Origin of the sequence: Haladaptatus sp. DYSN1, from assembly GCF_029489995.1 — an archaeon.
GTDB lineage: Archaea > Halobacteriota > Halobacteria > Halobacteriales > Halococcaceae > QDMS2.
Genome location: NZ_CP120471.1, coordinates 57,672 through 115,342, shown reverse-complemented (window position 1 = coordinate 115,342; position 57,671 = coordinate 57,672). Strand labels below are relative to the sequence as shown.

The following is a 57,671-nucleotide window of genomic DNA, read 5'->3' as shown; positions in this document are numbered from 1 at the left end:
TGACTGCAAACGCAGCAGTTCTTGAGGAAACGACTGTTAAATGCTGTATTCCAATACTAAACAATGGAACCTGTATTGGTCTTCGACTCGTGACGGATTTGACTGAGGTGCTTTACGAATGAGCGTAGACAATGACTTTGGGACGTGGCTCCTCAAACAATTAGACAAGACCGGTGTTCTTCACTTATCATTCCGAGACGAACAAGGCTGGTTGTCTCCACAACGAGTCCTTGACGCCAAATGGGATGAGTATACATTCGAGACCGCGGCGGACGAGAGTACCCCTAAGATATGGAACCGCGTCATCGTCAACCCAGACGATGAACACTTGCGGCATGACCAGTGGTCACAATACGAATTTACGGTTGGTACGGATAAGAGAGCCAAGGACTCTGAAACGAGACTCCTCATCGAGGTTCCTGCGGAGAGTGATCCGATTCAAGAACAGACCGGTGAGGAAATTACTCTTCAAAGGGCTCCACTCAAACAATTACTGGCCGATGACCGCGTAAGCGCGGTTCCTGCAGGACGAGTCGCTGGCCTCGACTCACAGAAACAAGACCTTCGGAGGTTTCTCCAGATGACGAACAGCGACTGGGGGCTTGCAGATCGAACTGGGATACTGCTCGAAGGCCCGCCTGGAACTGGAAAAACAGAACTCGTAATCGAGACCTGTCAAGAGTTGTTTGGGTCGATGCCGGTTACTATCTCCGGCCCCGAAATTCTTAGTAAATGGGTGGGCGAATCCGAGCGACTACTCCGAAAAAAGTTCCAGGAAGCTCGGAATACGGAGTCGAACGTACTCTACATCGACGAGGTCGACGCTATCGCTCGGAGTCGGAGTGACGCGTCACAAGAGCATAGTGCCCAACTCGTAGCTCAACTGTTGGTATTGCTTGACGGCGTTGAAGCGAAAACTGACGGTGCATCGAAAGTGATTGCATCGACGAATCTCGTTGAGGTACTAGATCCAGCCCTGTTGCGTCCCGGTCGACTTGGTAATACCCCAATCTCGTTCCCACGACCTGATGAGACACAGCGCAAGGCAATCCTTCACCACTACATAGAGCAGATCCGTAACGCCGAATCTAGCCATCTCGACGCGAGACTAACTGCGTTAGCGAATGACCCTACAGAATCAACGCTTCTCACCCAATTTGCAGGCCAAACAGACGGCTTCACAGGGGCAGATATCGAGGACCTCTTCATTGAAGCTGCCGCCAAACTCCAGGAGAGTGAAGCACAGCCGGTACTCAATGCGTCCTTAGTGACTGAACAGATTAAAAGCCGTGATATCCAACCGACAACGCCCTATCGCGATCAGACGATTGAGGAACTCGACGTTCACTTGGGAGCGTTGACGCTTTGCGGTGACGGGAACATCATCGCTCTTGAATCAATAGAGGACATACGCCCGGAACTCATTGCTCAGGCATGGTGTGACGGACTTGAGGGAGTCGACGACCGTCACGTCCGGTTTCGGTCCGTCCGAGCGGGTGACCTCATCGCACAAGATGTTGCTGGAACTCGTGACCGAGTCATTGAGGTCTTTCAGCGCCACGCCGAAGATGGACTTTGTCTGTACATTGCTGGCATTGAAAACCTCGTCCAAATGCAGGGCCGGACGACTCTCGCAGACGCTGTCTTCGAGACGATTCACGAACAGCTCATTCGATGGAACACACAAAATCTCCTCATTCACGACGTGACTGATGACTCAGAGTCTGAGCAGCCGCTCGCAGGTCGATATCGGAGTTATTCCACGGAGTAGTACGAAGCTCTGATCGGCACCCTGGGACTGATTGGAGCGAGTGCAATACCCTAAACCGGCGTCCGCAGAAAACCTGCAGACAGCGTCTTCAGATCGCCAATTCGTTCAGCGTGTCTCGATGCGACCGGATGGTCGATGCAGTGACGCTCGCCACCTCCGCCACTTCCGCCTGCGTCAGCCACTGTCCCTCTTTGCGACCCGCCTTGTACAAACAGGCCGCTGCGAATCCTGACGGTTTGACACCCGACGCGGCTCCTGACGATTCTGACTGTTCAGCCAACCGCCGAGCCCGCTGTCGGATGTATGCTGGAACATCGAGTTCTGACGCGAGATGGGGGATGTACTCACTCGAGCGAACTGGCTGAGTCGGGAGCCCAAGTTCTGTATTCAGGGTCTTGTACGCATTCGTGACTCGCGATTGGTCAACCCGTGCCGCGTCAACGATGTCGTCGAGTAACCGCGAGTGGCTGGTACATCGACAGGCCCCGTGGACGCTCGCTGCCGCAATTGCCTCGATTGACCGGCCTCGAAGCAGGTCTTCGTTCTGAGCGCTCCGGAACAGTTGACACGCCTGGTCACGGACCGAATCTGTAAGCTCGAGGGCGCTGGCGATTCTTCGTACTTCACCCAGCCCGTGTGCGAGGTTTCGCTCGGCTTTCGACTGGAACCGACCACGATACTGTTCCCGGCGCAGTCGGGACAGTCGCTGGCGCTTTTGCCCAGAGAGTTCGTTTCCGTTCGCATCTTTCCTGCGACCGGTCTCCGTCGACAACCCTCGGTCGTGACGTGCTGCAGTCAGTGGAGCGCCCGTCCGCTTTCGCTGGTCTTGGTCGTGAGTTCTCCATTCAGGGCCATGGTCGATTCGTTGTTCGTCAATAATGAGTCCACAGTCCTCACAGATGGTTTCGACTGAGTTGGTAGTGACCCGGCCACTGCACTCGGGACAGGAGTTCGTACTGGAGTTCGTCTGGACGTTCTCGTCGAAGCTCGTTTCGTAGATGTTTTTGGTTGCCATCGTTCTCACCAAGTTCAAGGAACCCGCAAGTACGGCGAGCCCCTCACCCATTGAGGGGACCATAAACGCTATCGACTACGGACCTCGGTCAGTTGACTTGTGGCTTAGTAATGTACCCCTCAGCAACTGCTTTGCCTATCCTACTCCCGTGGATGTATCTCGGTGAGTTCGACGGCCCGCATTTCACATTCCCCCTCTACTCGCTCGTAGCGACGCCGAGCCTTCGCTGTGCTCCGACTATCGGCCTCTCCTTGCTGGAATGGATTCTTGTTCGAGACGACGATGAGGTGCCGTGACTCCGCATTCGAGAGATCGCCGAGCTTGGCTAAATCCGAGGAGAAATGCGGCCATTCGTCGATGTTGTTGTGCTCGAACTTCGCGCCGGCGACGTTGACGTTCTTGATGTACTTGAGTTCGATTGCGTGTTTGACCGACGCGGCCGAGAAGTACTTACTTCCGTCGACGAGGCGGACCGTGACCCTTGGGCCCTCTACTTCCGGAAGGTAGTCGAGGTCGTCATACTTTGATTCGTGACGCGGCTCTAGAATTGCGATGTTCACCTCGGGTTGGACATTACTGATGGACTGTGGCTTCGCGATTCGGTCGAGATACTTTCGCTTGTACCTGGTCGTATCGGCCGTATTGTAGCCGCCGCGTACCTGAATCGTCTCCCCCACCTTGGCCCGTAGGAGTTCAAGGAGCCGGGCTTGAAGCGCGGTCTCGACTGTGAACCCGAGAGGTGTCTCTTGAAACTCAGCGTCCAGTCGGTCGATTGCATCCTGAATCGTCATGGTTTACTCCACGAGTTATCTACAAGCGTGGGTGTGGTCGGATAGTGGATACGCGGGATATCCGGTCCTGGGTCTTCCGGGACGCTCTGTAACTCCTCACTCTGCGCGGCGAGTGCGAGAGCCATCAAATCGAGAATGTCATCTCGCCGGATGTCCTTTCGGAAAGTGTCCTTAAGTACCTGCTCGTACTCATCGTTCATGCCAGAGCACTCCTGCTCAACGAGGTGCCGACGGAACGAGAGGCCTCGCTTTGAAGACTTCGAGTAGGCAATCGGCTGCCCGTTGAGCGCGTAGAAACAGAGCTCAGGATGACTCTCGTAGATTGGCCCGTCGTAGGTCTCGCCCACGACCGCTCCCACCTCGTTGATTTTGTCGCTGATAGCGTGTGCTTGCTGGGAGAGACCGTGCCCCATATCTTCTCGATGCCTCGCGTTCGCCTCGTCGTAATCCCCAATGAGGGCTACAGACTCGCACGGCGGAAAGAAAACAGAGTTTCCACGGCAGCCGAGGATGTCACGCGCCTCGATGTCGCAGTGGCGTCTACTCCCCGTCGGGAGTCCGATTGGAATAGCCACAAACATTCGAGCCTCTTGGTAATCTGAATGAACAGCGGAGAAGTCCTCGTAAAGCTCCGTTTCGATGCTGCCCCCGGTAAGGACAGTCGCGAACCACCCATATGGGCAGGCATCGACACCGACCGCGCTCTCAGCTCTTGGCATAGTCCTCGGCGAGTACACCGATGGAAGACTCGCTGGTATTATGGAGAGCGTTGATCCTCGCGTAAAAGCGCGTGAGACGCCGCTCACGAGTTCGAATTCTGAAAATTGAGGGGACTCTTACCTCAGATCCCATCTCCTCGAACGCTTTTGTGAGTTTCTGTAGCGTTGCTCCTACCTCCGCTGTATCGGCTCCTTCTTTTTCGCTCGACATCCTTCCTCAAAGATGGATAGACATGGAATGAGTGTTCCGACGAAGGGATCGAGGTCTCACGTATTTGGGACTATTCGTTGAATTTCCGGAGTTTCATTTGTCCTCCGACTTGGAGCCATCTCGCGACTAACTCTCACCGACGAGCGTTTCCCTCAGTCATCTGGTCGCCAGCCAGTAACCGTGGAAAGTCTGTCAGACTTTCCTGGAGGCTGCGTTCACTGTCGTATTGTTCTTCGGTCATCTTGCGAATGGCGATTACTCGGCTGAGGAAGGGGGGCGTTTGACCGTCTCACAAGACAGTCAAGCCGATGATACCCAGCAAGAGACGCTTAGAACAAATGTGTCTTGAAAACTTAGGGCTGCGCTCGGCCTGAAATTCCATGGTTGGATTCCCGTGACTTTAGGCTCTGGAAGAGGTCAATTCGAGAGGATGAGACCACGAGGTTCAAGCATTTCCAGTAAAGGCTCCATTAGTTACTACATAGACCCCAACGTTTCCAGTATACTCGGTCAGAACACGAATCAGTAGTTAGCGGAGGGGACCGATTGAGGAGAACGACGGAACACCCTCTCTCCGATAGTTCCAGTAAAGCACCTCGAAAGGTACTTAATTTTGAGAGGAAGAATGAAACAATAGAATTATTACATCAATATCGGTTGAGCGAGTCCGTACAAGATGAATAGTCGGGTTACATAGAATCGAGGAGAAAAACCCACGGCTTGAGTTGTGGAAATCAGACATTTCCCGGAACAACCATTGCCTTGCGTTTGGTTGTGCAACCCAGTCTGGGGGAGGGATATGCCCTCATCGCGACCATATTTGATGTCCGCTATCTCGGTCGGGGATCGTACTGACTCGGCCCTCAACCGACCCATCGGTGAGGTGGGAACGTCGTCGTGGAAGCCAAGTCTGTGATTGGACTCCCTTGAGTTCAGTCGTGGGGGTATGTCAGAGACTGTTTCTCCGGAGAGAAGGGCCATTCTGGACTTGAGAACGCCATCGTTCTACAAGGATAATATTTGTGTATCTGCCATGGGGAAATGGGAGATACGCACCGTAAATTAGCAAACAATACCACTAAATGTAAGAAATAAAATGTGTAAAAATTACTATATGGGTATTCTTATCCAGCCGAGCCAACAACTTCGGAAGATGTGGTTTGTTGCGAGTATTAGCAACGCTCTCGTGACAAATAATGTTAATAAATTATTTTTTGATGGTTCTTCAAAACTACTTCGTATCTCACGCACTCTCGAACCCAGTCAACTTCATCTTGTGTGATTACGGCAAGGTCACCTTCAGGAGTACGCTTGAGCGCAGCAGCTGCGGTTCCTTGTTCGAGTGCCTCAAACTGACCGTCTCCGGTAATCCGAGCTGCGAGATGCCCACCGACGAACGCGTCCCCAGTCCCGATTGGGTCGAATGTCTCCGTCTCGAAGGCTCGCTTTCAGCGACTCGTAGCTCAGGTGGCTTGCTATCACGACTCGTCGGCGAATAGGTTCCTAACGGTACGGAAGACGTGACTTATCTAATCCTGCTGCGACACAGTTCGTGTTCCCGACGACTAATCTTCCACTGAGGGCGCACCGACGCATCGCATCCCACTTTTCGTCACCACGTTCGCAGAGCCAGTTGACGAGAAGGACGTATGCCAGCCTAATCGTCTCCTCGAATGAAGCGAAGTGGTTTCGAGGAGCGACAGCGAACAACGCGTCGTCCGTTTCCACGCGGGGTGCAGCAAGATTCCCACCCGAGATAACGTCAATCTGCAGTTTCGTCCGAGCAGCCATCTCAGCTGCAACACCTGTAATCTCTCCTTCGCCCTGTGCAGCATGTGCATCACCGAGGGACAGATTTGCACCAGTGACAGACACCGGGAGATACACCGTACAACCAGGTTTGATACACTGCAGATCCATATTTCCGCCATGCGGTCCCGCAGGACCGTTCGGTGCAGGTGGGCCGCGTGGTGCAGTTCCGATCGTCCCGAGCATCGGGTCGTATTCCATTTCTAACCCCCCACCCGACACCGTTCCATTTTCGATACTGAACGAGACGCCAGCATCCGGATGGGTACTCTCGAGGAATTCGTCCATCGCTTCACGGAGTGGAACGCCACCGAGAAACCACCACCAACTCGGAACGTATGTCGACGCACGCCCGTCGAGCGGTTCGATAGATTCGATGTGGACTGCGAGAGTATCCCCGGGTGTTGCTCCATCGACGTATATCGGACCTGAGAGTGGATTTGACCGTGGCTCAGTACTCCGATTACGTCTCCCTTCTCTCAAGACTTGTCCATGGTATGAGTCCTCGGACTCAACAACGACAGTCTCTCCGGGCTGAATTTCGATAAGCGGGTCATCGTCGTCAGTAAATGCGTAGCGAAACCCAACTGATGCTTGTTGCTCTCGAGTAATCCGATGCATAGTACGGTATTTCGATGAAGAGTCATAGAACTTCTGTCAGCGTAGGGTTTTATGATAGTCCCCCACACGGTGAAATACAAGATGGAAGTTACACAGCTAGAGGCGATTCCGATTGAGATGGGTGTAAAATCGAAAGACGAACCAGAGGGACTTGCACCCTACGTAACGAATCACGGCGCAGTTGAGACGATGGGACGGATGTTGATCCGTCTCGAGACGTCGGGCGGAATCACAGGTTGGGGAGAAATGCGGAACACGCTCTCACCTGAGGCGACGAAGACGATTCTGGAGAACGACATCGCACCCCATGTGAAAGGACGGAAGGTGTGGGAGATCGAAGACTTCACTGACAGCTTCTTCTTTGAGTACATGGACATCAACACGTTCATTGGGGGCGTCGAAATGGCGATGTGGGATGCCCTGGGGAAGTATCGTGAAGCGCCCGTCCACGAGCTCATTGGGGGGAAATGTGACGATGTGGTTGAGTTCGCGTACTGTGTTGGTATCCTTAGTCCCTCTGAATCTCGGGAGCACGCCCAACGAGCACTCGACAGAGGGTATTCTGTATTGAAAACGAAGGCTGGTCGTGACTGGAAACAGGACGTGGCGCGTATCGAAGCAATGCACGACGAGGCCGACGGCGACCTTGAGTTCCGCCTCGACCCCAATCAAGGGTGGACGTTTGAAGATGCCGTTCGAGTCGGTGCGATGCTCGAAGACAAGGGCATCTACCTCCAGTACATGGAGCAACCAATTCGAATTGACAGCTTCGGGACGTTCAAACGGCTCAGAAACCGTCTTCGAACTCCCATCTGTGCGAATGAAGATATGTACTTCCAGCGGAACCTCCTCGAACTTGGAAAAGAGGATGCAATCGACGTAGGCGTCGTCGACATCATCCCATCCGGCGGAATTCTCGGGATGAAACGACTCGCTGGCACCGCAGGTGACCTAGGTATCTCCTTGTCGCACCACAATGCGTTTGACCTCGGCGTGAAGACCGCTGCAGTTCTCCATGCGGTCTCATCGACCCCAGAAATCAACCTCCCACCGGACACGGTATACTACGCGTGGGAAGACGACATCATCGAAACTCCATTCACTATCGACGAGGGTGAAATTCAGGTCCCTGACGACCCCGGTCTGGGAGTGGTCGTCGACGAAGACAAGGTCGAACAGTACCGAATCAGTCTCTAATCACGGGTCGGAACCTCGTCTACGTCGTAGACTTCTTGTTCGAGTCGGTGGTTGAGACCCGACGTAAGTCCACCATCAACGACGAGTTCGGTCCCGGTGACAAACGATGAGAGGTCCGATCCAAGGTAGAGTGCTGCGTTGGCAACGTCTGCTGGTCGGCCGAATCGACCGAGGGCATATTCTTCTAACCATTCAACGTGTGCAGTTGTGTCGCCAGTCTCGGCCATTTCCTTGCGCCGACTCTCTGTTTCGATGGTTCCCGGACAAAGTGCATTTGACCGAATCCCGTGTCGACCGTACTGAGTGGCGATATTGCGAGACAAGGAAAGGATTCCACCTTTCGCCGCCGAATACGCGGTCAATCCGATTCCCGTGAGTGCGTTGACGCTCGACATGTGGACCATGCGCCCGCCACCGTCTGCGACTATGACCGGAAGTGCTTCTTTCGAGCAGAGGAACGTTCCCTTGAGATTCACGTTCACATTCTTCTCGAAGGTCTCCTCGTCGATTCGATGAAGATTATCGTCGTCTATGCTTCCACCTGCATTGTTGACGAGGATGTCGAGGCCCCCGTAGTCGTCGACGACGATATCTATGAGATTTTTGACGTCCTCGTGGTTGCTAACGTCTGTTCGAACGAACGTCGCCTTACCGCCGTCGGCGTGGATTCGGTCGACAGTCTCAGCCCCAGTTTTGGAGTTTATATCTGAGACGATCACAGACGCACCTTCACCGGCAAACCGTTCTGCAATCGCACGGCCGATTCCCTGACCTGCACCAGTGACAATCGCGACGTCGTCGGCGAGTAGCTTTTCTCTCATGGAGAGAGAAGTTCCCAATTGACGTCGATTCCAAATCCGGGTGCGTCACGTGCTGAGAGACACCCGTCTTGATATTCGATGCGATTCGAGAGAACTGCTCCTTTGTAAAGTGCTGGACCGATAAGGTCACATGGATACGTCACTGCCGTCGACGCAGTCGCGAGTGCCGTCGCCGCTGCACTTCCCGGGCCAAGTTCGACGGTACTCCCGAGACGTGCGTCGACACCGGCCGATGCAGCGATGTCGAGGATTCGTTTTGCACGTGTGATGCCACCTGAACACACTTCCACAGTGAACACGTCGACAGCGTCTGCTTGGATCAGTTCGAGTCCAAACGCCGGGTCGAGTACGTGCTCGATGAGTGCCGTGTCGACGGCAGCACGAACCTCAGCAATATCGTCGGGGAACAGTGGAATGTCGTAGTAATATCCCGGTGCATCGGCTTGTTTGTCCGGGTGGCCGACGGGCGTCTCGACACCATCGATGCCTGCTTGTTCAAACTTGCGAATCGTCGAAATTGCCTCCGACTTACTCCACAGTCCTTGTGCGTCGAGGAGGACTGTCGCGTCGTCGCCTGCGATGTCTCGTACAGCCTCGATGCGTGCGAGGTCTACCGATGGTTCACGTTCCCCGACTTTGAGTTTGAACGCTGTGAATCCTTCTTCGACCTTCTCCTGAACTTCTGCACGCAGTTCGGTAAGTTCGTCTTCTCCACCTCTCGTGAACACAACCCAGGTAATGGGTACATCGTGGGACCGACCACCCAGCAATTGGTGAACTGGTGTATTGAGATGAGTTCCCACGAGGTCATAGAGAGCGGTATCGATGGCACCTAAGGCGAGTTGCTGGAACGAGTGGAACTCGAACTTTCCGAACGAGACGGCGTCGTACATTTCATCTGTGAGCAATTGAATTTGGCGTGGATCACGCCCGGAAAGAAACGACTCAATTTCGGCTTCTATCTCGGTGTCAGATGGGGCTGCTTCGGGGTCCTCAATGTCTGGTATCTCACCGACCCCTGACTCACCGGTATCCGTTGTAAGTTCAATAAGGGTGCAAGTGCTCGTTCCGAACCCGAACTTTCGTTCAACTTCGACAGTAGTGACGTCAACGCTAGCTACCTCCATGAGGTTTGATGTGCAATGTGTCAACATAAACCCTGCCCCTGCATTTTATGTGAGAAACTCCCGTTGATCGGGTGATGACGTTGGAGATACACTACAACGTCTACGGCTGTTTTCGACCACCAAACGAGGATATCGAGTTGGCGAAGGCTGCTGTAGATGCGGGATTTGAGGGTATCTGGATCGGTGACCACTTTCAACCGTGGCTCGATTCTCGGCCATACACCCACCACATCCTTCCGTGGTTCGGGACTTTGATGAGCGAGATTCAGGATGTTCCGGTGGGAACCTCTGTGACGTGTCCTACGATGCGGTACCGCCCACCCGTGCTTGCACAAGCACTCGCGACCTTGGACAATATGTTCCCCGACCGTCTGGAACTCGGCGTCGGGACCGGTGAAGCGCTGAACGAAGCTGCATTCGTCGATGGTGAGTGGCCGGAGTGGGGGACACGTGTTGGAATGCTCATCGAGACGATTCAGTTGATGCGGCGTCTCTGGACCGAAGACGATTACATTACCCACGAGGGCAAGTACTACGAGTACGAGGATATCAAAATCCACACGCCCCCCCGTTCAGACATCGACATCCACTGGGCCGCTTGGGGCCCACAGTCGTCCCGTGCAGCGGGGAAGTATGCTGACCACCTTATTACGGCGGCATCTGCCTCACTCATCGAGGACCAAATACTCCCGAACCTATCGGCCGGGCTGGCCGAAACTGGGCGTTCCTTAAAAGATGTCGACGTGACCACCGAGGTTTCGGTGAACTACGGCGACCCCGTCAAACTCGTTCGGGAGATTCGAGAGCGTGGTGAGTACATCCCCGACCACGCTGAGTTATCCAACCCCGACCCACGGAGCGTCCAAGCGGTGGCAAATAGAGAACTGAGTGATATGAGTGACCGAGAGATTAGGGAACTGAATACGATTACCGACGACACCGTAGAAATTATCGAGAAGTTAGAGGAGTTTTCAAATGCGGGCGTCACTCGCGTCCTCGTTGGATCGAACTGTGGAGATCCATACGAGACGATCGACGTGTTTGAATCCGACGTAATTCCTCATTTTGAGTGACATCTTCGAGTGCTATGTGATGCCCTCCCAAACCTATATATCTGATAAGGAGTATGGTTTTGTCGATGGAGCAAGCTAGCAACATTGACGAGAGTAGCGGAGATGTCACTCGACGCACCCTGATGCGTGCGCTCGGGGGCGCAGGGGGTATGATCGCTGTTGCAGGGTGTACTGGAGGTGGTGGCGGAGACGGTGACTCCGGTGGCGGTGACGATTCGGGAGGCGGTTCAAGTGGAAAAACCGTCCAGTTCCTCACGATGGGTGTCGGGGACAATATCAAGGGGTTCTTCGAAGAGAACAACGCGAAGTTCGAAGAAGAGAACGGATACAAACTTGATTTCACCAGCGTCACGTGGGATAACGCCCAATCGACGCTAGTCACTCGAGTGAAGGGTGGCAAAGCCCCAGACGTGAGTCGGCTTCCATCCCGGTGGATTCCGCAGTTCCAGAACCTCGAGGCCATCGACCCACTCGACGACCTCATGCAAGGGGAGTTCCTAGACAAGTTCTACCCGAAAGTCGCAAACACGACCAAAATAGACGGCAGTTACTACGGCGTCCCATGGGCCTATTCGAACAAGGCGTTCTACTACAACAAAGACGTTTTCGAGGAAGCAGGCCTCGACCCGGAGAACCCGAAACTTGACACGTGGGACGACGTTCTCGCTGCAGCACAGAAAGTCACAGAGAACACCGATACGCCTGCATACGGCCTTCCCGCTGCAGACCGACTCACGACCGTTTCACAGTGGCTGCCATATCACTGGAGCCACGGTGCGGACATCATCAACGATGACGGCAAACCGGCCGTCAACTCCGACGCGGGCGTGAAAGGGCTTGAGTTCTACAGTAGCCTTGTCACGGAGCACAAGGTAACCCAATCGTCTCCACTCTCGTCGACCCGACACGACGTGCGGAAACTGTTCGAGCAGGGTGACGTTGCGATGCACATCGGTCACGTCTACGTGGGTATCAACATCGAAGAGAACAAGACAGGGACCAACTACGGCATCGTCCAAATGCCAGAAGGACCCGATGGACGATACAGTCTTGCGACGACGGATAGTATGGTTATGTACTCGTCGGCCGAAAACAAAGACGCAGTCAAGGACCTCCTCAATTTCTACTTCGACACGGACCGCCGGTTCGAGTACTCGAAGAAGAAAGGCTTCATGCCTGTGCTGGAAGAGGTCGGTAACCGAGACTACTTCGCTGAGGACCCATTGTGGTCACCCTTCATCGAAGCGTCACAGTACGCCCGGTCACGGCCAAAGCTGGCGAACTTGAGCGAGGTAACGAACCGTCTCGTGAAGGCAGTCCAAGAAGCTGTCTCTGGACGGAAGTCGGCAGAGAAGGCCCTCAACGAGGCACAAGCCGACCTTGAGGAAATGATCGAGGCCTAACTGGTCTCTGCCATTGATTATGTCTTCATTTGAGTATGCACAGGACGACAGTGAATCGCAAGGAACCGTCGAGCGGGCCGTGTCGTACCTGCAGGACCACTGGACTGAGTACGCACTCATTACGCCATCGATTGTGTTCCTCGCAGCTGTTGTTCTCTATCCCATCCTCGAGACGCTCAGACTTGCGTTCTACGAATCACCCCGAACGTCGACTGTCGAGGTGTTCGTCGGCCTCCAAAACTTCAATGAGATATTTTCCGATCCGTTCTTCTACCAGTTGCTCTGGCAGACGTTCCGGTGGGTTGCGCTCGCGGTGACGATAAAAACACTGCTAGGGTTACTTATCGCCGTTCACCTCAACCAGGACATCAAAGGTCGGAAGTTCTTCCGGACGGCGTTCCTCATCCCGTGGGGGATACCGTACGCAATCTCTGCTGTGATTTTCCGGTGGATCGAGCAACCTCAGTACGGGTACCTGAACGCAATCCTACTGAAACTCGGTCTCATCGATCAGCAAATTGGCCTCCTGGGTGACCCCAGTATCGCGTGGCTTGGTGCGATAGCCGCAGACATCTGGATTGGAACGCCGTTTATGGCGATTATCTTCCTTGCAGGGCTTCAGTCTATCCCGGAAGAGCTCTACGAGGCAGCGGCAGTTGACGGTGCGTATCGGTGGGTGCAGTTCCGATACATCACTATCCCGCAGCTCAAGCCGGTGATTCTCATCGCCACTCTCCTATCGACTATCTGGACCTTCGTCGGGTTCGACGTTATCTGGACGATGACCCGAGGTGGCCCTCTCGACTCGACGGCAACCCTCGTTATCTGGATCTACAAGACTGGGTTCGAGAACGGGAACCTTGGAATGGCCGCCGCCTACAGCTCTATTGGCTTCGCCATCCTCCTCGTGTTCGCCATCCTGTATCTCCGTATCTACATGCAGGGAGGTGAGGAGATATGAGCATCAAGCTCTCTGAATCGCGTTCGTCACTCCAACAGGTACGAATTTACGGGGTCCTCATTATCATTCTCGGGATAATGATGTTCCCGTTCTATACGATGATTTCGACGACCCTCAAGCCAGCCGGTGAGATATTCAATTCACCTGCACAGGTCATCCCGCAGAACCTGAACCCCTCTGCGTACTTCCAGGTATGGGGGGAAACAGAAGTCATTACGTGGGTTATGAATTCGTTCATTATCTCCATCAGTACCGTTTTATTGACGCTCTCGCTAGCGATTCCTGCTGCCTACGTCTGTGCACGGAAAGACTTCGTCGGGAAGCGAACGTTCCTGCTGGCAGTCCTTGTGGTCCAGATGTTCGCACCGGTCATCCTCATCGTCGGCCTGTTCGACATCATTGTCACCTTGGACCTGATGGACTCGTATCTGTCGGTCATCATACCGAGTGCCGCGTTTACCTTGCCGTTCAACATCTGGATGTTGTATGGATATTTCAAGACGATTCCGGTCGAACTTGAAGAAGCGGCACGCATCGATGGTGCGAGTCAATTCTTGATTCTCCGAAAGATAGTGCTCCCACTGACGAAGCCTGCTCTCGTCGCGAGCATCACGTACACGTTCCTCTACGCCTGGAACCGTCTGCTGTTCGTGCTGACGTTCCTTACGTCGAGTGGGAAGTACAACGTGCCGCGAGGTATCTTCTCGATGGTCGGCGTCTTGAGTGTCGACTGGCGCATGATGCTCACAGTCGCGGTCATTGGGGTCATTCCGCTCCTCCTCCTCTTCGCGTTCCTCGAAGAGTACATCGTCGCCGGAATGACGAGCGGTGCCGTCAAGGACTAAGTTTCTCCACTCCGTTTCGTCCGCAGTTTTTTTGCACAGTACTGTAAAACTGGTATTGTAATGCAAGAGATACAGACAGACAATGCACCAGCCAGTATCGGTCCGTACTCACAGGGAATCATCGATGGCGATCGTATCTACGTCTCCGGACAGGGGCCAGTAGATCCGTCGACTGGCGATATCGTTGGCGCGACGATTTTGGAACAGACTGAGCGGACACTGGAGAACGTCGCTGCAGTCCTCGAAGCGGCAGGGGCATCGCTCGACGACGTTGTGAAGGCGACTGTGTTCGTTCAAGATATGGCTAACTACGACGCTGTAAACGAAGTGTATGGAGAGTACATGAGCGCACCGTACCCAGCACGAAGTGCTGTAGAGGTTGCAGACCTCCCAATCGATATCGGTGTAGAAATCGAAGTCATTGCTCGGACGCCGTAGGAGTCTATCGGTTCAATTCGTGGATTTGAGTGAGGATGGATTCCATCTCGTCCCCTAACAACTCGAAAATCGCTTCTCCTTTCTCTGTGCTTGCGAGCTCCGGTGCGCCAATTGCACCTGTTTGTGAGTACTCGTCAAATCCACGGTACACCGAGAGCGGGCCGCCCTGAACAAGATCTTTCCCGCCGTGTTCGTACGGTTCGTGAAAGTACTTGGCATCCCCCTCGGAGACGAGATCCGGCCGAAGATGCATCATGAGAGACGTCTCGAATTCTCCACCATGAGACATCCCACCGAGTTCGCTGTCACGAATTTCGTCGATGAAAGATGCCGCGAGTTGGAAGTAGGTAAGTCCGAGAACCTGCGAATTTGGATGCTCCGTCCCAACTGTACTGACCGCGGATCCGATGAGTGAGATGTTCCCCCCGTGCCCGTTCAGGAAGAGAATAGCGTCGAACCCGTTTTCGAGCGCTGATGACGCACTCTCTTCTAATACTGAGAGGAGCGTTCGGTGTTCGAGCGTGAGGGTTCCTCCGAAGGACATGTGGTGTGGAGAGTATCCGGTCCAAATCGTTGGAGTGACCATGATGGGAACGTCTTTTTCGACGCGAGTCGCTCCAAGATGGGCGACTGCGTCGACGAGGATGGTATCCGTAGAAACTGGGAGGTGGTGTCCATGTTGTTCGATACTCCCTACGGGAATGATAAGCACTGATCCATCCTGTTGGCCGATGTTTTTGATTTCCTGATACGACTTTCCAGCCCAATCCACACTCGAGGACCCTATATGTTCGTACATTGTTATTTTAAGTCTATAGATGGTTCGATAATCGTTACCCGCGTCTCACGCTGCTGTATTTACTTGTGTCTCCACATCGGAGTTGACCCGGTCCCCAGTGTCGTCGAAGAAATGAACTTCCGACGAAGAGAATCCAATTCGCACAGTGTCTCCCTCCTCTGGCCGGAACTCGCTGTCGACACGCGCAGTGAACTCGGACTCAGTAGGTGTATTGAGGTAGAGGAAGTTGTCCGACCCCATCGGCTCGACGACGTCGACTGTGGCTTCGATTCCACCTGTTTCGACAACACTGAAGTCTTCTGGTCGGACTCCGATAGTATACTCCCCCGAATCGAGGTTGATACCGTCGAGCCCCACGCTGAAACCGGGACCATCTACTGAGATTCCGCTTGAATTGTTGGTAACCGAGACTTCGAAGAAATTCATTGACGGACTCCCAATGAATCCGGCGACAAACCGGTTATTCGGGTTGTCGTAACACTCTTCTGGAGGAGCGATTTGTTGGAGTTCGCCATGGTCGAGAATCGCAATTCTGTCACCCATAGTCATCGCTTCCGTCTGGTCGTGCGTGACGTAGACGGTGGTTGTTCCGAGATCTGATTGAAGTCGCTGGAGTTCCGTCCGCATCTGTGTACGAAGTTTCGCATCGAGGTTCGACAACGGTTCGTCCATAAGGAACACTGCCGGGTCACGAACGATCGCACGGCCGAGGGCGACGCGCTGTTGTTGGCCCCCGGAGAGTTGTTTCGGGAGTTTGTCGAGTAATTCCGCAATTTCGAGGGTTTTCGCTGTCTCTTCGACAGTGTCGGTTATCTCCCCGTCAGATAGGTCGTGAGACAGTCGAAGCCCGAACTCCATATTCTCACGGACAGTCATGTGCGGATAGAGTGCATAATTTTGGAACACCATCGCTATGTCCCGTTTTTGAGGCTGCTGCTCGTTGACGATCTCGTCGTTGATCTTAATATTGCCGTCAGTAACCTCCTCGAGACCTGCAATCATTCGAAGCGTGGTCGACTTTCCACATCCGGAAGGACCAACCATGACGAGGAATTCCCCATCTTTAATCTCGATGTTGATGTCTTCGACCGCCGTAATCGGGGGGTCACCCCCGTATACTTTCGTTACGTGTTCGAGTTCGAGTTCTCCCATGACAAATCCTATCACTACCCATTCTCTACGCTCACTTAACTCTGTCTCAGGTTCCGAAAGAAGGGCGACGAGTTGGCAGTTTTACTAGATAAATAGTAAGGGCTAGCCCCAAGAGGAAGTAGTATGGAATTTGCATTCTGGGCATACCCGTGGGACATCCTCGACGAAGATCCACGGTTTGTCGCCGATCGTCTGGTAGATGCTGGGATCACAGAACTCAATCTCGCGACGAACTACCACTCTGTACAGGCCTTCACACCACATAATCCCGAGCGTCGAACATTCTTCGCACAGGCTAGTTCATACTTCCAACCGGGGGACCACTACGAGACACTCCAACCGGTCGTGAATGAGACGATGGGAGATGACGACTGGATCGAGACCATTGCGGACGAACTTCGAGACGTCGACATTGCATTGAACTCGTGGACAGTCGGTGTCCACAACTCTCGATTAGGGTTGAACCATCCCGAGGCGACTATCGAAAACGCGTTCGGTGACTCTCTCGCGTTTGGCCTCTGTCCTTCGAAGCCAATGGTGCAGGCATACCTCACAAACGTGGTTGAAGACCTAGCTGGTCGGGACATCTTCTCTGCAATCGAACTGGAGATGTTCGACTACTTCTACGGTTCTGGATTCGGCTGGCACCACGACAAGTTCCACACCGAACTCGGGACACTCGGCGAGTTCCTCTTTGGCTTGTGCTTCTGTTCGGAGTGTCAAGCGAATGCTGAATCTGCTGGAGTCAACTCCGACCTGGCAAAGACAACCACACAACAGACTGTCGATGGAATCACCGGAGGCACGGTTCCGCACGACGCCGACATGGCTGCGTGGCTCAAGAGCCACCCAACCGTCGCAGCGTACGCAGATGTTCGGTTCAAAACTCTGAGTCGACTGTACGAGGACATTGCAACTGCTGCAGGAAGTGCGAACCTTGGGTACTACGTCGGGTTAGTTTCTGTCGGTCAAACGTGGATGCAAGGAGCGGACCTCCACGCACTTTCCGAGTTCGTCGATTACTATACGGTTGCAGCGTACGAAGCGACGAGAGCAGATGCGGTAAACTGTGTACGCGAAGCAGACCAACTTACACCTGAAATTCCATTACACGCGGGCGTACTCCCTGGATATCCAATCGTCGATGATGCGTCCACTCTCGATAATATCGTGTCCGGACTTATCGAGGAAGGAGTGCCACGGATTTCGTTCTACAATTACGGCCTCCTTCCCGAACAGAACATCGAGTGGGTCACCGAAGCGATTCGTCCCTATCGGTAGGTTCAGTTTCCGTCTCACTGACTTCTCGAGCGTGGATTCAGTTTTGGTTCTCTGGAACTATTCTGTAGTGACTGCACTGTCGGATTGCATTTACTACACTACTGCAAGTTTTTAGTTCGGGTGATTGGGTGTCGAACGGTCCGTATGATTTCTTTTACCATGGTACTCGAATAATTGGGAGCCTATTGGAGCGAACATAGCAGCAGGTTGAGGGCAATGAATTTTGGATATATCAAAACCATTATGGCAAATGCTATTGATGCTCATACTATGGAAGACACCACTAACGAACCACGCAAGATTCAATCCGTGGACAGAGCAGTGGAGCTCCTCGAATCGATACAAGACCACGACGGAGCGACACTCACAGAAATTGCAGAGGCGACTGGGTTATCTCCGGGGACAGTCCATACGTACCTTTCGACGCTTGAGGACCACTGTCTGGTCCGCAAAGACATTCACGAGTATTACCTTGGATATCGGTTTGTCCTCGCTGGTGAGTACGTCAAGAACCACAATACACTCTACAGACATGGACGTAAAGTAGTAGACAACCTGGCCAACAAGACAGGTGAATCGGTCCACCTCATCATCGAAGACGACGGACTCGAAGTGATTCTCTACGAATCATTCGGAAAAGATGCCGTCGGGATCGAATTTTACATTAAAAATCGAGAAAATTCTGATCGCTATCTTCACTATTCGGCCAGCGGGAAGGCGATTCTTGCTCACCTACCACGTTCAGAGGTCAACAATATCATCGACAAGCACGGTCTAATGGCGAAAACTCCCAATACGATCACCAACCCTGACAAACTCGCCGCCGAACTGGAAACAATTCAAGAACGCGGATTTGCCGTAAATCAACAAGAGGCTGTTATTGGAATCAGAGCAGTGGGGGCCCCAATTTTGGACTCTCAGAGAGACCCGATCGGAGCGATCAGTATTTCCGCCCCATCGAGTCGATTGAAGAGAAATACCTTCGTCGAAGAATATCCCGAGGCGGTAATGGAAGCAGCAAATATTATCGAAGTAAACGTTCAGACTGGGGAGCTCTATAGGGAATAGGTACAATCCAACTGCAAGATATCGACCGAAAACCCGTTGGTTTTGTATATAACAAATTTCATTGGAGGGCCGGGAGTAATTATTGATGTGTAGGTGTAGTTAGCTTGGCATTCTGTCTACAATTAATAGATTTGGGAGCGTGATTCTACGGTGAGAAATCGCACTCACACCTCGACTCAGCAAGCCTCCAATTGGAAAATTGGAGATAGTGCGTATCTGCACTCCATCAATCCTTTACAAAAGTATGGTTGTAATTTTCATTTTATCTGAAAATATTGGTTTTGATATTTACAAATTTTTATTTGTAGGGGCTGATTCATACTGCTGTAACGTCTGTCGCGAACCTCACAGAGGACGAAATCGGAGAATTCTTCTCGGGTACGAAGGAGCGTTATCGGAGTACAAACAAGGGATACCTGAGCCAAACGAGCGACGCGGGAGTGAGTTAGGATGGCTCCTGTTTGCCCCCTTTGGGAGTCAGATCGACAGGTGTCGGGTCTCGTGTTCGGGCTTGCAGTGTATCTTATTAACGAGGTACCCGAGGAAGTGCCACTCATGGTGTTCAACCCACTTGGAGCGTTTGACGTTGTCCGTACTTCACAGTTGGTGGACTACTTCGATGAGTACGCGGATTATCTTATTGTCACACTGCTTGAAGAAAACGCCCGTACAGTCGCCTGTTTGCATCCGCGATACGTGCTAGCATTGACACCCATAATTTCTTATATTTTGACAAATTATATGACAAATTTATTGTGTCATTTGAATTTCTGGAATTTAAATATCTGGATACACCGTTAATATACGATATTATTTAAGCTACACCAATAAAATAGGCATAAAATACAAAATTTAAATTAGATTCAGAGAGAAAAACAATATACCATTTTATTTAAAAATATATATTCTAGTGATTACTCTCCCAACAAATCAAACAAATAGGAAAACAATCAAAATGTTTTGGACAAGTATTTTATCGATATCCTGCTTATTCTACCGGTATCCGGAGATTCCGATTACATTCCAATTCTACCAAGAGATGTTGCCGGTGTGCCTCCTCCCTAGACAGTGAACGAACATGGAAATGGTTCTCGATGGACAGCAACGAATTTCTAGTATATACTACGTCTGACCGCACCGGACTTGTCACTGGATTAAATCACGCTCCTCCACCTCTTCTGCCTGAAATTCAGTGAGATTGTCAACGCGAATTCGACGAAGATACAATTACCTGGAGAAGAGACTGGGACTTCTCCCAGAGACTGATCGACAACGACTACGAACTCCAAATAAAATGAGACCTAATCCGTTCACAGTCTTCCGAATCAAAGAAGCATTCGAGGATTGGTGCTTGGGGCTAGAAGACCTCGCACAAAGCAACGATTCCGTTACCAGAGAAGACATCCAGCAATTTGAACAACATATGATACATTTTGCGGCTACGACATCCCGACCATGAAAAAAGATTGGATACGTCCTGACAAGGTCGTGGCTGCGCGCGCAGCGAAGCGAGCACGGAGCGGAGGGTGGGGAGGTGGGGTCCGGGTCGGTTCGGGACTTAGCAAAAAGAAGGGTGCGAAGACTGGCTATTCCCACCACCGACCGCGCTCGGGGAACATCACGGTGCTCCACCCAGTGAGGGCCACTGAGACGCGCCCGTTATACCAGTTCTTCGCCGCCCCGTGAATCCGCACGCGCTCGCCCTCTTCGATCCACGGAGCATCCGACGCCTTCCAGCTCGTCAGTTTTGTACGACCGCTCTCGTCCTCGATGAGCCCAACTTGAGCGATGCTCGGACTGGAAGGTTCCCAAAGCTGCGTCACACGGCCCTCGATGCTCACTTCTTTACGATTGACGTCCTCAAGCTTCCCGATGGGAACCACCGTCCCGGGCGCCGTCTGCAACTCCTCGAACACCCCGACGACCGCGCTCATCAGGTCTTTCCCACCGACGACGGCTTCACCCAGCCGCCGACCAATTGCCGCTCGCGACCAGCCATCTAGCTTCTTCGACAGCCGCATCGACTGCTTATTCACCGCCGCCAACTGCTCCTGCGTGAGTTCTGCACGGGGATCACCTCGCTTCGGGTCTGCCCACGGGTTCACGCTCGCCGCCCGCTTCTGGAACGCTGCACGCCGCTCAACGCTCCGCTTCGCCGCGATGTCTCGCGTCCGCTTCTCCCGACCGTCCTGCGTCCCCAGCTCTGCCTGGGCACTGATGCGCTCCAGTTCGGCTTCCCGCGCCCGAATGCGCTCTTCCTGTTCGAGGGTCGCCCCATAGATCCGTTCGTCACTGGTGTCGACCATCCCGTCCGGGTGGTTCGCATCGACCTTTGCCTGAACTTCCATCTGCACCGTCGCCTGGAATGCCGGCGTCTCATCGACGACCTCGAAGCCGTCCTCGTCGACCGCCGCTTCGTCCGCGTTTTCGAATGCCTGTTCGTCGACCGAAACTACATCAGTGGTAACGTTCTTACTTGACATTGGAACTCAACCCAGTTCCGAAGGCGCTCAGCGCCCGACACCGCGATGCCATTACATCGCGGTTCTTCGACGACACCGACCGACAGACCCATCTATGCGCTCTCGCTCGCGCCTTCGCAAGCGCCCCTTGGGGCGCGAGCGAGAGCGCGTCTGAGGCGGACAATCAACCAGCACCGCGCGCCGTCTCACCGAGCGCAGCGAGGTGAGGCTTGTCGCGCGAGCGGAGTGAGTGCGACAACGACCCGCCCGGAGCGAGCGGCCAGCGTTAAGCCGTTTCTCGTGTCCGGCCCGCGAGGGGCGCAACCGAAAACGCGCTTAATGCAGGCGTCGAGGGCACATGCACTTTAGCCCGGAACGCGGTCGAGTGACGGAGGAACGAGACCGCGACAGCCCGGAATGGTCGGTCGCGAGCGCCGCGGAGGGCTCGTGAGCGAAGCGAACGAGACGACGGTGAGCTTTGCTCACCGGAAGGCGGAACGCGGCGAGCGGGGCGAGCCGTACCGATTGCCAGAGAGTACGGACATATATTACCCAAGACCGTGAAGTACTCGTATGCCCAAACCGGACGACTTCGCTGTCGAAACAATCGACCTCGAAGGAATCAGGGACTATCTCGATGAAACCGAGGTCATCTTCGCAGTGCTGTTTGGGTCGCATGCGAAAGGAACGGCAGAGGAGACATCGGATGTCGATATTGCCCTCCAGTTCCCGGATGACCTGTCCGAAGCCGAGCGGTTCCGCCGACGCAACCGTATCGACGCAGACCTCCAAGCATACGCAGACAGATTCGTCGACGTGAGCGATATCGAGTTGCTGCCAACGCACGTTGCGCACGCTGCGCTCAGGGATGGGATTCGCATCAGTGGTGATCCAGCGGTCATTACCGCGTACAAACAGCACGTCGACGCAGCGTATACTGCAGGTGCGAGCGAGCGAGAACGAGAACAACGGGAATTCATCGATCGGTTGGCTCGTGGTGACGTCTAGTGGTCGACGAGGATATTGTTGTTGACAAGCTCCGGTACATCAACGAGTACACGAATGACCTGAAGCAAATGCGGGGACTGTCGAAGGCGGCGTATGTTGACGAGATCATCGTCCAGCGAGCGGTTGAGCGGACGTTCATGAATCTTATTCAGTCCTGTATCGACCTCGCCCAGCATATTCGCGCGTCGGAGGGGCTCTCACCCAGTGGGACCGCAAAAAAGGAGATTGAGTCGCTCGGGAATGCAGATATTATCTCACACGACGTCCAGGAACAGCTGGAAGAAGCAGTCGGATTTCGGAATATCCTCACCCACCGGTATGGTGATGTGAATCAAGAGGTCGTCTATAACCTCGGAATGTCATGAGTGAGGTGTTTAGTTACCAGCACATATATTATTCCACAAACCATATCATGAAAATAAATAGTAGTAACGAATATGAAGAAAATCATAATCGGCTTGCTGCTGGTTAGTACTGTTTCACTGGCGGGCTGTATAGGCGGTATCGGGGGATCCAATGACCCTTCCGGCCCGACAATATATCTGTACAATGAACAGAACCAATCTACAGAGGTTTCACTGACCGTCACGAAAAACAACTCGACAATCGCTGATGACACCTATACTGTCGACGGAAGAGAAAACAAGAAAGTCAGCCTAAACAGCGGGCATGGAGTATACAACATTACTGCGAGATCGGAAGGCAAGCAGCTTACTCACACGTTCGACTATTCCGGGCCAGAGAGCCTGCTAATCTATATTGGTCCGAAAAACATCACAGCGGCTGAAGCTATCGATTAAGTCCGTCGTTAGTTCGTATCTCAGTCCAAAAGCCTCACTTCAGTCTCCGTGAGTCACCCGTGAAGTCGCCGGGGTTCAATCGTCGAGCCCATCTTTACGGAAGTGATTTATCGGCGGTGGATCGATGGCGTTTCGTGGACTCAAGGAAACGACCAAAGATATCGACCTCATCGCTCCTCCGGTGACGATCTGAGTGTCACGAGATGTCGTGGTGCTTACTCACTCGCTTTTCGAGCCACTCAAGGACAGCAAACAGAACCGCGAGGTGGTGGTCTGCTTCGAGAGGTGAGGGCTCAACGAGGTCATTTGCGTCCGGGGGTGGATGGAAGTGAGCAGTCGGCGCGTGTGGCTTCGGATGTCTATCCCAGCGGCACTGCCATGTTTCATTCGACGCAGTCTCTAGATAGTGGAATGAATACATTCCGCCTTCGAACCATCGGACGTCAAGTCGCACACCACTCAGTGACGCTGGGTACTGGGTTGGATCGATTTGAAGTTTGAGGAGACGTGGACTGAGTGAATCTGGCCGAAACTGCCACTCGGTGATGAGTGGGTGTGTCGCCGCCCGCTGTGCCAACACAGTGAGCGTTGGAATGTCGAGTGGGCCGCTTGGCCCTTCTGTCCGTTCGGTCACGGGTCAGACTCGTGCTCGGTCGTCGCGCAGTGCTTCTGCACGGTGGACTGCTTGCTGGATGACCTGAATGTCACGGCGGATGGTCCGCCAGTCAGAGAGGTCCTCCCACTGCTGGTGAAGCATCTCGTGATCAGCTACCGCCGTTTCAGTCGTGACCACAGCGTCCGGCTCTGGGACACCATAGGTTGCTTGGAAGCTCTGATCCTCTGAAATGAGTTCCTCAACCCGTGCCCGAAGGTCACTCGGACTCTGCTCACGGGCGAGTTGTTCAACTCGCTTCCACCGGAGGTACGAGGTGTTACGGGTGTAGGTTGCAGGCCGTGTGTCGGTTTTGTCTGCAATACCCATCTCGGTCAGTTGTTGGAGTGCCTGTCGGGCTCCATTCTCGGAGCAGTCTGCCCACTCTGCAAACTGCTGTGCAGACGCCGGCTCATCCGTCCCAACGAGGACATCGTAGACACGTTGGAAGGTCGTTCGGTCCGTACGCCACTGCTCTGCGGCGTCAACCGTTGGCGACCTATCGTCACTCATATTCGTTCGTTCGCGGCCCAAACACATATATCTTGTCTGTAGGGCGTATTTGTGAGTTGACCGTCTACAGTCAGACCGTGAACGAAGCGTTGGCCGATCTCACGGAACAACACAACGTGACGACCCCGTTGCACGACCCCGTGGCCGAGATCACTGAGCGCGTCTACGAGGAGCTCGAAGTGCTGCACGCGCTTGACGACCCGAAGTCGGTGGCTGACCTGCAACAGGAACTCGACTGGCCAGCAGCGGACGTCCAGGAGATTGTGCGACGGCTGGAAGAGAAAGACGCCGTCGCGGTAACCGCTGGGCGCGTCGAACGTCGCTCAACGACGATCTGATCGTGAGAGAGTGAGTCCGTGAGCTTTGCTGAAACGATCAGACCATGACTGGAAGTACGTGATACATACAGAGGGTGCAGTCAGCACCCGACGCTCGGTTGTTTCGGCGTTTGTTCACCGAATGTGCCGACAGACCGAGTCCGGGTGTCGGGCGCAACCAGTAATGGGTCACTCCCAAGCGGTGACTCGTTTGATTGTATCGAGTTGAAAAATAGTTGGATAGGATGAATTATAGAAAATGCGTAATTACATGTATTTTGAAGTTTTTGGTGAGTTTGGTGTTAGAAGATGGGTAATTCGCAGAATCAGGCCGACCACACACCCGATAAAACCGAATCCACCGATGGACATCGGTCTGAGACTCCTTCCCTCTTGACAAGCGGAAAACCGCTTCCGCTCAAGCGACGTCATTATTTAAAAACAGCTGGTGTTTTCACTGCAGGATTTATCGGAGGCGGGAGTGCCCTCCTCGCAGCAACATCGAAGCCTGCAGCCGCAGCAATCACGGTCATCGACGACTACGACGATGGCTCGCTCGCCGAATACACGACTGACGACAGCACTGCGTTCGATCTGGTGCAAAGTCCCACTCACTCGGGTGGCTACGCCTTCCGGGCGAAGGCTGGGAATGGCGGCTCCGATTACGCGATTGCAATGCCGGCCCAGATTCCGCAGGCCCCTCAGGCGGGAGATACCTTCGAGTTCTGGTTTTATCCCGAGCAAGCAACCTCGGATCTGCATTTCGCAATCTTTGGAGCGCAAGGAGATGCGAACACCAAGCCCAATAGCGAACAGTACCGGATTCGACTCAAATCGTCGGGTGATCTTCGCTTCTACGTCCACGACGGAACTCAGTGGACGGAACTCGCGAGTTCGACGGCGGCGTTCTCGATCGTCGGGTGGAACCGAATCGAGGTCCAGTGGGGGCTTGACGGTACGTTCACGATTACGCACTTCGATAGTTCGGGGACCCAAACAGCGCAACTTACGGCCTCGGATACGACCTGGGTGAGCGGTGGCTTCGGCTATTTCCTGCCCGCAGCCAGTTCCGTCGACCGGTACTATGACACGTGGAGGCTTTTGAAGACTACCGCGCTCGGCAGATTCGAACACGGACTAAATGGGTGGACGGCGAACAGCACGAATCAGTGTAGCCGAGTAAATGGGGCCCAGCAGCCTGCTTGCGTCAGTCAGGGTGAGTATGCACTCAAGGTGAGCGTTAATAGCGACCCTGAGCCGAGCATCGAAACCCAGCAGGCGACCTACCGGGCTGACTTCGTGAACTATCCGTGCTTGCTGGCCGATGTGCTTCCAGCATCGGTCGAGAACTCGGAGTCGGCGGTCACATTCCGCTTCCGGTATCATCACACCGATCCGGGTGGTGTCGAGGAATCTCCTGAGATGACGGTCGCACAGCGGCTCGGCGGCCGAATCGCGTGGGATCTGAGTGGCTTGAGTGCGACGAAGCTCGCCTCGGCTGACAAGCTGGAACTGGTGTGGTATCCGGAAGACCACCCGCCGGGGTCGGGCTTTGACTACAGCGGGGTGGTCTACGTTGATAACGTCCACCTGACCGACAATCCGGATGATGTCGCTGTCACGCAGATGTCCCGGAAACGCCGGGCGCTCGCGCGAACCTACGGCCCTTGTGTGGACACAATCGTCCAGACGCAGACCGATTCACTTCGGGAGGGTACGTTCAATCATCAGGACGGCACCCAAGTTCCCTATCGGGCGGAGATTCTATCAGATGAAAGTTGCGAGGTGACGATCGATGGAGAGACCTTCCGGTTCCATGGGGGATCACCATGACCCTCCCAGTACCCTGGGATATCACCGAGGAGGCGTACGTAGTTACGTCCATCTTCGGACATAACGAGAACAGCGGTGATCCCAACGATCCCACCGCGACAGCACGAAACAGCGCCATTCCCGGGTTTCTAGATGAGGGGTTCCACGGCGATGACAGACAGAGCTTGCCCAGTAGTATCTCGACCGCCCTTGGGAGTAAAACTCTCGAGGAGTACACTGATCCGTTCCCGAACTTCCGGATCAACACAGCTGTCGAGATCGGCTTCGACACGGACGGCCGGACAGTCCTCAATGGCGAGTACGACGCGCTGTACGACGACCCGAGCATGCAGAACCCGAGTTCGGTCTCGTCGATCACGCGAGAGGGTGGTCCCGGCGAGTCGACCCTCTTCGTCACTATCTTGGATTCTCTGGATGGGGCCGATAACTTCCTCCCTGCGAACGTGAAGGGCCCGTACACGACCGACCAGATCGTGACCGTGCCGGACGGCAGCGGCGGGACCGTCGAGGGAGTGCGTGCTTCGATCATCCTCGGGGGTAACGATCCCTACATCGTCGCCTTGAAAAATGGGTATACGCTCGCTCAGCTGTTCTTGGGAAACATCCCGCTAGCAATTACGCTGTACTGGCAAAACATCCCGTCGTTTTACGCGTTCTTGGATGTCGTGGTGATGGCTGACGGCGCCCGGCTCGTCCGGGTCTGGGACGCGAGTTTCTATCCTGCCCACGCGCTGTACGTGGGCGGGAACAAGCAGGATGAAACGCCGTTCCGGGAGGGGGTTGAGTGGACGCGGGACGGCCAGAATCCGGCGTTCAGGGAGTTCGCGTTAGAAAGCCGCGTGATCGGACGGACGCCCTTCGAGACGTTCGGGTCGCTAGGGTATGCGAACCGCTTCCGCAGTGGGATCGGTCCGCATCCAGTGATGCGATTCCCAGATAATGGCACGATACTCTCTGCCCTGACTGTCGAGAATACACTATCGGATCCCCTCTTCCCACCGCTTCCATGACACAGGTTAAGCAACTTCGCGATGAAACATCTACCACGCAGTCTAGTGACTGTATCCTCATGCGACCTCTTCCAATTCTGTGCGTGGGTGTGCTCCTCGTTCTCGCAGGTTGCACCCTCGGCCCGCTCGGGCCGACTGGTCAAAAGGGACCAGTCACGGTCGTCGTGAACAATTCGGCGGACACGACGCACACGTTCGAGGTGTGGGTGGTCGAGCTCCCAGCGAATGTGACGGAGCGGCGCGACGACGGGCTTACGGCAACGGGTTCCATTGGCCAAGGACTTGGCGGTGGTAATCCCGGCGACAATCATACCTTCACGGCAGTCGAGTTGCCCGACTCGGCCCGACTCCATGGACGATACACCCTTGACCCTGGCGAGAAGAACCGGAGTTCTATCGAGGAGTTCCACTCATCCTTCGCCGTAGTCATCGTCGTCTATCTGGACGAGGACGAAATCATCTCGTATGTGACCGCAAATTGTGATGAGGCCGATTTCGTCGCTCTCGGGGTTACCAGCCGTCCCAACCCTCCAGGTGGTGTCAGCGCGGCGTATACGTGCCAATAGAGAACAGTGCGGCAGTCATAGAATGTATCTCAGAGGGGTTGTGTCACGTAAAACGGAGTCAAATTAGCTGATACGTAGATGGTACGAATGTGTTACCGAATCAGTTCTAGTCCCCGGACGAACGCGTAGCCAGCGACGGTGCTCACTGCCACAACTGGAACCACAAGAATCAGAAAGAGTAGGACAATCGGCTGGGCAAATAAGAGGGCAAACCACAGTATTCCCAGACCGTCGGTAAGCCCAATGAGAACCATTGCAAGGGCCGCAGCAATAAGGATGGTGAGTGCGGGACCGAGAATGGTTCCAACAATGATGTTCTTGTCCACCTCGAACCCGGAAAGACCCTGTTGATGAGCGACGAGAGTTATCAGAACAGTCGATACAAACGGAACGAATGCCAGCACTATCCCGTGATAGAGGAGCGTCTGGCCAGCAAAAAATTGGAATATTCTGTCAGTTAAGACGAACCCATGGCCGTAGAACTCGGCATTTGTGATGAGCGGTGGAAGAAAATAGCCGATGACACCAGCAAGCGAAGTAATCACCCCACTAAGGACCCCCAGAATCAGCGGCCGGTCTTGCAAGACCCCTTCGAATGTCGAAACCATGCTAATATAATCATACAATCAAATATAAGCCCAGTTTCGGCGTAGTGGAACACAAAAAGAAACCAACACTTGGACGACCGATATCTATCGCATTACCCGTCTCTATCCCCTTACTGTAGGAATTGTTTTGTGACACGTTCAACAGCCAAAACCGTGAGAATCCTTCAGGACGTGGTGGTGATGGCTGACGGCGCCCGGCTCGTCCGGGTCTGGGAAGCGAGCGTCTATCCGGCCCACGCGCTGTACGTGGGCGGGATCTTGAGAGACGAAAACGAGTTTGACGAGGGCGACGAGTGGGTCACCCAAGGCCCATTCTCGCAGCACGATGCGTTCAATCTGTTTGGGGCTGAGGCGAGTTTCGCTCCATAGACGCCACTCGCTATCGAGTATCGGCTGGAGGGTCCGAGATTACGTCTTCAGCTCGTCGATTCGACCCTGCCGCCGGACGATCGCGGCGTGCTTCGGCGACGCGACTACCCACGGAGAGGCGTAACTCTGGCGTGGCATCCCACCCTCAATCCCGTCGCCGCCTTTGAGGGGAACCCCTTCATCGTGGGGCGTCGTCGTCAGCGTGACCGTCATGTACTCCTCATCACCGAACGGATGGCTGTCGTTGTTGAGGATCAGCCACGGACGCGGGTTCTCACCTGACTTGAACGGATCGGGTCCCCAGACGACATCCCCGCGCTGGTAACTCATTCAGTATCCTCGTCGTCGACGGCGTGCTCCAACCACTCGTCCATGTCCTCCTCGCCGAAGCGGTCGTTGGCCGCTCGCGTACTCTCGAGCATGCTGGCGTACGCGGCGACGTCGTCGGCTTCACCGAGCGCCCAGTAGTTGCCCTTGTGCCGGACGAGACCCCGATCTTCGAGTCGAGAGAGAACGACGCTGATGCTCCCAGCTTTCACGTCGGTTGCATCGCGAATCTCGCTCTGAGTGAATGCCTGATCGGGATGGGTAGCGAGGAATCGCATCACGCGATCAGCGTTCGTCTCCCCGGAGTGCTGGAGGCGATCCTCGGGAGAGGATTCGAACGTCTCGATGTCGATGGGCATATGTATTGCTTTGTCGCCGTGTGTATTAGATGTATCGACGTATTTTTTGAGTCGGTTCAATCTCGCTGATCGACTGGGTGTGGTGGGAAGGGCAGTCTATTCATCGACGACGTGCGTCTCGAGGTCCCGCGTCCAGTACGTCGCGGGCCCACCGGGGTTACAGCGAGTACACAGCTGCAACGGCCCTTCGAGATGCCCGAGTTCAACGCGGAATCGCGTCAGTGCAGTGAGCGTGTCGACGACGAGTCCACAGCCATCGCAGGCGTGGTAATCACGCTCGTCGGGGTCGGGCCGCGCTTGGACGGCACAGTCGACGCAGATCTGGTGGGTGACTCGCTCGTCTTTCCCCCACGTATACGCCGTTCCTGCCGTGGATCCAGGTGCTGCATCACAGAAGGCACAGCCGGAGAGCGTCTGCTGCATCACTCGTCAGCCTCGCCAGTGTCGCGGGCAGCCGACCAGCCACGATGGAACATGGCGAGTTGCAGAATCGAGTCGAAGGCTTCGCCACTCGGTTCGTGAACGAGAACTCGCTGTTCGGCGACTGCCGTCACGGCCCCGTCGTCGACGAGGTCACTGACGAGTTGCCGCGCCATCGTTTCGTCGACGTCCGCCGTCGCCACCCGGGCTGCATCCCGGTCTTGTGCGAGGAGTTCGGTTTCGAGTCGTTCGTGATCGTCTCCAGTGTCGTCGAGTATATCTGGACAAGTCATAGGAACTCACGCGAGGCACGGTCGTAAGAGCGCCTCGCGCCTCCTGGCGCCGATAAACATCACTATCGAGATCGGAATCCAGAAGGACTCGCTGCAGGCCTCCGACTCGGCCGTTGCACCTCATGTTTCAGCCTTGCACGGTGGTTTGGTCCACCGTCGTGGTGATGATATATACTGTCGGGCTCTGAAGAGGGAGACATCGATGGAGATCCAGTTCCAGCACGCGAACCCGTACTCCGGGCGCGAATCGGTTATCCTCCGGATCGATGGGTTACTTCCCGACCAGACGGTCTGCGTGCTGGTCGATGCTGGACAGAACGTCGCAATCGATGAGCTCCTCGACGAAGCGGCCAACGAATATCTCACGGCAGTCTGTCTCACACACGCCCATCTCGATCATTATCACTCGCTCGGCGACACCCTCACACATGGTGCGCCAGTGTACGCCGCCACCGATACGGCCACCATCCTCGAGGACGTCTTCGCGGCCGGCGCTGACCACTACGACCTCTCGAATACGGAGCGCGTGCTCCACCAGCTGGAACCGATTGATGAGTGGACGCAGATCGTTCCCGGACTCCGCGTCCATCCCGTTCCAGCAGGCCACACGCCAGGTGCTGCTGGCTTCCTCTTCGAGGTCGCTGCCGACGACGAGCGCCGAACGATTCTCGTTACTGGTGATTTCACGACCCGTCGTGCTGCTGGCTATCCGGGCTTCGACCTCGACCTCCCCGTGGATGTCGACGTTCTCGTCCTGACGGCCGCCACGATCGAGGACTTCCAAGCGACCCTCACCGATGCTGTCGGGACGATTTGTGAACGCGTCCGGGCTGGCTCGACGGTGCTCACGACAGCCAGTGGCCTGACTGGACTGCAGGTGGCGTATCTCCTCGGGCATCTCGCCGAGCAGTGGGACGAACGGCTCTCGATCAGGCTCGTTGGCCATGTGGCCAAGCTCTACGACCGGCTTGAGTACAGCGTCCCGAACGTCGCGACGACCGCCGAGTTTGCTGACCCGTCGGCAGTGTTGGAAGTGGATGGGGTGACGATCGCAGGGCCAGAGGTACCGATCGATGGGAGCGCCAAGCGGCTCTTTGAGACGATCGCGGACGATCCAGGTGCGACGCTCGTCCAGCTCATCAATGGCGGAAGCTCCCCGGTGACGAGTGCGGCGTGTACGACCCATCATTTTTCGCTCAGCAATCACCCCATCCCGAAAACGATCGACGACGTCGTCGAGGCACTCTCTCCGGTCCACGTGGTAATTACACATCAACAGGGCGCCGCTGCGAACCAGTACAAGGACAAGTACGCCAGTTATGTCTGGGTCACCGATAACACGGACTGCTACACGCTTCTGGATGAGTCGGGCTGGACACCGCCACCGTGGGTGACGGAGTCGACGAAGCGTCGGGTGCAGTCCGGGACGACCACGATGGGCGGAGTGCTTGGCGATGCGATTGCGGACGCGGAGATACCGCTCCCGACGGTAACGCGACTCGACGATGTTGATCTCGGCACGGAAGGCCTCGATTTGGCGGCGCTCAGTGACCGGCTTTCAGTAGAACACACCGAGCACCCGCCAAGTGAAACACCTGCTCCGCGTCAAGAGACTGACAGTCCGGCGCCCTCCACAGGTCGTGTGATGACCGACGGGATGGCTGGTGAGCTACCAACAACTGACGGTGACCCGGATATCGATTCCGTCCTGTCGGGGATTGATGCCCGTCTCGATCGAATCGAATCGGCAGTCACGGGCCACGACATCGACGCCCGCGTCGTTGATGCGGGTGATGGGGCGATTCTGCTCCGCCTTGAGAATCCACCGGGCCATCTTGAACACGGCCAGCGGCTCCGCGTCCGTCTCCTCAACGGCCTAGACTCAGAGAGGGATGACAATCAGTCGGCTCAAGATACGTAGCCGTCTCTGCGTGACGCATCAGCGGGGAGTCACAGTCTAGTGACGGCGACCAGAAATTCCTAATCTGTAGTCCTCGTATACGGACCAATGTGGGAGTCGCGGACGCCAATCAACTCCGGCGAGGAAGCTGCACTCGATCACATCGAGCAGTACCTCGACACAGCGGAAAACGACGAGGTCCTCACCCGGGAGGACGCCGTCAATCATCTCATGGAGCAGGGCGTCGAACGTGCCGACGCGAGAGCGCACATCGAGCAGCTGTTGTTGAAGGGCTATCTCTACGAAGTCGAAGACGAACTGCGGCTGCCATCGAGGATCTGACAGAGCGAGGCCTACTTCGCTTTTCTGTATGCCGCTTCTCATAGGGATTCGCGGATAACCCAGAGATTCGGTTGGCACACTTCTTGTAGCTGATAGAACGGGGGTGCAAGAATCAGGGTGCATAGTTACCAGAGGAATCGAAAGAGTGGTTGGGTCGGGTGCCTTCCCAGAAGTAGTTCAGCAGGGGGGTTCGTCACGTCCGGACCACGTGGAATGCTTGAACGTTGGCCGGGGTCAGAATTTTGGCCTCTATTCTCGTTTAAGCAAATGCTTAAGTATAGTGGACGCGATAGTTTAGAAGATGCTTAAGCATCCTGACGTTGACCTGGACGCGGTCTTTGCTGCACTCTCTCACCCCACCCGACGCTCGCTCATCGAGCAGCTCTCGGAGGGTGAGAAAAGTGTGAGTGAGCTGGCCGAACCCCACGACGTCAGCCTGCCCGCGATCAGCCAGCACCTGCGCGTGCTGGAAGACGCTGGGCTGCTTGAGCAGACCCGCGACGGCCGAGTGCGCCGGTGCGCACTCCAGGGCAAGCCCCTGTCCGAAGCCTTCTCCTGGATCGTCCAATACCGGATCTTCTGGGAGGACACGCTGGAGGCCATCGCGCAAGAAGTCGAAGAAGACGATCAGCCATGAGCGACCAACCTAACGAACCGGAGACTGGAAGCATCGAAGTGAGCCGCGTGATCAAGGCACCGGCCGAGCGCATCTACAAGGCGTTCCTGGACGCCGACGCGCTGGCGAAGTTCTCGCCGCCGGCAGGCTACACCGCAAGATACGACCACGCCGACGGTGAGGTCGGTGGCACGTACCGCGGGACGTTCACCTCGCTCGACAAGAGTGACGAGCACAGCTTCAGCGGCGAATACGTCGAGCTGGTGCCCAACGAGCGTATCGTCCAGACAGACCAATTCGAGACGGATACCCCCGAGATGCAGAGCGAAATGACCGTGACCATCACCCTCGAAGAAGTCGAGGACGGAACCAAGGTAACCGTACGCCAGGAGGGCATCCCCAAGCCGATCCCTGCAGAGGACGCCGCCACCGGGTGGGGCATGAGTCTGGAGAACCTGGCCCGGCTGGTCGAGTACCCGGAAGCCGAGTAGGTCAGTCGCCGCCCAGGCCGAAGGTCCCACACCGCAGTGCTTGGCGCTGACCGGAATCCGTGAGGGAAGACAGTCCCGGTGTCAGCGCCAGCCGTCACCACCGCCACTCACGTGGTGGTCACCACCGCTCAGAGCGGCGCAGAGAGCAACCACGCACAACCAACTTATCAGAATAGTGAATGGACATTCAACCGGAAGACGTCGGCTGTATTTCGCTCAGGCCCAGCTGCCATTTCCTCTGTACTTCTTTGATCTCGCTCTTCCTCACCACCGACAGTCCAGTTCCAGATATCGTCGCATCAGTTCAGATACGACTGCTGATAGGTCTGTGATTTCAGTCGTCGCCACCCGGTTGATTCGTACTCCTTGCACACACCATCCATTCTACCCCCTGCACCCCACCTTTTCTTTGGACGATTTTCGAGGTACAGGCGGGGTGATAACGAACGTAGACTCGTGGAGACGTGTTTAGGGCAGCTTTCGTCTCCTCAAATCGTGTTTGCAAACGATTTCGAACCCACGAAATGGTATATGCACCGTATCCAACGCTCTCACCGAGGAATTACGGAGTTTCGGTCAGACGCCCGAATCATGTACCCCATCGTATATGAAAACCGTTACTCATCCTATATGAAAACGAGGAGTGGAGAACGGTTCATGCTACTATTCTCACCGGATAGAACGCCTAAATCGTGTTTGCAAACAGGTCACCTGGGTAGCAGACTAGCCAGTAGTAGAGTGAGTTTGAGTTTTGATAGATCGGGTGGTGTCACTGCGGCTACTGTGGCGACTGTTTCGGTTGATCGTCGATCTGCTCGTACATCTCGTCAGGGAAGGGGAGGCTTCCATAGATCGAGTAGGGGCATTGGTCACGCCCGATGCAGTACCGTTGCATATCATCATTCGCACAATTCATCGGGAGGGGGATTTCACCGCCGATGTCGTTGTCGAGTTCGTAGCGAATCTGGTAGTCCGTCTCCTCCTCGTCGTACCAAGGCCACCGCGAGAACAGGTCTTTCACGTCGCTGATGAATTCCTCCGTACTCGCGTCTCGATACTGGGGAAGCCACCACGCCATGCGTACCAGATTGAACAGATCCTTCCGAACAGGCTTCTTCTCCTGCAGACGGTCGTCCATCGCCGCCATACAGGGGAGTTCGAACAGGTCCTCGAGGTCGTCGACGTGTATGGGGCGCGCCCCATCGCTGTACTCGGTGAGCGTATAGCGATTCTCCCACTTGTGCTCGACAGAGACACTCGCGTGATTCTGCATCGCAGTCAGGGTGTTCCCCAGACTTCGTGGCGTCGAAAAGGAGTCACAGGCATGCCGTTCCCACGTCCGGTCAGGCTCGTACGCCTCCAGCGCCTCGTACAGATCTCGTGCTGTCTGCGGCTCATCGAGCTGTGCAGTATCGGCGTCCGCGGCTTTGACGGCGTTGATGATCGTCCGGATATCACGCTTCTGCCGACTCCAATTCTCCCACACACGGTGCGTCTGCCCGGCCTGGAAGAAGCGGTCGATGCGCTCCGTAATCGCAGATTCGTTCGCGGTGAGCCAGCTCCGCTGGTCTGCAGTCAGCGCCTCTTCTTGCACAGCGAGCAGGCGTCCGAATGCGTCTTCTGCGTACTCGCGGTACTTCGCCATGAAATCCGAGACAGGAACGTATAGGTTGTTGTCCGCGAGGTGAGCCTGAATCTCGCCTTGCTGATTCTCATTGCCCTCTGCACGAGCCAGACATTTCCGTGAGGCGGCGACGAGTGGGATTTCGAGATAGTACCCCTCGCCAACCTCGGGACGGGTCGTGATGTCCGTACAGACACGTCCTGGGTGGACGCCGTCCTCCCCGGGCTCTTTCGCGTAGAGCGTTTCGGCGATCTCCTGGTGGAGCGACCAGTCCTCGTACTCGCGAACGAGCGACCCGATATTGTTGACGTAGAGTTCGCGAAGATCACCGAGGAGCGCGAGATGACGGGACGGTGTATCCTCGAGTTTCGGATGGTCCATGATACAGACCGCTCCGAGCGTTGTGAGGACGGCAAGTGCTCCCGGATCGTCGACATAGGGGCGCTCGGCAGCCTCCTCTCGCGTGCTCGGCGCAAACGCTTCGGTGGTGAACCGCTCGATATCTGCGAGCATCTTCTCTGTTTGCTGCTCGCCATCGACCGTCCAGCGCTGATACCCGCGCTCGAACAGCTGCGTGAGCTGGAATTCTCCCTTGTCCCGTGGGAGTGCCGCGACTCGATACGCTGTGTACTCGTCGTCTGCTGGTGTGTCTCGGCTCATGATTGAAGGAAGTTGGGCGTCGCCTCGGTTCGGAAGTCGAATCCTGGATCGTCGATGGGCTGGACGACACGCGAGACATCGGCGTGTAGCGAGTACGGCAGCCGCATTACCCGGCGTCGATCGGCCGTGACCACTGGGTCGATGGGGATCTCATACTCGTCGAGCAGCAGGTCGTTGATGACCTCGCGGCTTTGTTCGTCGTAGTGGTGTTCGCGATCCGTATCGAGCAGGTAGACGTGACAGCCCTGGCCCGAGTAGACGACCATCGTCTCGTCGGCCGCGAAGTCATCCTCGAAGATCTCTTGGACTTCAAAGCCGTAGTCGAGGGCCTGCTCGATATCGTCGAACGAGTAGGGATATCCCTCAGGGGGGCTGTCGAGTATCCCGGCGGCTTGAAGCTGCTCAGTCTCGACATCGTCGGTTGATTCACCAGTGGTGGTTTCACGGGAAGCACGCTGTGCGGCAATGTCTTTCGCGTCGATATCGACGGCGAGCACCCACGGCCGATCCCAGTGATCGAGCGCATAGTAGACCGCGTCGGGGCGTGGCTCCGGTCGATCCAAGAGGTCCGGATCGGCGAGGGCGTAGGCACTGCCCTGAGCGGGGTCGTACCGTGCGGGGTGCTGAATGAACTCGACGAGGTTCTCAGTCGCCTCGAACTGCTGTACTGTCCGGTCGCCTGACCGACTCGTTTGCCACGTATTGCGGCGAATGAACGACCGATCCGGAGCGTCCTGCTTCCGGATGGGGTATCCCTCACGAAACGCAATAGCGAATTCTCTGGGCCCATCGACGGTAACGAATGAGGGGAGTTCGTCAACGTACTCGGGAAACGCCTCCGTGTAGTAGGTGTGGAGTTCCTCTCGTGTCGCCTCTCGCCATGAGAGGGCCATCGTTACTCAGGCACCTCCGTTTCGAGACTTCGGAACGTGTGGAGTGCCTTCATCCCCGGATCGTCGTACTCGCCGATTGCTGCGCGAAGCGAGCTAATCGTCCGTCGCTGGGTCGAACTCAGCGAGAAATCGACTTTCCCGGCGTCGGTGAGTGTCTCGATCGCGTCCAGAATGAATGCCTTATCTTCACCGGCCCAGACAGCAGCCGCGTCGACGCTCGCAAGCTTCTCGTAGTCCGCGAGCAGCGCCTCGGAATTGTTGCTCGGCGTTTCCACTTCCCCAACCCAGGCAAGATCGTCAGCAGCATCGAAGCCAGCGACGTCGAAGACTGTGTCGTCCCCATGCTGATAGTAGATCTCCGTTCGAGCGACGTCCTCCTGTTGGGCGAGCCAGGCTTCGAGGAAGACGACGCCAGCTTTGTGTGGGGTTTTCTCACCGAGATCGCCGACGCCCGGATTGGCCTCAAGCGAGCGATCCAGAAACTCACGGCCAGCCGGTAACACAGTGTAGTACTTCTGGCGGAACGAGCGGTGTTCTTCGAGGAACGCTTTCTGTGTAAGCGTCTCGATGTCGAGATTTGAGAAGGGCTCTTCGAGCGCAGTCATACTCTCCGTGAGCGAATACTCCTCGAGTTGGTGGTTCATCGCATCCAGCACGAGACCGAGAAATGCCGCCTCATCGCGTGTGACACCTTCCTCGCGGAGAGTCTCATCCGGAATGGTCGTCGTTGCCGCTTGAAACCGAGTCGGGGGTGAGTTGTCGGTGGTCGGGTCCTGCTCTGGTTCTGGTGATGCTTCTGTACCGCTGTTGGGGGCGGTGGCGGCCTCGTCAGCGGACGCATCCAACGACGCGAAGTCCTGGATCGTCATCTCGATACCGTACGTGTCGGCATGTTCGGTGATGTTCCCCAGTCGCGTGAACTGTTCGCTGGAGCTCTCGGCCGTGGACCGCGCTCGGCGGGCTGCGACGAAGACGTCGTCTTTCGACGCGAACTGACAGCACGCACTGGCTTTCCGGTCCTCAGACGGGGTATACTCGGCCCCACAGAGGTCGCAGATGTAGCGATCGGCATCCGAATCATGACGTACGTGCTCGGGCAGTGACGCCCCACCCGATGCTTCTGTCGTCTTCGACGTATCCGCTGGATCGTCGGCCCGTCCTTCCTGAGCCGCCGCGCCTGCTGGCTCGTGAGTCGAAGACTGTGGAGTTCTCTCAGCATCCTGTGACTCGTCGGCAGCTGCGCCGAACATGGGCGCGCTACCGATGGAGCGCTCCTCAGTCGATGACATTTGGGCCTCGTTCGTCGCGGTCGTTTGCTCGCGGTCCACAGACGCGCTTGTGTCGTCGCTCGCGCTACGTGCACCGAAGAATGAGGTTTCCGATGGGGTGCCGCCGGCAGCTGCTTCAGCGGCGGCTGTGCTTCCGCTCGCCGACGCAGACTCTCCGTCGACGTCATCGCCCACATCGTCTAACGTATCCCGAACCTCCTCGCGAGCGAATCGACTCGTCCGTCCCGGTAAACTGCACTCGTCCTGCGTTCGTCGCATCACCCGGGGAATCTGTTGCTCCTCGAAGAGATGCCGGTCGTCGCCCGAAAGCGGTGCCTCGCTCTCCGGGTGCCCCTCTGGAATTGGCAGCGACTCGAGCGAGAACGGCGCCGGACCAGTCTCTCCGAACCGGGGGCTCGGTAATTGAGCGATCCATTCACCGTCCGGCAACCGACTGATGCGATTGCGGAACTCGGACGTGCTGAGATTCTCGTGCGCCATCGACTCGGCGAGCTTCGCATCCGTCGCGATATTCCCGATGAGCTTCGTCTTGACGTTGTTCAGAATCTCCGTATACGCCCGATCGGACGTACTGTACTGCGCTACTTGCTCGGGGTACTGTAGTATCAACCCGAGACTCACGCCGAACGCACGTCCCTGTGGAATGAACTGCTCGTAGACCAGCGAGGACGTCGCGACTGGGGCAGCCTCCTCGATGATCATATTTACAATCGTATCATCGGCATCCTCGTCGTCGTTGCCATCCCCGGTCAGCGACCGGCCCCTTCCGCGGCGACCCTGGACAGCGTCCCAGAGATTGCTCAGCAGAATCATCGTCAGGGCATGCTGGGATTCAGCCCGGAACTCACCAAGGTCGAACAGGATGACGGCGTCGTCGTCGACGAACTCACGGAAGTCGAAGGCGTTCCCGACGTACTCCTCGGCCTCGTCGTCCCACTCAGGGACGTGGGTGAACATCTGGTAGAGGTGTTCGTGTTCGACGAGCTTGTCGAGTCGATTCGCTGCCGCACCCATCGTCTGCTGGAACTGACGCTCATCGACCTGGCACTTCTGGACCAGCGACTGCTCGATGTGCGCGTTCGCATCACAGAGTTCGGGGAGCGTCTTCTCTCGGCTCATTCGGAAGACGGCCTGTATCAGGTCTTCGAGGCTGAACGCGTCGTGGCCGTACTCCCGGTCGAACAGCCCCTTGATCAGGAACGTGAGGATTTCGTTGGCGACGTACGCCTGATTATGGCGCTCCTCACCGAGGATGAGTCGCATGATCTCGTGGAAATGCTCGACTTTATCCTGGACAGCGTCCGCACGAGAACGCCCCATTGCAAGCGCCGGGCGAATATCGAAAAACGAGACCGCCGGCAGGGTGTCTGGCGCGTTGAAATAGTAGACGTCGTCCAGGTTTCCGTTCGTGGCGTAGTGGGCGTGGAGATAGTTCTCGGCCATCCCGTCACCCTTCCCCTCGAGGATCACAGTCGGCCCGTCGACATGCTCGTGAAGCGAGAGCATCTCGGCCTGCGTGGCCGTTGACTTCCCGCTCCCCGTCGACGCCGCCCGAATGTAACTCGTCGTCAAGAGATCTGGTGGGATGCGGATCGGCTCGTCCAGCGATTCGTTCCGGTTCCGGAGCGGCTTCCCAACCGCCATGCCTGGGCCCGAGAACGCTTCGAGAAGATCCGGGTCGGGTAACGGCAGTGGCTGGCGGAGTCGTTCCTTGCCACGAGCACCGCGTGACCCTTCAGTTGTGAGTGTCTGCGCGCTCGGCACCGCCACAAAGTTCGCAAGTTCGTCCGCGTTCAACACGAGTTGCGGGCGACGTTTCCCCATCCACGACTGGTTGAACGACCGATTCAGCAGTCGGCTCAGTTCCTTCCGAGCTGGGTCGCGAATGTTCGTCAGGCTCTTCGAGACGCGACTGCCGTCGAGGTGATAGAAGTAGCCGTCGAGGTGGTTGAACGCGTTCGCCAGCGTCTCGATATTGTTCGCAGCTTGGGCTCTGACTGCGTCCTCGGGAGTATCTGGAAGGACGGTGACGGTGCGGAGGTTCACGAGAAACGTCTGTGAGGGCCCCTTCTGGTCGATGAGTGCCTGTCGGGAGGCAACCGCTCCACTCGCGGCACTCGACGTCTGCCGGGTGCTCTCGCCGACGTGCGGTGGGTCACGACCTCGTCGACGATCGCGAATGCGCTCCTGGTCGGCACCGTAGACCATATCGGCGAGGCTGGTTCGTGCGGACTGGAGTGCGCCATCGTGTTTGGTCTCGATCTGCTTTTTTCGACCTTCGGCAGCTCGCTGCCAGTTCCCGTAGCGGGTGAACAACACTTGCAACGCGGTGGGTGCGGTGGCCTCCGTAAGCCGTTCGACGGCCGTCGCGAGTGGTGCTCGTGCCGGATTTCCCGACTGGGTTCCCTCTTCTTGGACTTGTGAGTACTGCTTGAGCGGCGTCATCCAGTCGCGACTCCGTTCACCGATACCGCTCCAGCGGGCTGCGAGTGGCGTCCGCTCGGAAAGTGAGGTGTCGCCTCCATCATCGACAGCCTCCGTGTTCTCTCCACCGTCACCGAGGTGGTCATCGTTGCAGAGTTCAGTTCGGAGGTCGATTGCTTCCTCGTAGATATCGTAACTCGCTGGATAGGCGGTCTGTAATTCGGATTCGAGCGTCGGCAGCAATCCCTCGTCATCAACGCCCAGATAGAATCGAACCGGCGCATCCTTCCCCTGGGTGAGGGCAAGGAATTCGAACGTGGGGGGACTCTTCCGTGGATCGAATTTGATCTTCCAGCCCGTTCGAAGCTTGCGCAGGCCAGCCAGCCGGGAGACGATATCCGCAGGGTCGACACGTTCCCGCGATGGCTCGATGCGGATGTAGTGACGCGAATTAGTCATCGGCCTCTTGCGGTGCTGTCGAGACACCGGCCTCATCGAGCAACGAGTCCGGAATCGCGTAGTCGTCAACACGACCCTCCTGGGCGAGATACGCGACGTCGCTAGCGTCGATGTATCGCTGGTCGACGAGATACTCCCACGGGTCGAGGTTGTCATCGAGGACGTGGACTTCGTAGTCGTTGACGTGGAGGGCGAGCGACTTCGTCCAGTCGTTCACCGCGAGCAGGCATTCGGAGTAGCCACCGTCCTCGCCGGTCTGGGCGGTCGCGATGAAGTTCTGCTCGGCGGGCGTGAGACCGTGGAAGTCAACCATGGCGTCGCTGACCGACTCGTGATGGAAGATCTGCTTGATGTCACAGAGGTTGTAGACGTTCCGTGCCTTCTCGACGGCCTCTTCGGATTTCTTGTCGGACTTCGCGATGAACTCATCGACGGTCTGTGAGATGAGCGTGATCGCCGTGTTGAAGTGGCGACTGTGCCGGATGAACAGGTCGATCATGTCCGTCGTCGCCGCTCGCCGCAGGAGGTAGTGGGCCTCGTCGATGGTGACCTGCGTCCGTCGGTCACTGCTCTGGGCGCGCTGGTAGATCCAGTCGAACATGACGTGCATGAACAGCGGTGCCTGTCCCGTGTCGGCAAACATCGACATGTCGATGACGACCAGCCGGTTGTCGAGTTCGACGTTCGTCTGCCCGTTCAGATTGTCGTTCTCCCCACCGTGTTGGAACGCTTCCAGGCCGAGGAGAAGCTGATAGGCGTACTTCTCGTCGGCCTCTTTGAACCGCAGCTCTAGCTGCTCGATCTCCGGGCGAACGCGCTCCTCGTCTGCATCCGCGTGCAGCTCAAGAAATTCCGACGGTCGGTCGCCGTCGGTGAGTGCGTGCAGGATGTCGAGAACGTCCTGCATCGTCGGGCTCGTGTTTTCGTGCGTCGCTGGGTCGGGAGTGATACCGTATTTGAGATAGGCGAGACGAACTGCCCGACGAAGGATACCCTCTTGTTCCTTGCTCAGCGATTGGTCGGCGACCGCCGAGAAGTGCGTGCGGAACAGCTCCATCACCGAGCGGAACTTCTTCTTGAACGGGTCGTCCGCGACGTCGTCGATGCCGCGCCGTATTTCGAGGGGATTCACGGTGTTCTGCCCACCGAAGCGGATGACCTGGCCGCCGAGGTCGTTCGCGAAGTCGACGAAATCTCCGAGCGGATCAAGGACGAGCATCTCGATCTCGGGGTCCATCATCATGCGATGGTACATTTCGTGCTTCTCGGCGAACGTCTTACCCGACCCCATCTTCCCGGCGATCGCCTTCGAGTACGACGAGAGCCGGTAGCGATCGAGCAGCACGGGCGTGTTCGTCCCGTCGAACCCATAGAAGACGCCTTCAGGGTCGGCCACAGCCGGCTCAATGAACGGGAACATCGTCGCCACAGCGGTTTCCTGCATCAGTTGAGTCGCTTTGATTGGGTCGTCGCCGAGCGGGGCGAGGGCGTCCTGTGATTCGATCTGCCGCTTGTCGAGCGTGACTGCCTTGGCATTCGCTGTGCCGAGCGTTTCGACGACGCGTTCGGTGGCGTCGTCGAGCTCCTGCTCGGTGTCAGCGATGATCTCGATATAGATCGCGAAGTCGAAGAGCTTCGTCTCACCAAGGATGATGTCCCAGATGAGGTCTTTGACCATGTCACGGTCGGCCTCTGCCTCGTGGGTGTCGGTCTGGTTCTTCTCGTGTTTCTTGTGGAGGCGGGCTCGCAACTGGGTGAGACGCTTCTGGAGTTTCCTGAGCACTGATCCGGTATCGCGTGGCTCGATATGCTGGGTGACGCGGACCTGGTCGTTCGTCGTGTAAAGGTCCGTAAGCCACCCGAGGGGAACGCGCTCGGGGTAGCCGTGGATGGTGAGCGTACGGACGAACTGGTCATTGCGAACCATGTAGCCCGACTCGAAGAGATTCGAGACCTCCTGGAGCTGGCGAGGTGCGATGACATCCCGGTCGGCAAGCGTCTGCTCGGTCTCGTCCTGCACGATGCCGATTCGGAGTTCACCCTCGTCAACGTCCTCGACCTCAAGCAGGTACTGGGCTTGTTCGCGGATGTTCTCCTTCGTGAGGTCGTCCCCGTTCGCTTCGAGGATTTCCGCTGCCCGGTCGAACGTCTCGTCGTCGATATCATCGATGCTTTGCTCGCGATTCCCCACGGGTAGCCACGAGAGAAGGCGATTGAATCGCCCCGCCATCAGTGCTCACCCTCCGTTTTCGTCGCATGCGAGAACTTCTCGAACGTTGGGTCGACGTGGTTGTAGTAGTGATAGAGGATCTCCATCGTTTCCTGACGGTTGGTGACTCGTTCGATGGACACATCTGTCCGACCGAGCTTGTTCGTGATCCGTCGCTGGCGCTGCCGAACCTCGCGGATACAGAGTTCGGTCCGGGCTTCCTCATGGGAGTCACCCAGTGGTGTTCGATCGACAATCCCCGAGAAGACCGTCCCGATGACTGGAAGCGTCCCGAGCTGGCTCAACACACTCCCCGTCTCAAGATCCTTGTGTACCTGATCAGCGTCGACGCGCGTGACGATGTAGAAGTCGCGCTGTTTGAGGTCCTCGTCTTCGATGTTCGTGTTCGCCCACTGGATGTAGAACTTGCGCCCGTACTGGAGGATAGGCGTCTGCCCACGCGAGGCCATGCTCGCGCCGGCGGTGTAGAAGCGTTCGAGGTGGCCAGTCAGGTCGAAGGTCTTCGGATAACAGGGGACAGCGACGCTGGACTCGAGCGACATGAGGAACGACATATACGCGCTCATCGTGTCGCGTTTCGCCTGGTCGCTGAGCGAGAGCCAGTTCTGCGGATGGACCTTCAGAAGGCCGATATAACTGTTCTCGTCAACGGCGATGCCGTCGTCGCGGACGTAATCGAAGCCGAGTTTCTCTTGCGTGGTCGTAGACTCGCCGAGTCGATTCTCGAGGTCGAAGTGGTCGCGAGCCCGAGCCCGTTCGCGAGCGGTCGGGAGATCCGTATCGATATCGTCGAGGAACGTATCGAGTGCCTGGAGGACTTCGAGGTCTGACTCCGGTGCTGTCGGCGATGCGTCGTTCTGAAGCGCAGCGGTCGGCTGGGCATCATTCTGTAGCTCGGGGTCCGAAGTGGACCGCGACTCGCTCGCTGACGCACTCGTCGAGTGTCCGGGCGACATATCGGATGAAGCGTTCCCGTTCGTTGTCTCGTCTACTGCGTGTTCCTCATCGCTTTCGGCGGCGGTTCCGTCGGTGGTCTCGTCGGAGAAGGCAGAGCCCATGCACAGTCACCTCGATTCGGTCTCCTGCTCTGCTTCGATCGTCTCGATGTCGAGGCCGTCCTGCCGTACGCCGACGACGTCCTGGACCACGGGCGTTTCCTCTTCGGGACGAGTACGGCGATTGTAGTAGGTATTCGACGAGAGATAATAGGCAGCTGCAGCACGGGCGTAGCTGAGTGGCCGCTGGCCAGCGGGCGCAACGAGGAGGATGAGGATGCCGAGGGTGAGCCCGATGCCACCGGCAATCATGAACAGCGTGCCGGTGAACCCGAGGCTCTGGGCGATGCCGAGGGCGAGAAAGGGGATGATGAGGACCTCGCCTGCTTCGCGGGCGGTGAGGCCGAAGACCAACTTGGTGTTGATGATTCGACCTGCGATGGGGAAGGTCTCCATGTGGTAATTCATTACAAAGTCAGACAGTTAATATTTACCCTACTACGTTACTTTTCCAAATAGTATTAGATTTTCGATGTATTCGTTGTGCTACCATTGCCGAGTTTGGTGAGCTGGCTACGTGGTTGGTCTCGGAGCGATTCCGCCAGTCGCGACCCGCTTTACTCTTCCCAGACTTCTCCAAGGCGGTCTTCAACCCATGGGAGGACGACCGTTTGAAGCACTGTCGTGAGGTCTGGGGGGAACTCTCGATCTTCAGCTCCGGTTGTACTCGCAGTCGGGAATGGATGGAAATGATCACGGCTGTTGTGTGATTGGTCGTGACGGTCCCACCGACACCGACGTTGGTCCCCACGATACCGTTCGAGATATGAGACGTGGAATTCTCCGTTCGTATAGACGCGGAGCTCCAACCAGACGGCCGTCATCGCCGTTGGATAGTAGTCACGACTGAGATGCACAATGAGGCTTTCCTGCTTGTTCGCTGGGAAGAGCGATGTTCCACTCACTTCCGATTGCTGTGCGAGAATCCGTGCCAGATAGCGAAGCGTTGCCGCGTCGATAGTTCGCTGTCTGTCTCCCGGCTCGCCCACAGTCAGGCGGCCTCCGATGGGAAGTCACCCGTTCGCTGCTGACGGACGTCTTCCAGTCGGCGAATGCGGCGCCGCACGGTTTCCCACTCGCTGAGGTCTAACCATACGTCTTCGAGCTGATCGTAGTCGGCGTGGTCGAACGCGTCGACATCGTCAGGTCGGGCGACGCCGTACTGGTCGCGGAACTCTCGTTCACGAGCGGTTAGCTCTGTGAGGCGAGTTTGGAGTTGACCCGTCGAGAGTTGTTTGAGCCGGTTGCGTTTTCGCCACTCGAAGTACGATTCGTTCCGCTGGTAGGTTGCGGGTGAGTCGCCGACCTGGTCGAGGACGCCGATATCGACGAGCCGGGTGAGATGCCGGCGTGCAGTATCGGGTGAGCACTCTGCCCGTTCAGCAACTCCCGCAACGCGTGTCGGTTCGTAGAGCTGGAGGGCGACCCGGTAGACGCGCTCGTCGGTCGGTGCTGCAGCCAACTCAGCCCCGAACTCGGCGGCAAGGTTGAACTCCGCCACTGGGTTAGTGTCTGGTTCGGGCATGGAGGACGATTTAGGCCCAAGACTAATATATTTACCTCGTGCAGAGATATTTCGTCAGTTGGCCGAAGGTTTTCATAGATTTTGCTCGAAGACTCAGAAATTGATAGGAATCTAGTTTCTCTGAATTCAGAAAAGGTAGTCAGCAGTGACCGGTAGCAATATCCACTCTATATACATATGTATACACGTGAGCACGGACTACAAGAATGTCCGCCTGACGAAGGACGCCTATCACGCACTGGAACGGCGCAAACGCGAGGGCGAGACCTTCTCCGAGGCAGTCGCGCGGCTGGCACGCGACAGACCGATCAGCGACCTTGCCGGACTGTTCACCGACGAAGAGGTCGAAGAAATCCGGACGGCCCAAAGCCGAGCCTACGACGACTATTCCCCTCGCCACCGTGAGGAGCGCGAGTGACTGATTCTGTATACGTTATTTTTGAAAGATGTTGGACGGGAGGATGCGGCCGCCCTCGAGAAAGCCATCGAACTACAAGACCAGCAAATTCCAGAACGCCTCTCCGTGATGACGCTCTATGAACTGTACTGGGGCATCGGCTACGTCGATCGAACGCAGGCCGAACGCGACAACGTCGACGCGATTCTCGGCACAAAGGAGGTGTACCCGGTGACGCCCGCTATCGCGCGGAAAGCGGGACGAATTGCAGGCGAACTCACTCGCCGAGACGAGCCATTGAACGACCCGAGCGACGAACTTATTGGTGCGACAGGGTTCGTCCACGAGGAGCCGGTGCTGACGAAGAACGTCGGCCACTTCGACCAGATTCCGAACCTCGAAGTCGAAACCTACTGACACACCTATAGGAGTCTTACTCGACTCCAATCTACTGCTATACAGCGGTCACCGCTCGCAGTGAAATATTCCCTCACGAGATCTCACCGGAGCGGAACAGGCTCACGTATTACGTCAGGAAATGTAGAAGAGATCGTGAATTCGAGAGGCTCTTAGAGTTTCAAGACGACCCTGAACCAGAGGTGGAACTGTTTGCCTCACAGAGTATTGGTAGCTATCTCTCTGAGGGTTATCGAGAGTTCAAGGCAGATTACTTCCTCGAAATTTGAATGAAGAGTTTTCGGGCTGTCATAGAGCGATTAACGATTGGTTCACACAGTCCATAAGTTAATGATTCTTACCAGTGAATTACTACTCGTTCTACACCACTCTATCACACCAGCCACGAGGCTCTGCGTCTCGGGCCTCATTTTGTGACCGATTTGCGCTCTCTGTTCAGCACGCTTACTGATAGCGATCACTAGTTAAGGAGTAAAACAGAGCCACTCCACATCATTGAATCGATGTGTTGGGGAACGATTCGTGAAGATCATCGAGCGTGATTGCCTCTGCATCACGCTCCGCGGCGTGCATGGCAGCGTCGTCGACGATTCCCACGATATCAGCACTACTGAGCTCCTCTGAGCGGTGAGCTAACTCGTGATAGTCGCGTTCGTCGAGTGCGGTCGGCAGTTCACGCAGGCGTACGCGAAAGATAGCCTCACGAGCATCGTTGTCAGGGAGGCCGATCTCATACTGCTGATCAAACCGCCCCCGGCGGGTGGCAGCCTCATCGAGGAGGTCGGCACGGTTTGTCGCTGCGATGACGAGGAAATTCGGATCGTCGTCATCCAGGTGCGCGAGGAACTCGTTGACGACTTGGGCGTGTTCACGGTGGAGGTTGTTTCCACGACCGGCGAGCAGCGCATCAATCTCATCGATGAAGATGACGCACCGGTCGAACTGCTGGGCTTCATTGAAGAGTCGGTTGACCTGCTCGGTTGATTCATTGATCCACCGAGATTTGATATCGCCTGCAGAGAGCTCGAGGTACGGAAGGCCGAGTTCACCAGCGACTGCTCGGGCGAACAGGGTCTTCCCGGTTCCAGGTGGGCCGTACAGGAGGATTCCATTCGGTGGGGAGACCTTGAATCGCTCGTAGGCTTCGTCGATTCGAGTTAGTGGTCGGAGTACTGAACGCGTGATTTCTTTCTTCAGTTTATCTTGGCCACCGACGTCCCGATACCCAACATTTGGAGCGGGTTTCCAATCGTACTCGAGATTATCAAGAACCGGACGCAGTTGGTTCGAATCGTCGCTGTGCTGAGGAGCTCTATGCTTAGCATGCTCTGTGGCCCTATGAACAGACAAATCTGGTTCATCGGTCTGAGCTGTCTCTGATGGCGAGGATTTTTCTTCGATATTGTCAGTGGCAGTACCGAGACTCGTTGCGATCATCAAGGGGATGCACGCAAGCCAGCTGAGACCCATGAGCCACAAACGGTCAAACATAGATGAGACCCGAAGTGGGGCAAGGGGTTCTGCAGCTGACGTCCAGCTGTTCTCCCAAGCGGGGAGGAACCATACAGCTGTTAATACAGCTGAACCAATGAGAATTCCAAAGACCCAATCAATATCTGCACTTTTGGTGTTCTCGCCATGCATCGGGTAGATCGCTCCAGTTAACAGAGCAGCAGTAAACGAAGGAAGCATCCAGATGGCTGGAACACCTAAAAGAACTGCTATTCCTCTAACCGAGGAGGGAGTATTAGCTACAACCCAGACGACCCCAAGTGGGGCCAGCACATAGTTTGCTGTAAAGAGACCCGTTGAGAGAAGCTCCACAACCACCTTCGTCAGACGATCTCCAATCCTCAATGTTCCAGTCATCTCATTTTCACCGATCCTTGTCGGTGGACTCGTCCGTCCAATCGCTTATCGTCTGTTGGTTAGGTCCAGTCTCCGTCGATGTATCGACAGCGGGGTTCTCGCGGTATCTCTCAAGACCAGCCTCCGCCCAGTCAACAGGTGATTGGTGGAGATTTCGGGTCGCGTAGTCGGCACCAGCTTTGACGTCTTGAGCGGCACGCTTTCCGCTCTTCTTCCCTTGAGCCCCTACCTTCTTACTCGTCTTGACAGTCTCTTCTGAGAAGACTGTTGTAGCTGTACTTCCGGCTGCACTCTTTGCCCGACCTGCTGCAGATCCAGCCCTACTGACAGCGCTGCTTCCGATTCCGCCAGTTTTCCGATCAGCATAACCCAACCCCTTCGACGTCCCATGTCTCGTCTGTTCCATCAGGGCGGTACGAGTCGATTTTCCACCAGACTGGTTCGTCGACGAACTCTGGGAACTCGATTTGCTTTTCGCCCCTTGACGACCGGAGATTCGACGCGGCGACAGCCCGGCCATCGCCGCAGATTTGATCCCGACGAGTGCGGGGGCAACGAGGCCAATCAACCAGAAGAGGTACGCCTCAAGGACTTCCCCGAACCCAGGGTCACCAGCTTGTTGACTCTGTGCCGCTGCTGCACCCTGTCCGGCCATGTCCGCGTACGCACCAGCAGCCGCAGCGCCGGTCTGCAAGAGACCGGCCATCACGATCCCGGCGAGGAGCATGAACGCCGTCGCCCGGAGAGCGGTTTTCGCGATCTCGGACGTGTAGCGGAGCGGCCCGAAGTCCAGGAAGAGCATCGCCCCGAGGACAGGCAGGAGAATGAACGTCGCATTGAACAGGAACTCCCGTAGGACGAAGACCCCGAGCGCTAGCACGATGCCCGCCACGGACACCATACTCAGGATCAGTCCGCCAATGATTACGCCAGCACTCGACGCCGCAGCCCCGTCAAGACTGGCTTGCAGCACCTCCGGTCCGAACGCAGTACCGTAGTCTGCGGTGAAGATGTGGCGAATAATTGCGTTCGTCAGCAGGAGGCCGAAGTGCATTATTTGGCGGGCGACGGCGACGAAGATGATCACTTTTAGCGCCTTCCAGACGAGCATGAAGTTCGTTGCCTCGTGCTGGTCGGCGAACGGTTTTGTCGCGACCCCCGCCATGAACATGATCACGAGCAGCTGCGGGAAGATATCGAGATTATGCTGGAAGGCCGCCTGCATCGTCGGGTCGGAGTAGGGGCTGTCGAAGATGATGAACGTCCGCATCCCGTTGGCGATGAGCTCGCCGATGAAGCCGAGGATTCCGGTCAGGATGTAGGTGAAGAAGTTCGCAATCCAGTCGGTGAAGCCAGCGGCGAGCGGCACCAGCATGGCATCTGTCGGCAGCGTCGCGATGCCGTGCTGGAGGGACGCCAGGGTATCGGGACCGATGCTGTCATGGACGACGTCGAGTGGGATGTGGACTCTCGATCCGTTGACATCCTCCAAGCGCCTAAAGGCGCGGGAAACCTCACGTTCGGGGTCTGGCATTAGCGCCACCCCCGACGTGAGCGACTTTCTCCTATCCGTGGATACTCCGGTTCGTGCGCACTTCTTTGGGACGGGGAGAGCGTGGTGACTCCAGCCACTCGTGGCTGTCCCACTCGAATCGCACGGGCCGTGCCATCGGCCTTGGTGCGTCTGTGTGCCGTCTCAGGAACGACTCGCTTGCAACGAGGTCGGCGTGACCCTCGAACCCGCACCGACACGTAAGCGTGTCTTGGTGGCGAATCGTGTCTGTCGTGGAACCGCAATTCGGACACGTCTGACTCGTCCACGCTTCCGACCGTGCTTCGACCGTGATGCCGTATTCTTCGGCGGTACACACGAGTCGGTCGATGAACGCCCGGAACGCCCAGAAGTTGTGCGTTTTCTCGTTCGCCCGAACCGACCAGTGCGTTTCCAGCACGTCGGTTAAGTCCCCGACGTACACCGTCGAAACCCCGTCCTCGTACAGGCGTTCGAGAAGGTCGCGTACCAGCGCGTTCTGTGCGTGGTCGCGCCGTCGCGTCCGACCACGGTACAACTGTCGAATCCGGCTCGAGGAGTAGCGCCCATCGCGGAGCTCGGACTGTAGCCGGGCAATCTCCCGCGTCGTCTCGCGGAACTGGTCGAACAGGCCGCGTCCATGGTACAGATACTGTTGGCCGGTTGTGGTTGTACAGGCGACGAGGTTGTTCGCACCAATATCCAGAGCGGCTTCTTCCGAAGCCAGTGGTGAATCCAGTCGAGAATCGTCCACGGTGACTGGTTGAAAGGCCCTGAATTGGTCCGAGGACTCGTCGTAGAACAGTTCCAGCCGACCCTGTTTGCCATCCCACTTCGGAACGCCCGCCACTTCGAGGCGAAGACGCTCTGCGTACCCGAGGTCGTACTTCTCTTTGAGCTCGCTTCCGACGGGGATTTCGAGGCGTGAGCGGTCGCCGGTTTCCAGCGTGTACTGGTCGTTTCGGATGCACGTTTGCAAGGTGCGACCGTCGTCTTCGTTGCCCCAGTAGCCGGGCGGGGAACACTGCTCGCCCTTCTCTTTGAGCGAGAAGAACGATTTCCACGCGCTCTTGCTCTTTCGGATGAGTTGCTGGGCAGTGGCGCTCCCCAGAACACCGACGTACTGTTTGCGGTAGTCGGCGGTGTCCCAGACGCTTTCGCCGTCGAAGTAGTTCTGGCGGCGCTCGTAGGTGAGTTCGTTCCAGAGGCTGGCTGAGGCGTCCAACAGGTCGTGTAGCAACGCCGCATCCTGTTTGGAGCGGGGTCGAACGACGAATGTGTTGGTACGCCTCATCCCGATAGATATTTGGACCAAATCGACTAAAAGTCTTTTGGACCATGCGCCCTAACGTCGATATACCGTGGTCGTTGAACGGTCGAATCCACGAATACGCCGATGAAAACGATATGAATCTCACAGAGGCATACGTAGATATTTTGGAGCGGGGACTCGAAAACGTGGAGACCCCAGACTGAGTGCCGTCGGTGGATTGCGTCGTTCTGTGGTCGCTCGACTCGCGCCTGAAGGCAGGGGAATGCGCTTGATTATATGCCATCATTTGGTCTGAGTTCGGTGGTGTGTTTGTTGCGTGAGCTTCAGCGTGGAAATCCAAGTAAGTACGCCACGGGTGCTAGCCAGTTCCCCTCCGCATGTACGCAAACGGTACAAAGAAAACGAGGAACGCCGCCACGGAGACGAGTGCACCCGCGAGACTGGTCAGGAGCTGGTAGATGTTGAATGGTTCCGGCTGGAACGCGACTCGTGTCTGTGCGGGTCCATAGTAGACGTGCTGCGACACGTTGGTTGCGCCCGTGAACGAGGCGGTGACGTAGAGGTCACGCCGCTCGACGACGACCGTGCCGTTGGCGTTCGTTGTTACTCGTCCCTGGGCGGCTCCGCTGAGCCAGACCGCTCGATTCGACAGCGGCTGGCCAGTACGCGCGTCTGTGAGTTGGACCCGGGCGTGCGTCTCATTGAGTGTCGTCGCGGTGAGACTCGCGTTCTGCTCGCGAACGGTCTGTGTGGTCACCGGAATCGAACCGTTGTGGATGTCGCGGACCTCCGTAATCGGCTGGTCGACGTTCGTGATGACGATCGTCGTGTAGCCGCGAGGCGGCACTGAGGTGAGATTCACACGTCGGTCGAGCGGGGTCGCATCGCCGGTCATATTGAAGCCGCTTAGTCTCGTGATCTCGGGAGCAGCGGTGACGCTCGTGTTCTGTGTCCAGCGGAGCGTCGGCTGCCGACTGCGAGCGGTGAGGCGCTGTTCGAGGACGTTCGGGAACGGGACGGTGCGCTGCCGTTCGTTTGTGGCCGCAAGCTGCTGAGCGAGCGTCTGGTTGAGTCGCGTCGTGTTACCCGGTGAGAGCGAGAGGGTGGTGTTCGACGTCGTGAGAAGCCGTCGACCGCGTGTCGCATTCGTGTACCGGCGCTGCGAATAGACACTCCAGACGTTCTGCACGCGTCCAGTCGACCCCTTGAACTGAGCCTCGCTCCAGAGGCGGCGGTCGGAGAGCGTCTGTGGGCCCTCGAACTGGAGGATGATTCGGTCGATCCCCTCTTCGGAGCGGACGACCGTCTGCGTGACGCTAAGATTCTGGTTCGACGTGACGACCGCAGGAGTGCTGTCCTGGACCGTATGCGAGAGGCTGAGCGTCTCATCGGCCGTTGTATTCGACAGCTGCCAGCCAACGGCATCGCGGACGTAGGTCTTCGTCGTAACGGCGACGGTCGAGGTAATCGTCGCACGAACCTGCAACGTCGCGGGCTCGGTTGCCTTCGCTCCCTCGTACTCAAGTTGCCGGGCCGACGCTGCATCGTTCTCCCACGTCTGAGTGCCGATCCGGACGCTTCGGTCGACCTGTTGCTCGAGGAGATCGTACGAGAGACAGGTCTTGGTGTCGCCAGCAACCGTACACGTCCGATTTGGGAGAAGCGTCGAGTAATCGAGCTGCGTCAGCACCGTCCCGTTCCGGGGAATGAGCAGTCGATCACTGTCGTTTGCAGCGTGGTTACCCTCTTCGGCACCGATGCCAGTCCACACGCCCTCGTTTGTCCCGAGGATCGTGATATGGGCGTCTTTGACGACCGTGCCGTTCGAGCGCTTTGAGTCGGGGAGCCAGAGACTCGTCGAGTCGTTGCGCTGAATCGAGTTCAACTGAGCGAGACGATACTCGCTGAGTGTCTGCTGGTTCGGCCCGACGCGATACGGTGGTTGGGTCGTCGCGTACGAAAAATCGCGCATTCGACTGATGTTCGCCACAGAGACGTTCTCCGCGCGGACGACAGCGTCGAGGGTGGAGAGTACGAACGGCGGAAGGGTCCCGGCGTCTGGGTCACGGTCGTCGGAGATGAACGCACGCGTCCCGTTGTTGGGTGCGAGACCAGTTGGTGGTGTGATCGCACTCACGACGGGGAGTGCGAGCAGGGCGACGAGTACCAGGCCGGTGAGGGGACGTCTGTCCGTCATTAATCACTGTGATAGGGGGTATCGAGCGGTGGCCCGCTCTCGAACCACCCGAAGCCGTTCTTAGGGGAGGACTGGGACGAGTATCCCGGGGGCGAGGTTTTCGAAGAGGCCGACGAATACGCTGTAGCTGACCGAGAGGGCAATCATCCCCGCGCCGCCCCACATGCCGCGCCAGCCCCATTGGGCGCGGTCGGCGCTCCGTCTGGAGACGAACCAGACGGCAGCGCCAACGAGGAAGACGATGACGCCGAGTTGACCGAGGGTTGTGGCGACGAACTGCTCGATCTGGGTGAGCGAGCTGCTGATTTCGTTCTGTTGAGCAGCAGCGACGCCGGTACTGGTGATAAACGCGGTCAGGACGACCAGGAATCTTTGGACTCCGTGTCGAGAGCGCATGTTTATTTCATCAACGTACCATCACTAAAAACCTTAGTTAACATTGTTGAAGTGTTGAATTTAGATGGTTTAGTGTGAATTCGAAACGTAATCTCAAGAGGCTAATCGAGAAGTTGGAAGAGTTAGAGAGTATCGAGGTGCAGCATGTCGGTGGTGTTCAGATGTGTGACGTAAGAGGGGATCAGATCCCAGGCATCCACCGAGTGCGTGTTGGTGCAATGAGGCGCTACGACGGATTCAGGTGCCAATACGATGGAGTTGCCAGCGAATCGGTTGTGAAGTTTGAGAACCACACCAAACACTAATCTAGTAACGCGAAGAATTTCGATAAATCGCAAGACAACTACGTTGATTGGTATGACACCGTTTGTGCTTTGACGTCTGTGAAGCACAGAATTTTATACATCTGTGTTTGGATGAAATGATATGGCTGATTCAGACCCGGTGGACGAGAACACAGCAAGCAACGGTGACGCTCCCTCCGGGGCAACTGATTTTTCCCGGTATAATATTCCGACAGATCTCACCGCCTTTCAGACAGTTCTTCTTTGTCTCATCCATCGATTTGAGGGCGCGGAAGGAGTGATCCTCCAGAACGCGCTTGAAGGCCTCTACCCGGAGGATATCAATCATGGGCGCTTATACCCGAGTCTCGACCGGATGGTCGATTCCGGACTGATCAGCAAACAGACGAAAGAAAGCGACAAACGGCGAAAAGAGTATGCACTGACTGGCCGCGGTGAATGGGTTACTGAGGAGTATCTCCGGTTCGTGCGGGAGATGATCGCACTTCATGATGAATGAGCAACCTGTGAATCCAATTTGGTTGTCGACGCCAGAGTCGAGTCCTGATTTTCGAGTGACCGGGTCTTCTCTATAATCTAACCAATACCTAATTTAACCAACAATTACAGAGATTCAAGGAGAAAGCCCACGACTTTAGTCGTGGGATGAATCCGACCAATCCCGTCAACACCGCACTACTTAGCTTGAATGAGGTCGGATGTTAACGCAACTCGCTCGGGAAACTTGGAGTTGGCTTGGGGTCTCCGTCACCAAAAAGCGTCACCACACGCCCACCGCCCCGACGCATCACCTACAAACCGAGACCTCCCTCGGGAGGGAAGGTGCCTCCGTTGGTGTCGGAACGACCGACCCCAAGCGCGAGGAATCCCACGACTTCAGTCGTGTGGAGGATGTCAAGTGAGGCTAGCGCTCAATATTCATTCGCTAATCTTTCGATTCTTTCCGGTGAGAGGGCTTTGCTATAGATGGATGTCGCATCGATATGCCCTTCGAAGTAGTTCCCAGTGGTATCCCAGATATCTTGCGAGTGACTTCCACCGGCACGCCCAATGGCACCTTCGTCACCATGGTTCGAGACGGTATCGTATCCGACGTCCGGGTTCGATGCAACCTCATCCCCGTCGACATAGAGCGTGAGTGAACCGCTTTCGAACACCACCGCAATATGCGTCCAACTCGTCTTCGTGAAGGAACTTTCAATTGTGACGAGGTTGTGGTCGTCAATTGTACCCGCCTCAATCGTATCGTCGATTATTCGCACGGCCAATCCGTTTGCACTCCCCCCTTCGTTGTAGACCACTTGCGTCCCAGTCGTTGCCACTGGCTTCACCCACAGCGAGACGGTACGTTCAGTGAACGCATCGTGGAGGAATCCATCACTCGAGATCATGATGTAGTCGTCTGACCCATCCAACTGAAGCGAATACTCTCCTTCAACGGCGACTGTATCGTCGTAGGCCGCGCCGTTCTCGAGTGAGAACGCATGGTTGTAACTGGAACTGTCTTCGGTACTATCCTCGAAATTCCACTGAGCGATTTGAATCTCGCTCAGCTCTGCATGGAAGAGATGTCGATAGCGGTGCGACTCGATTTCATAGTGCGTCTCTAATTCGAGAGTAACGTCACCGTCAGGAGTCGAGTCGGGCGTCACATTCCAATTTGCGGTCACTGACTCACCATTGGCAACTGAGTCAGCCGTGGTCTCAGTGGTCGCTGTCATCGACCAGCCATCGGGAAGGCCAGAGACATCCAGCGTGACATTTTCCATGGTGACTTCAGTTGCGTTTGCTCCGGCTGGATTGGTGAATGTCGCGGTAATGTCGAACGAGTCAGAGGCCTCCCCAGACGCATCATACGAATCTGGGGCTTGGAAGTCGACACTCGCAGTCGTTTGTTTTGCCCCTGGGTTGCCATCCTCTGTCACGAATGAAGCAATCGTACTTACGGACGCATCCGGTTTTTCGACCGTTGAGACGACTCGATAGTCTGTTTGCCACAATTCCGGTGTGAGCGTACAGCGAACGTACCCCCGGTTTCTATTGTAGAATTGTTCCCAGGGAGTATTCACGTGGTTTCCAAACGAGGTTTGCTCCGCTGTGTCACCACTCGAAGATATGGATGTGCCAACGTACTCAGTTCCGACCGTCTGTGAATCAGGGTCCGAAAAGTCAGCTTTGAGGTTGTAAACGGTATTCCGATGGACGTCGCCAGTGATGGCGACTGGATTCAAGGTGGGGTGTTGGGCCATGAACTCAAGCAACGTCTTTCGGTCGGCACGATAGCTATCCCATTTGTCTCCAGCACCGAAATCCACCTCGTCTGGATCTGGGTCGTTGTCTGTCGCTGCAATAGGGACTTGTTGGGCGAGGACGTTCCATCGCGAATCCGACTCGCCAAGCCCATCCAACAGCCACTCTTCTTGTTCGTCGCCGAGAATGGTTCGCTCAGGATCCTTTGCCTCCTCGGAAGAGGATGTTTGGTCGTCTCGATATTGACGAGTATCAAGGACGTTGAACTCGGCGATGTCACCGAAAGTAAATCGCCGGTACAGCGGCATATCCGGTCCGTCAGGCATTCGAGACCGACGAATGGGCTGGTGCTCCCAATAGGCCTGATATGCGTCCGCTCGACGCTCACGGAATTCTTCCGGGGGTGTTCCTTCATCGATTTCGTCGGCATAGTTGTTGGCTACCTCGTGGTCGTCCCACGTGACAATCCATGGGAAGGCAGCATGTGCTGCTTGCAGATTTTCATCTGACTTATACTGTGCGTATCGAATTCGATACTCAGAGAGGGTTTTAACCTCTCGCGGCGGTTCGTGACCTCTTCCCAGCGATTTCTGTGCGCTCCCTTCGTAGATGTAGTCACCGAGATGGAAGGCCAAATCAAGTTCTTCTTCGGCAAGATGCTGATGTGACGTGTAATACCCTGACGGATAGTTTTGACACGAGACGAACGCAAAATTGAATTCATCGATGCTTGCCCCGGATTCTGGGGCAGTTTTCGTCCGACCAATTGGACTTTTCGCATCCCCAACATGGAATTGGTAAAAATATTCTGTGTTCGGGTCAAGTCCCTCGGGAACAATATGCACTGAATGCCCGTGTTCCGGCCGAGCGTACGCCGTTCCATCTTGCA

54 protein-coding genes and 1 pseudogene (2 of these 55 cut by a window edge) are annotated in these 57,671 nt (G+C 56.2%); 25 read left to right on the top strand and 30 right to left on the bottom strand.

The window, feature by feature from the left end:
- Together P0648_RS16795 and P0648_RS16790 are read left to right on the top strand one after the other, a co-directional pair.
- Positions 1–122, top strand: partial view of a hypothetical protein gene (locus P0648_RS16795; protein ID WP_277506024.1) — the 3' portion only. The gene continues 1,708 nt to the left of window position 1, outside the view; 122 of the gene's 1,830 nt are visible here — the last part of the coding sequence; the start codon falls outside the window, past its left edge; it ends in the stop codon at positions 120–122.
- Positions 119–1,771 (top strand): ATP-binding protein, encoded by a 1,653-nt coding sequence (locus P0648_RS16790; protein ID WP_277506023.1) that lies wholly within the window; start codon positions 119–121, stop codon positions 1,769–1,771. The genes P0648_RS16795 and P0648_RS16790 overlap by 4 nt, the downstream gene beginning before the upstream one ends.
- Before the next feature lie 88 nt (positions 1,772–1,859).
- Here the strand turns inward: P0648_RS16790 and P0648_RS16785 are convergent, their stop codons facing one another.
- From P0648_RS16785 to P0648_RS16760, 6 genes and pseudogenes are all read right to left on the bottom strand, one after another.
- Positions 1,860–2,786, bottom strand: a complete 927-nt coding sequence (locus P0648_RS16785) for a transcription initiation factor IIB family protein (RefSeq protein WP_277506022.1) — start codon at positions 2,784–2,786, stop codon at positions 1,860–1,862.
- Between the two features lie 140 nt (positions 2,787–2,926).
- Positions 2,927–3,577 carry a hypothetical protein gene (locus P0648_RS16780; RefSeq protein ID WP_277506021.1) on the bottom strand — a complete coding sequence of 217 codons (651 nt, stop codon included), beginning with the start codon at positions 3,575–3,577 and terminating at the stop codon, positions 2,927–2,929.
- Positions 3,574–4,296 carry a DUF429 domain-containing protein gene (locus P0648_RS16775; protein WP_277506020.1) on the bottom strand — a complete coding sequence of 241 codons (723 nt, stop codon included), beginning with the start codon at positions 4,294–4,296 and terminating at the stop codon, positions 3,574–3,576. The genes P0648_RS16780 and P0648_RS16775 overlap by 4 nt, the downstream gene beginning before the upstream one ends.
- Positions 4,283–4,507 (bottom strand): hypothetical protein, encoded by a 225-nt coding sequence (locus P0648_RS16770; protein WP_277506019.1) that lies wholly within the window; start codon positions 4,505–4,507, stop codon positions 4,283–4,285. The genes P0648_RS16775 and P0648_RS16770 overlap by 14 nt, the downstream gene beginning before the upstream one ends.
- Positions 4,508–5,706: 1,199 nt before the next feature.
- Positions 5,707–5,937: pseudogene (locus tag P0648_RS16765) on the bottom strand (PfkB family carbohydrate kinase); the annotation flags it as partial.
- Positions 5,938–6,010: 73 nt separating this feature from the next.
- Complete coding sequence (locus tag P0648_RS16760) at positions 6,011–6,937, bottom strand: acetamidase/formamidase family protein (RefSeq protein WP_277506018.1); 927 nt, start codon at positions 6,935–6,937, stop codon at positions 6,011–6,013.
- An 81-nt stretch (positions 6,938–7,018) separates the two neighbouring features.
- Between P0648_RS16760 and P0648_RS16755 the strand changes: the two genes are divergently transcribed.
- A complete protein-coding gene (locus P0648_RS16755; protein ID WP_277506063.1) occupies positions 7,019–8,134 on the top strand; it encodes a mandelate racemase/muconate lactonizing enzyme family protein in 1,116 nt (371 codons plus the stop codon).
- On the opposite strand, the gene P0648_RS16750 is transcribed toward P0648_RS16755, so the two are convergent.
- Positions 8,131–8,955 carry an SDR family NAD(P)-dependent oxidoreductase gene (locus P0648_RS16750; protein WP_277506017.1) on the bottom strand — a complete coding sequence of 275 codons (825 nt, stop codon included), beginning with the start codon at positions 8,953–8,955 and terminating at the stop codon, positions 8,131–8,133. The two genes, P0648_RS16755 and P0648_RS16750, sit on opposite strands and share 4 nt — an antisense overlap.
- Complete coding sequence (locus P0648_RS16745; RefSeq protein ID WP_276275234.1) at positions 8,952–10,082, bottom strand: mandelate racemase/muconate lactonizing enzyme family protein; 1,131 nt, start codon at positions 10,080–10,082, stop codon at positions 8,952–8,954. Before P0648_RS16745 ends, P0648_RS16750 begins: the two co-directional genes overlap by 4 nt.
- Before the next feature lie 74 nt (positions 10,083–10,156).
- On the opposite strand from P0648_RS16745, the gene P0648_RS16740 reads away from it, so the two are divergent.
- From P0648_RS16740 to P0648_RS16720, 5 genes are all read left to right on the top strand, one after another.
- On the top strand, positions 10,157–11,155 hold the full coding sequence (locus P0648_RS16740) for an LLM class flavin-dependent oxidoreductase (protein WP_277506016.1): 999 nt from the start codon (positions 10,157–10,159) through the stop codon (positions 11,153–11,155).
- 65 nt (positions 11,156–11,220) lie between these two features.
- Entirely contained in the window at positions 11,221–12,558 is a 1,338-nt protein-coding gene (locus tag P0648_RS16735; protein ID WP_276275232.1) for a sugar ABC transporter substrate-binding protein, read from the top strand.
- Between the two features lie 19 nt (positions 12,559–12,577).
- Positions 12,578–13,519, top strand: a complete 942-nt coding sequence (locus P0648_RS16730; protein ID WP_276275231.1) for a carbohydrate ABC transporter permease — start codon at positions 12,578–12,580, stop codon at positions 13,517–13,519.
- The gene (locus P0648_RS16725; protein WP_276275230.1) at positions 13,516–14,364 is read left to right on the top strand and encodes a carbohydrate ABC transporter permease; all 849 of its coding nucleotides are present in this window, start codon (positions 13,516–13,518) and stop codon (positions 14,362–14,364) included. Before P0648_RS16730 ends, P0648_RS16725 begins: the two co-directional genes overlap by 4 nt.
- A gap of 60 nt (positions 14,365–14,424) precedes the next feature.
- Positions 14,425–14,802: a RidA family protein gene (locus P0648_RS16720; protein ID WP_276275229.1), complete on the top strand. Its 378-nt coding sequence runs from the start codon at positions 14,425–14,427 to the stop codon at positions 14,800–14,802.
- Positions 14,803–14,806: 4 nt separating this feature from the next.
- Here P0648_RS16720 and P0648_RS16715 read toward each other — a convergent pair whose 3' ends face one another.
- The gene (locus P0648_RS16715; RefSeq protein ID WP_277506015.1) at positions 14,807–15,601 is read right to left on the bottom strand and encodes a creatininase family protein; all 795 of its coding nucleotides are present in this window, start codon (positions 15,599–15,601) and stop codon (positions 14,807–14,809) included.
- A gap of 45 nt (positions 15,602–15,646) precedes the next feature.
- The gene (locus P0648_RS16710) at positions 15,647–16,753 is read right to left on the bottom strand and encodes an ABC transporter ATP-binding protein (RefSeq protein WP_277506062.1); all 1,107 of its coding nucleotides are present in this window, start codon (positions 16,751–16,753) and stop codon (positions 15,647–15,649) included.
- 123 nt (positions 16,754–16,876) lie between these two features.
- Between P0648_RS16710 and P0648_RS16705 the strand changes: the two genes are divergently transcribed.
- Together P0648_RS16705 and P0648_RS16700 are read left to right on the top strand one after the other, a co-directional pair.
- Positions 16,877–18,034 carry a hypothetical protein gene (locus tag P0648_RS16705; protein ID WP_277506014.1) on the top strand — a complete coding sequence of 386 codons (1,158 nt, stop codon included), beginning with the start codon at positions 16,877–16,879 and terminating at the stop codon, positions 18,032–18,034.
- Between the two features lie 270 nt (positions 18,035–18,304).
- Complete coding sequence (locus P0648_RS16700; protein WP_276275226.1) at positions 18,305–19,102, top strand: IclR family transcriptional regulator; 798 nt, start codon at positions 18,305–18,307, stop codon at positions 19,100–19,102.
- Positions 19,103–20,688: 1,586 nt separating this feature from the next.
- Here the strand turns inward: P0648_RS16700 and P0648_RS16695 are convergent.
- Complete coding sequence (locus P0648_RS16695) at positions 20,689–21,585, bottom strand: OB-fold nucleic acid binding domain-containing protein (protein ID WP_276275225.1); 897 nt, start codon at positions 21,583–21,585, stop codon at positions 20,689–20,691.
- A 552-nt stretch (positions 21,586–22,137) separates the two neighbouring features.
- Between P0648_RS16695 and P0648_RS16690 the strand changes: the two genes are divergently transcribed.
- From P0648_RS16690 to P0648_RS16680, 3 genes are all read left to right on the top strand, one after another.
- A complete protein-coding gene (locus P0648_RS16690; RefSeq protein ID WP_277506013.1) occupies positions 22,138–22,572 on the top strand; it encodes a nucleotidyltransferase family protein in 435 nt (144 codons plus the stop codon).
- Positions 22,572–22,937 carry a DUF86 domain-containing protein gene (locus P0648_RS16685; protein ID WP_276275223.1) on the top strand — a complete coding sequence of 122 codons (366 nt, stop codon included), beginning with the start codon at positions 22,572–22,574 and terminating at the stop codon, positions 22,935–22,937. The genes P0648_RS16690 and P0648_RS16685 overlap by 1 nt, the downstream gene beginning before the upstream one ends.
- 72 nt (positions 22,938–23,009) lie before the next feature.
- The gene (locus P0648_RS16680; protein ID WP_276249191.1) at positions 23,010–23,372 is read left to right on the top strand and encodes a hypothetical protein; all 363 of its coding nucleotides are present in this window, start codon (positions 23,010–23,012) and stop codon (positions 23,370–23,372) included.
- A gap of 637 nt (positions 23,373–24,009) precedes the next feature.
- Here P0648_RS16680 and P0648_RS16675 read toward each other — a convergent pair.
- Positions 24,010–24,537 (bottom strand): hypothetical protein, encoded by a 528-nt coding sequence (locus tag P0648_RS16675; RefSeq protein WP_276275222.1) that lies wholly within the window; start codon positions 24,535–24,537, stop codon positions 24,010–24,012.
- 56 nt (positions 24,538–24,593) lie between these two features.
- On the opposite strand from P0648_RS16675, the gene P0648_RS16670 reads away from it, so the two are divergent.
- The 4 genes from P0648_RS16670 (at position 24,594) to P0648_RS16655 (ending at position 28,263) form a co-directional block, all read left to right on the top strand.
- Entirely contained in the window at positions 24,594–24,875 is a 282-nt protein-coding gene (locus P0648_RS16670) for a hypothetical protein (protein ID WP_277506012.1), read from the top strand.
- Between the two features lie 288 nt (positions 24,876–25,163).
- Positions 25,164–26,687, top strand: coding sequence for a LamG-like jellyroll fold domain-containing protein (locus tag P0648_RS16665; protein WP_277506011.1), 1,524 nt, complete (start codon positions 25,164–25,166; stop codon positions 26,685–26,687).
- Positions 26,684–27,697, top strand: a complete 1,014-nt coding sequence (locus tag P0648_RS16660; RefSeq protein WP_277506010.1) for a hypothetical protein — start codon at positions 26,684–26,686, stop codon at positions 27,695–27,697. Before P0648_RS16665 ends, P0648_RS16660 begins: the two co-directional genes overlap by 4 nt.
- A 59-nt stretch (positions 27,698–27,756) precedes the next feature.
- Positions 27,757–28,263: a hypothetical protein gene (locus P0648_RS16655; RefSeq protein ID WP_277506009.1), complete on the top strand. Its 507-nt coding sequence runs from the start codon at positions 27,757–27,759 to the stop codon at positions 28,261–28,263.
- A gap of 92 nt (positions 28,264–28,355) precedes the next feature.
- Here the strand turns inward: P0648_RS16655 and P0648_RS16650 are convergent, their stop codons facing one another.
- The gene (locus P0648_RS16650; protein WP_277506008.1) at positions 28,356–28,871 is read right to left on the bottom strand and encodes a hypothetical protein; all 516 of its coding nucleotides are present in this window, start codon (positions 28,869–28,871) and stop codon (positions 28,356–28,358) included.
- Positions 28,872–29,024: 153 nt separating this feature from the next.
- Between P0648_RS16650 and P0648_RS16645 the strand changes: the two genes are divergently transcribed.
- Positions 29,025–29,240 (top strand): hypothetical protein, encoded by a 216-nt coding sequence (locus P0648_RS16645; protein WP_277506007.1) that lies wholly within the window; start codon positions 29,025–29,027, stop codon positions 29,238–29,240.
- 39 nt (positions 29,241–29,279) lie between these two features.
- On the opposite strand, the gene P0648_RS16640 is transcribed toward P0648_RS16645, so the two are convergent.
- The 4 genes from P0648_RS16640 to P0648_RS16625 all read right to left on the bottom strand — a co-directional run bounded on the left by P0648_RS16640 (position 29,280) and on the right by P0648_RS16625 (position 30,639).
- Complete coding sequence (locus P0648_RS16640; protein WP_277506006.1) at positions 29,280–29,570, bottom strand: type II toxin-antitoxin system PemK/MazF family toxin; 291 nt, start codon at positions 29,568–29,570, stop codon at positions 29,280–29,282.
- A complete protein-coding gene (locus P0648_RS16635) occupies positions 29,567–29,926 on the bottom strand; it encodes a helix-turn-helix domain-containing protein (protein ID WP_277506005.1) in 360 nt (119 codons plus the stop codon). Before P0648_RS16635 ends, P0648_RS16640 begins: the two co-directional genes overlap by 4 nt.
- A 96-nt stretch (positions 29,927–30,022) precedes the next feature.
- Positions 30,023–30,349, bottom strand: coding sequence for a hypothetical protein (locus P0648_RS16630; RefSeq protein WP_277506004.1), 327 nt, complete (start codon positions 30,347–30,349; stop codon positions 30,023–30,025).
- The gene (locus P0648_RS16625) at positions 30,349–30,639 is read right to left on the bottom strand and encodes a hypothetical protein (protein ID WP_277506003.1); all 291 of its coding nucleotides are present in this window, start codon (positions 30,637–30,639) and stop codon (positions 30,349–30,351) included. The genes P0648_RS16630 and P0648_RS16625 overlap by 1 nt, the downstream gene beginning before the upstream one ends.
- 202 nt (positions 30,640–30,841) lie before the next feature.
- Here P0648_RS16625 and P0648_RS16620 point away from each other — a divergent pair, with 202 nt between their 5' ends.
- From P0648_RS16620 to P0648_RS16605, 4 genes are all read left to right on the top strand, one after another.
- Positions 30,842–32,560 carry an MBL fold metallo-hydrolase gene (locus tag P0648_RS16620; RefSeq protein ID WP_277506002.1) on the top strand — a complete coding sequence of 573 codons (1,719 nt, stop codon included), beginning with the start codon at positions 30,842–30,844 and terminating at the stop codon, positions 32,558–32,560.
- 87 nt (positions 32,561–32,647) lie between these two features.
- Complete coding sequence (locus tag P0648_RS16615; RefSeq protein ID WP_277506001.1) at positions 32,648–32,881, top strand: hypothetical protein; 234 nt, start codon at positions 32,648–32,650, stop codon at positions 32,879–32,881.
- Between the two features lie 301 nt (positions 32,882–33,182).
- Positions 33,183–33,518 (top strand): helix-turn-helix transcriptional regulator, encoded by a 336-nt coding sequence (locus P0648_RS16610; RefSeq protein WP_276249204.1) that lies wholly within the window; start codon positions 33,183–33,185, stop codon positions 33,516–33,518.
- Complete coding sequence (locus tag P0648_RS16605) at positions 33,515–33,988, top strand: SRPBCC domain-containing protein (protein WP_277506000.1); 474 nt, start codon at positions 33,515–33,517, stop codon at positions 33,986–33,988. The genes P0648_RS16610 and P0648_RS16605 overlap by 4 nt, the downstream gene beginning before the upstream one ends.
- 778 nt (positions 33,989–34,766) lie before the next feature.
- On the opposite strand, the gene P0648_RS16600 is transcribed toward P0648_RS16605, so the two are convergent.
- The 7 genes from P0648_RS16600 to P0648_RS16570 form a co-directional block, all read right to left on the bottom strand.
- Positions 34,767–36,272, bottom strand: coding sequence for a primase-associated protein (locus tag P0648_RS16600; RefSeq protein WP_277505999.1), 1,506 nt, complete (start codon positions 36,270–36,272; stop codon positions 34,767–34,769).
- Positions 36,269–37,165, bottom strand: a complete 897-nt coding sequence (locus P0648_RS16595; protein ID WP_277505998.1) for a DNA primase — start codon at positions 37,163–37,165, stop codon at positions 36,269–36,271. Before P0648_RS16595 ends, P0648_RS16600 begins: the two co-directional genes overlap by 4 nt.
- 2 nt (positions 37,166–37,167) lie before the next feature.
- Positions 37,168–41,337, bottom strand: a complete 4,170-nt coding sequence (locus P0648_RS16590; protein WP_277505997.1) for an ATP-binding protein — start codon at positions 41,335–41,337, stop codon at positions 37,168–37,170.
- On the bottom strand, positions 41,330–43,567 hold the full coding sequence (locus P0648_RS16585) for a VirB4 family type IV secretion system protein (protein WP_277505996.1): 2,238 nt from the start codon (positions 43,565–43,567) through the stop codon (positions 41,330–41,332). The genes P0648_RS16590 and P0648_RS16585 overlap by 8 nt, the downstream gene beginning before the upstream one ends.
- A complete protein-coding gene (locus P0648_RS16580; protein ID WP_277505995.1) occupies positions 43,567–44,625 on the bottom strand; it encodes a hypothetical protein in 1,059 nt (352 codons plus the stop codon). The genes P0648_RS16585 and P0648_RS16580 overlap by 1 nt, the downstream gene beginning before the upstream one ends.
- Before the next feature lie 6 nt (positions 44,626–44,631).
- The gene (locus tag P0648_RS16575; RefSeq protein ID WP_277505994.1) at positions 44,632–45,030 is read right to left on the bottom strand and encodes a hypothetical protein; all 399 of its coding nucleotides are present in this window, start codon (positions 45,028–45,030) and stop codon (positions 44,632–44,634) included.
- 583 nt (positions 45,031–45,613) lie between these two features.
- Complete coding sequence (locus P0648_RS16570) at positions 45,614–46,147, bottom strand: ArsR family transcriptional regulator (protein ID WP_276249013.1); 534 nt, start codon at positions 46,145–46,147, stop codon at positions 45,614–45,616.
- Positions 46,148–46,334: 187 nt separating this feature from the next.
- On the opposite strand from P0648_RS16570, the gene P0648_RS16565 reads away from it, so the two are divergent.
- On the top strand, positions 46,335–46,565 hold the full coding sequence (locus P0648_RS16565; protein ID WP_277505993.1) for an antitoxin VapB family protein: 231 nt from the start codon (positions 46,335–46,337) through the stop codon (positions 46,563–46,565).
- A 21-nt stretch (positions 46,566–46,586) separates the two neighbouring features.
- Positions 46,587–46,961 carry a type II toxin-antitoxin system VapC family toxin gene (locus tag P0648_RS16560; protein ID WP_276275376.1) on the top strand — a complete coding sequence of 125 codons (375 nt, stop codon included), beginning with the start codon at positions 46,587–46,589 and terminating at the stop codon, positions 46,959–46,961.
- Positions 46,962–47,453: 492 nt separating this feature from the next.
- Here P0648_RS16560 and P0648_RS16555 read toward each other — a convergent pair whose 3' ends face one another.
- The 5 genes from P0648_RS16555 to P0648_RS16535 form a co-directional block, all read right to left on the bottom strand.
- The gene (locus P0648_RS16555) at positions 47,454–48,830 is read right to left on the bottom strand and encodes a 26S protease regulatory subunit (RefSeq protein ID WP_277505992.1); all 1,377 of its coding nucleotides are present in this window, start codon (positions 48,828–48,830) and stop codon (positions 47,454–47,456) included.
- A gap of 7 nt (positions 48,831–48,837) precedes the next feature.
- The gene (locus P0648_RS16550; protein ID WP_277505991.1) at positions 48,838–50,364 is read right to left on the bottom strand and encodes a hypothetical protein; all 1,527 of its coding nucleotides are present in this window, start codon (positions 50,362–50,364) and stop codon (positions 48,838–48,840) included.
- A gap of 31 nt (positions 50,365–50,395) precedes the next feature.
- Complete coding sequence (locus P0648_RS16545; protein WP_276249018.1) at positions 50,396–51,655, bottom strand: transposase; 1,260 nt, start codon at positions 51,653–51,655, stop codon at positions 50,396–50,398.
- A gap of 337 nt (positions 51,656–51,992) precedes the next feature.
- Positions 51,993–53,831, bottom strand: coding sequence for a hypothetical protein (locus tag P0648_RS16540; RefSeq protein WP_277505988.1), 1,839 nt, complete (start codon positions 53,829–53,831; stop codon positions 51,993–51,995).
- 60 nt (positions 53,832–53,891) lie between these two features.
- Positions 53,892–54,227, bottom strand: coding sequence for a hypothetical protein (locus P0648_RS16535; RefSeq protein ID WP_276249020.1), 336 nt, complete (start codon positions 54,225–54,227; stop codon positions 53,892–53,894).
- A gap of 426 nt (positions 54,228–54,653) precedes the next feature.
- On the opposite strand from P0648_RS16535, the gene P0648_RS16530 reads away from it, so the two are divergent.
- Positions 54,654–55,031 (top strand): PadR family transcriptional regulator, encoded by a 378-nt coding sequence (locus P0648_RS16530; protein WP_277505986.1) that lies wholly within the window; start codon positions 54,654–54,656, stop codon positions 55,029–55,031.
- Between the two features lie 412 nt (positions 55,032–55,443).
- On the opposite strand, the gene P0648_RS16525 is transcribed toward P0648_RS16530, so the two are convergent.
- Positions 55,444–57,671, bottom strand: partial view of an alkaline phosphatase D family protein gene (locus P0648_RS16525; protein WP_277505984.1) — the 3' portion only. It continues 331 nt past the right edge of the window; only the last 2,228 of its 2,559 coding nucleotides appear in the window; its start codon lies off the right edge, out of view — the gene reads right to left on this strand; it ends in the stop codon at positions 55,444–55,446.

Bases quoted from the DNA above. Each gene is read 5' to 3' on its own strand.
- P0648_RS16790 (WP_277506023.1), top strand. From the start codon at position 119: ATGAGCGTAGACAATGACTTTGGGACGTGGCTCCTCAAACAATTAGAC.
- P0648_RS16785 (WP_277506022.1), bottom strand. From the start codon at position 2,786: ATGGCAACCAAAAACATCTACGAAACGAGCTTCGACGAGAACGTCCAG.
- P0648_RS16780 (WP_277506021.1), bottom strand. From the start codon at position 3,577: ATGACGATTCAGGATGCAATCGACCGACTGGACGCTGAGTTTCAAGAG.
- P0648_RS16775 (WP_277506020.1), bottom strand. From the start codon at position 4,296: ATGCCAAGAGCTGAGAGCGCGGTCGGTGTCGATGCCTGCCCATATGGG.
- P0648_RS16770 (WP_277506019.1), bottom strand. From the start codon at position 4,507: ATGTCGAGCGAAAAAGAAGGAGCCGATACAGCGGAGGTAGGAGCAACG.
- P0648_RS16760 (WP_277506018.1), bottom strand. From the start codon at position 6,937: ATGCATCGGATTACTCGAGAGCAACAAGCATCAGTTGGGTTTCGCTAC.
- P0648_RS16755 (WP_277506063.1), top strand. From the start codon at position 7,019: ATGGAAGTTACACAGCTAGAGGCGATTCCGATTGAGATGGGTGTAAAA.
- P0648_RS16750 (WP_277506017.1), bottom strand. From the start codon at position 8,955: ATGAGAGAAAAGCTACTCGCCGACGACGTCGCGATTGTCACTGGTGCA.
- P0648_RS16745 (WP_276275234.1), bottom strand. From the start codon at position 10,082: ATGGAGGTAGCTAGCGTTGACGTCACTACTGTCGAAGTTGAACGAAAG.
- P0648_RS16740 (WP_277506016.1), top strand. From the start codon at position 10,157: ATGACGTTGGAGATACACTACAACGTCTACGGCTGTTTTCGACCACCA.
- P0648_RS16735 (WP_276275232.1), top strand. From the start codon at position 11,221: ATGGAGCAAGCTAGCAACATTGACGAGAGTAGCGGAGATGTCACTCGA.
- P0648_RS16730 (WP_276275231.1), top strand. From the start codon at position 12,578: ATGTCTTCATTTGAGTATGCACAGGACGACAGTGAATCGCAAGGAACC.
- P0648_RS16725 (WP_276275230.1), top strand. From the start codon at position 13,516: ATGAGCATCAAGCTCTCTGAATCGCGTTCGTCACTCCAACAGGTACGA.
- P0648_RS16720 (WP_276275229.1), top strand. From the start codon at position 14,425: ATGCAAGAGATACAGACAGACAATGCACCAGCCAGTATCGGTCCGTAC.
- P0648_RS16715 (WP_277506015.1), bottom strand. From the start codon at position 15,601: ATGTACGAACATATAGGGTCCTCGAGTGTGGATTGGGCTGGAAAGTCG.
- P0648_RS16710 (WP_277506062.1), bottom strand. From the start codon at position 16,753: ATGGGAGAACTCGAACTCGAACACGTAACGAAAGTATACGGGGGTGAC.
- P0648_RS16705 (WP_277506014.1), top strand. From the start codon at position 16,877: ATGGAATTTGCATTCTGGGCATACCCGTGGGACATCCTCGACGAAGAT.
- P0648_RS16700 (WP_276275226.1), top strand. From the start codon at position 18,305: ATGGAAGACACCACTAACGAACCACGCAAGATTCAATCCGTGGACAGA.
- P0648_RS16695 (WP_276275225.1), bottom strand. From the start codon at position 21,585: ATGTCAAGTAAGAACGTTACCACTGATGTAGTTTCGGTCGACGAACAG.
- P0648_RS16690 (WP_277506013.1), top strand. From the start codon at position 22,138: ATGCCCAAACCGGACGACTTCGCTGTCGAAACAATCGACCTCGAAGGA.
- P0648_RS16680 (WP_276249191.1), top strand. From the start codon at position 23,010: ATGAAGAAAATCATAATCGGCTTGCTGCTGGTTAGTACTGTTTCACTG.
- P0648_RS16675 (WP_276275222.1), bottom strand. From the start codon at position 24,537: ATGAGTGACGATAGGTCGCCAACGGTTGACGCCGCAGAGCAGTGGCGT.
- P0648_RS16665 (WP_277506011.1), top strand. From the start codon at position 25,164: ATGGGTAATTCGCAGAATCAGGCCGACCACACACCCGATAAAACCGAA.
- P0648_RS16660 (WP_277506010.1), top strand. From the start codon at position 26,684: ATGACCCTCCCAGTACCCTGGGATATCACCGAGGAGGCGTACGTAGTT.
- P0648_RS16655 (WP_277506009.1), top strand. From the start codon at position 27,757: ATGCGACCTCTTCCAATTCTGTGCGTGGGTGTGCTCCTCGTTCTCGCA.
- P0648_RS16650 (WP_277506008.1), bottom strand. From the start codon at position 28,871: ATGGTTTCGACATTCGAAGGGGTCTTGCAAGACCGGCCGCTGATTCTG.
- P0648_RS16640 (WP_277506006.1), bottom strand. From the start codon at position 29,570: ATGAGTTACCAGCGCGGGGATGTCGTCTGGGGACCCGATCCGTTCAAG.
- P0648_RS16635 (WP_277506005.1), bottom strand. From the start codon at position 29,926: ATGCCCATCGACATCGAGACGTTCGAATCCTCTCCCGAGGATCGCCTC.
- P0648_RS16630 (WP_277506004.1), bottom strand. From the start codon at position 30,349: ATGCAGCAGACGCTCTCCGGCTGTGCCTTCTGTGATGCAGCACCTGGA.
- P0648_RS16625 (WP_277506003.1), bottom strand. From the start codon at position 30,639: ATGACTTGTCCAGATATACTCGACGACACTGGAGACGATCACGAACGA.
- P0648_RS16620 (WP_277506002.1), top strand. From the start codon at position 30,842: ATGGAGATCCAGTTCCAGCACGCGAACCCGTACTCCGGGCGCGAATCG.
- P0648_RS16615 (WP_277506001.1), top strand. From the start codon at position 32,648: ATGTGGGAGTCGCGGACGCCAATCAACTCCGGCGAGGAAGCTGCACTC.
- P0648_RS16610 (WP_276249204.1), top strand. From the start codon at position 33,183: ATGCTTAAGCATCCTGACGTTGACCTGGACGCGGTCTTTGCTGCACTC.
- P0648_RS16605 (WP_277506000.1), top strand. From the start codon at position 33,515: ATGAGCGACCAACCTAACGAACCGGAGACTGGAAGCATCGAAGTGAGC.
- P0648_RS16600 (WP_277505999.1), bottom strand. From the start codon at position 36,272: ATGAGCCGAGACACACCAGCAGACGACGAGTACACAGCGTATCGAGTC.
- P0648_RS16595 (WP_277505998.1), bottom strand. From the start codon at position 37,165: ATGGCCCTCTCATGGCGAGAGGCGACACGAGAGGAACTCCACACCTAC.
- P0648_RS16590 (WP_277505997.1), bottom strand. From the start codon at position 41,337: ATGACTAATTCGCGTCACTACATCCGCATCGAGCCATCGCGGGAACGT.
- P0648_RS16585 (WP_277505996.1), bottom strand. From the start codon at position 43,567: ATGGCGGGGCGATTCAATCGCCTTCTCTCGTGGCTACCCGTGGGGAAT.
- P0648_RS16580 (WP_277505995.1), bottom strand. From the start codon at position 44,625: ATGGGCTCTGCCTTCTCCGACGAGACCACCGACGGAACCGCCGCCGAA.
- P0648_RS16575 (WP_277505994.1), bottom strand. From the start codon at position 45,030: ATGAATTACCACATGGAGACCTTCCCCATCGCAGGTCGAATCATCAAC.
- P0648_RS16570 (WP_276249013.1), bottom strand. From the start codon at position 46,147: ATGCCCGAACCAGACACTAACCCAGTGGCGGAGTTCAACCTTGCCGCC.
- P0648_RS16555 (WP_277505992.1), bottom strand. From the start codon at position 48,830: ATGACTGGAACATTGAGGATTGGAGATCGTCTGACGAAGGTGGTTGTG.
- P0648_RS16550 (WP_277505991.1), bottom strand. From the start codon at position 50,364: ATGCCAGACCCCGAACGTGAGGTTTCCCGCGCCTTTAGGCGCTTGGAG.
- P0648_RS16545 (WP_276249018.1), bottom strand. From the start codon at position 51,655: ATGAGGCGTACCAACACATTCGTCGTTCGACCCCGCTCCAAACAGGAT.
- P0648_RS16540 (WP_277505988.1), bottom strand. From the start codon at position 53,831: ATGACGGACAGACGTCCCCTCACCGGCCTGGTACTCGTCGCCCTGCTC.
- P0648_RS16535 (WP_276249020.1), bottom strand. From the start codon at position 54,227: ATGCGCTCTCGACACGGAGTCCAAAGATTCCTGGTCGTCCTGACCGCG.
- P0648_RS16530 (WP_277505986.1), top strand. From the start codon at position 54,654: ATGGCTGATTCAGACCCGGTGGACGAGAACACAGCAAGCAACGGTGAC.